Below are 46573 nucleotides of genomic sequence, written 5' to 3'. Positions count from 1 at the left end.
GCGCAGGCTCCAGGAGATGGTGCCCGACTGCCGGCGCGACACCTGTGTCTGCGTCAGTCCCAGCACCCCTGCGACCGACCGCTGCGATTCACCCCGTTACCTGCATCAACGCGGCCACCGCCAGCCGCAGCGACTCCTCCAAGCGCAATCCCATACCACCATCTTACCTGAATCCATGCAACTTACGCATCTTCATCAGCTTTTCACTATCATCAATGCAGAAAAGCTTTCAGCGTTCTGAGGGAGCTGAAGGTTCTCGGGCATCCGGTGTGTCAGCGATCCATGCCGCCGGGATCACGCGGAAGCCGTCGGGCCGCGCGCCGGGCTTCCCGATTCGCCTGGCGCGCCTGTTCCACCGCACGATCGGACAGGCACCGCGGGCACACGAGGTCCACGACACGGCGGTGCAGGGCCCGGCGCAGCCGGAGCCCGGGCGGTGGCGGCCACCCACGGCAGTGGCGGCGCACCGTACGCCCTCCAGTGCCCAAGAGCGCGGCGACCAGGGAGACGTTGCCGGCGTAGCTGGCCAGGAGGAACGCCATCTGCGCCTGGTGGCCGGCCGGGAACCGGGCCGCGAACTCGCTGAGCTCCTCGGCCTGGAGGAGGGTGTCGTGGCGTTCGCAGCGCGGCGTCTTCTTGTTGTTCCGGGCGATGCCCCGGCGAGCTGATGTCCATAGCTCAAGAAGCCTGCCGGGGGCTGTCTGTGGACAGCGGGCTGCCATTGAGGGCTTCTCGCCTGCGCCGTCACCGACAGAGGCAGCCGCCCGTCCCTTGCAATCCGTAACGCTGCTCCCCGTGCATCTTCCCGGCGGAGGCTCCAAAGGCCCGGAACCCGCCCTGGGCACCACCGCGGTGGCTGAGGATCGGCCGATGTTTCTTGCGGATGCTCGTTGATCCAGGACAGGCCGCCGATGTCGAGGCGGTGCCGGGTACGGGTGACGGCTACGTAGGCCAAGCAGGCCTCCTTGTCGTCGATCCGGCGGACGGTTCCCTGCCCCGTGTCGTGCGGCGGCCCGTCGGAGGGTGGGGTGAAGTCGTCGGCGATCTTCACCTGCGCCCATTCCCGGCCTTTGGCCTTGTGCGCGGTGGAGACGGTCACCTCGGCCTGGTCTTCGGGGCGCGAGATGGGCCACGGCGGCCAGGATGGCGTCCGCGCCGTGGGTGTCGACCAGGTCGACCAGGGGTTGCAGATCGCGGCCGGCGGGGTCGTAGGCGGCGTAGTCCTGCAGATCGCCCCAGGTGGTGAACAGAACCAGTTCGGGGTGGGTGGTGCGGCGTCCTTCTTTGAGGTCGCGGGCTGCCAGGGCCAGAGCACGCAGGCTGTCTCCTCCCCCGGCCAGCGCGACCCGGTGTCCGTCGGACAGCAGCTCCATGACCTGGGCCATGGCGCCGACGTTGGTACGGCACAGGACCGCGTCAGGCCGGGTGACGGGGCCGAGTTCGGTGGGCACGGTGTCGGCGCCGGTGAGACGGATGGGGGCGTCGGCCAGGTACAGCCAGCGGTTGGCTTCCTCGGCGAGGCGGGGGCCGAAGCGCAAGGACCGGGAAGGGGCAAGCTGGGTGCCGTCGAAGCCGGCCATGACGTCTTTGGCGCCGCGCCAGTGGTAGATGGCCTCAGCGGAGTCGCCGACCATGACCAGCTGGGCGTGGTCGCGTTGGGCAAGGAAGATCTTCTCGACGACGGGGTTGGTGTCCTGGGCCTCGTCGAGGAGCAGGAAGTCGGCGTCGATCTTCGGCTGGGTGAGGGCCCAGATCTTGAGGTAGTGGTCATGGTCGAAGCGGACGGCGCCGTCGTCGGGGTGTTGCAGGTCCAGCCATGCCTTGCGGGCGAACGGGACAAGGTGCGCGGCGAGTTGCGCGTGCAGGCCGGGCTCTTCCAGGCCGCGCAGCTGGGGGATGTGGTGGCGGGTGATCGTCGCGTCGGCGGTGTGGCAGAAGCGGGCCACGGTGCGCAGGGTGACATAGGAGAGGGTCTTTTGGGACAGGTCGCGTTCTCCGGCGCGGATGGCTTTGGTGATGCCGAGCGCTTGGCCGGTCTGCCAGGCGGGGCGGCGGGGGGCGCCCAGGCGGCTGGCGCAGCGGTGACCGACGGCGGCGTAGGCCAGGGCGTGGGCGGTCTTGCACAGGACGCTTTTGGGGAAGCGCCTGGTGGCGTCCTGGGCGATGGCCCGGTTGTAGGCGAGGTAGCGGCCGCGGCGCTGGGTGGCGTGGGCGAGCTGGGTCAGGGTGGTGGTCTTGCCGGTGCCCGCGCCGGCTTGCAGGGCCAGGTGTTCGCCGGCGTGGAAGGCGTCGGCCGCGGCAGCCTGTTCGTCGGTCGGGTTCAGCATGGCGCGGCTCCGGAGGTGCGGGTCAGGCAGTGCCCGACGGCCGCGAGGAGATGGGCTGGGGTGGTGTGGGCGAGCAGGTGCTGCAGGGCTCGTTCGAGGCGGTCGGCCTCGGCGTCGGCGTGCTGGGCCAGTGCCCGGTGAATGGCCAGCTCCAGGAAGCGCTGAGGTGTTTGTGCTGCTTGGTCGGCCGCTGCCCTGAGGGCGGTGTGTGCGGCGGGCGCGAAGGCGACGTTGAGGAGGACCTTGCCGCTTCGGTCGGGGTAGTGCGTGGGCAGCCAGATGGATCTTTGTCGTCAGTCCGCCGCGAGACCGGCCGATGGCGTGGTTGTCCGGTTCGCTGATCGGTGCCCCTTTTTGCGGGCTCGCCCCCCGGCCGCCTCCGGCTGCGTGCTGGTGTGCGCGGACGATGGTGGAGTCCACCGAGACGGCCCAGTTGAGGTCGCCGTCGGCGTCGGCCTGGGCAATCAGCGCGGTGAACACCCGCTGCCAGGTACCGTCGATGGCCCACATCCGCAGTCGGTTGTAGACGCCTCGCCAGTTGCCGTACTTCTCCGGCAAGTGAACCCACTGCGTTCCGGTCTGGAACTTGAAGGCAATCGCGTCGATCACCTGCCGGTGATCCCGCCAGCGGCCACCCCGCTTCGGTGTCCGGTCCGGGAGCAAAGGCAATCGCGTCGATCACCTGCCGGTGATCCCGCCAGCGGCCACCCCGCTTCGGTGTCCGGTCCGGGAGCAACGGCTCGATCCTCGCCCACTGCGCGTCAGTCAACGGCATGCCCGACCAACGATCAGATGATCGGAGAGTGGCGGACTAATCCCCCGAGAAGGCAATGCGGAGTTCTTTGTCAGAGCGACAACGCAGGCCCCAGGCCAGTAGAGTCGAGACGGCCTGGCTCTCAGCGCCTCGCAGCCGAGCAAGATCTGAACCTTCAAGTTCCCGCACCATCTGGTCCACTGCCTCACCCCGCAGCAGGGTCTCCCCGTACGGATCGACGTCAGCCAGGGTGGGCAGCCGGTGTCGGCCCAACGTTTCCAGGGCCGCCCAGAGCTCACCATCGACGACTATCCGCTCAAGTGCCCCTGCTGCGGGACGCGGTCCTGCCTTCCGTCCGGTCCGAGCGGTTGAGACCCCGCGCCGCAGCTCGATGACGAGCGTCATCGCACCCCCTCGTTCTCCCTCGGACATCAATCTTACCGAGCAACAGCTCACCTTCATGATCCAAACGAGACTGCCTAGGCCCGCCAGAAGATCACTTCAGCGACTTGAGAAACGGGCACTGATTCCTTACGCCAGTGTGCGGGAACGGGCTCCTGTGCGGGTCCTGGCCTGTGCCACTGCTGCCGGCGGACTGAGGTCGGCTGGCGGGGGAACGGGGATCCCGATGTCCTGCACGATTTTCATCATCTGTGGTGAGGGAAACACCCCGAGTTCCCGCTGCAGGAACGCCTGGTATTCCTGGTATGTCTTCACGGCGCAGGCGTGGTTGCCCTCAGCGATGTGCACCTCGATGAGGATCCGGTGAGCAGTCTCGCGAACGGGGTCGATGGCGACGGCGACAAGAGCGGCTTCGAGCGCTGCGAGGTACTGCTGTTCGTCGTGCATTCGCTGCGCCAGGCTTTCCAGGGCGTGCACGCGCATCTGGTCCCACCGTTCGCGTTCCAGGGTCAGCCAATCGTCTGTCCAGCACGGCAAGAGCTCACGGCCTAGTGCGCCGACAATGACGTCGGGTGCTGCGGGCAGCGGCGAGGCACGCTCAGCGAGGGTGCGGGCCTGAGCCCATGTCTCGTGCAGGTCCACCCTCACGGTGTGGGCCAGATGCAGGCGCGGCCCTGCTATCTCGATCACCGCTGCTGTACGTGCTCGTCTGGCCTGGCACAGAGCCGAGCGGAGATTCGCGCCGGCTCTGGAGGGGTCGCAGTCCGGCCACAGTTGCTCGGAGGCAACGGTTCGGTGCATCCCATCACTTTGCAGGGCCAGGAACGCCAACAGTCGCTGCGCGGCCAGCGGCAAGGTGACCCGACCACCGTCATAGATGAAGTCGAAACCACTCAGCAGCTTGAGAACGGCTTTCGCAGACACAACCCCCACTGTGCAACTACCAAGTGCATATCGCATGCGCATGTGAATCGAGCACGGGGTCAGACACTGCGGCGGGTAGCCGCTGGCCTAAGCAGGCGAAGGGCTGTCCAGCGGCAGGAACGCTTGGGGGGCATCTCAGCAACGCTTCCGCAACGCATTCGAGCGGTCGGGCAACGTTGGGCCAACGCGCTTGCCCGAGTGTCAGACGTGTGAGTTTCCGGCAGGAAACCACCGGCCAGGTGATCTGAAAGAAGGCGCCATGGAGATCCGCTCGGTACTCAGGGACGTGGCAGTCCCCCAGGAGGATCTTTTCGGAACCTCCGAGGTGTGCGTCGCCGTGCTCGACGGGCCGGTCGACCTCACGCACCCGTGTTTCCAGGGCGCCGACGTCACGCAGATCGACACGCTCGTGCGCGAGCCCGCCGGGCAGGGGCCCATGTCGGTGCATGGCACGCATGTGGCCAGCCTGCTCTTCGGCCAGGGGACCAGTCCGATCACAGGCATGCTTCCACGGTGCCGCGGGCTGATCCTTCCCGTGTTCCGTGACCTGAGCCCGGATCGCGTTCCGCAAGTGGATCTTGCACGGGCCATAGAGCGCGCCGTGCAGGAGGGAGCGCACGTCATCAACATCAGCGGCGGTGAGCGCACGGCCGATGGGCAGGCGGATCATCTGCTGGCCCACACCTTGCAGCGCTGCGAGGAACTCGGTGTCCTCGTCGTCTCGGCGGTGGGCAACGACGGATGTGACTGCCTGCAAGTACCCGCTGCTGTGCCGAGCGTGTTGTCCGTAGGTGCGACATCCGCCGTGGGGGCACCTCTTGAATTCAACAACTGGGGCGCGGTCTACCAGCGCAACGGCGTCCTGGCGCCCGGGGAGGACATCGACGGCGCCGTCCCCGGCGGTGGCCACCGCCTGTTGACGGGAAGCAGTTTCGCCACACCGGCAGTCGCGGGCGTAGCCGGCCTGCTGGTGTCGGCACAGGTCCGATCGGGTCGCGAGGCGAATCCGAAGGCCGTGGGGCGGCTGATCTTGCAGACGGCCACTCCCCCGGCGTGTCTGCCTGACGAGAACGCTGAGTGCCGCCGCCATCTGGGCGGGCACCTCAACGCAGCCCTTGCCTATCAGTCGATCGTCGCTCACCACACGCCGGTGGCACGCGAAGAAGCGGCTCAGAGAGACCAAACCCGCATAGGCGCACCACAGCAGCTGCCTCAGCTCGCTACCGCGGGCGTCCAGCCCTCACAGAGGGCTACCCACACCACCACGAGCCAGAAAGCCACCTCCATGGAAACCACAGGCCCTCCCGCCGCGCCGTCACAGGAACTCGGCGCTCCTGCGGAGATCGCAAGCCCGTCGCCGCAACAGGGGTCCGTACCGTCAGACGGCCTGCGCCCGTCCTGTACTTGCAACGGTTGCGCAGGCGACACCACACCACACGGGGCCGCAGCGCCGGCGAACAACGAGCAACCTCTGCTTGAGCAGCACGACGATGCGGCCATCGTCGACGAAGTCCGTCAGGCTTCGCTCCACGCCGCCGCCACGCCTCCCGGCCCCGGCACGACGTCAGGGGCGGTTCCCGCTGCTCCCACCATGGCGGCCGGACCACCGTTGCCGGCCGGAGGCGTGCGCCCCGCGTGCTCAGCGACCCAGTACGGCCCACGCCCCTTGGTGTATGTCATCGGCACCATCAACTACGACTTCGGAACCGAGGCACGTCGTGACTCCTTCCGCCAGGAGATGCCGGACGTCGAAGTGCCCGGTCCTGACGGCCCGGTCGTCTACCCGGCCAACGTGTATGACCCGGGGCAGATGCGCGACTACTTGTCCGCGGCTCCCTGGGAGTGCGGCAAGCTGCACTTCACTCTCGAGATCGACAAGATGCCGGCCTACGTCCTCGAAGCCGAGCCCGCGGTGGGCATGGAATGGGGAGGGCCCGTGCCCCCCGCGCCGGACGAGTCGGATGCCACGTACAGGCAGCCGCGCATGCCCGGAGCGTCTCCAGAGCCGCCCACTTCGCTGTCCGAGCATTGGTACCCTCCGGTCTCGCACGTCTACAAGGTGCTGCGCGACGCAGTCTGGGGACAGTCCCGGCCTCGGCAGGAGATCAACGAGTACGTCTCACGGGTCTCCATCCCAGGGGTGCTGACCGACCGCACCGCACGGCTGTTCAACGGGATGACACTGCCCGTTCTGGAAGTACAGAGCCGTGGCATCGCAACCTGGAATGAAGCCAAGCTGGTGCACTCGGTGACTGACAGCGTCCTCGATGACGCCAAGGAGCGGGACGTCAGGATCGACAAGGCCAACCTCGAGAAGACCATCCGCGCGCTTTTCGACAAGCTGTACAACCAGTTCCGCAACCTCGGGCAGAGCTCTGCGGACAGGGCACTGAACTATGCCGGCACCAACGCCTACCAGTTCGGCAGCGACATCATGCAGGGGCTGCTGTCAGCCAAGCACGTTCCTGGGCCGGAAGACCGCCTGTACACGCTGGATCGCATCACCGTCTCCAAGAGCCCGTTCAGCCGTCCCAATTCGGACTGCCAAGACGTCTACATCAGCTTCATAGACCCGGAGAACGACCAAAGAGCCAGGGTTACCTACGTCTACACCATCGATGTCAGCGACCTCCCGGGTGTGAGCCTGGTGCCGACCCGGACGTTCCTCGGTGACATGTAACACCGCTCGCCTCCTCACGCGAAAGCGAAAGAAGCTCGTGATGAACGGCAAAGACAAGCACTCCAGCATGGCGTTGCCACTGCAGGCACGCCCGGTGAATCGAGAGTCCACCCCTGGGGTGGCGGCAGGCGCGCAGGCGGGCCCGGGCGTAGAAGCAGCAGCTCGCTGTAGCCAGATGAAGGGACTGGCCCGGCAGATGTGCTACGCGTCCAAAGGCGCCTACGTGTGAGTCGGTCATGGAATCCGCACCGATGCCACATGCAAGAGGGCCGCCGCTGCCTCGTACGCACTCGGATGAACCAGGGGAAGGCTCCAGCCTTCCGCAGTATCGGACGAAGGGAACGACCATGCGCAAGCAGACCGAACGGGTGACGGACAGGCGGCAGAAGCCTTCCGGCCTGGCGATGCCCCGACAGGCACCGCCCATCGACCGCACCGGCGCCACCACAGCCCACTCCCCCGGCACCAGCCCCGGCGTCGAGCCGAGCGGCTTCCTCACCTCGATGCTCTCGAAGCTGCTGCCCATCTGAGGCGACACGAGACAGCCGGCGGCGGTGCCGTCGCCCCTCGCAACGGACCGCCGCTGACTGCCCACAAAGCCCTAATCCCCCAAGGGAACGACCATGCGCAAGCAGACCGAACGGGTGACGGACAGGCGGCAGAAGCCTTCCGGCCTGGCGATGCCCCGACAGGCACCGCCCATCGACCGCACCGGCGCCACCACAGCCCACTCCCCCGGCACCAGCCCCGGCGTCGAGCCGAGCAACTTCTTCAAGACGCTGACCCGGATCCTCGATATCTGACCTGAAGGTCCCGCGTAGGCGCGAGGCAGTGCGCCTCGACCGCCCGCGCGGGACCGCCGTCCGAGCGACCAACCATGGGCACCTCGGCCTCAGTGACCAGGCCCCCGGGGTGCGCCTGTGCTGGAGACACCCATGAGACTCAAACTGCCCCTCCAGGGCTCGATCGACCGAGCCGTCCCCTACAGGCCCTTCTTCATCAAGTCCCCCTACAAAGAGGACGGCGTCATCAAATGGCGGCAGCACGAGATCGGAGGTCAAAACAGACACGACCCGGGTGACCCGGGGCCCTGCGTGGATCCGGAGCAGTGCGACGACTCCGTCGCTGGCGTGTCAGAAGGCGAGGCGCTGTGACCCGTTTCTCGACGGATCAGCTGGCTGTCACCCCAAATGCACCGGCCGCGGGCGTAGGAGCCAGCGATATCAGGCCGCGGCCAAGCACAAGCTGGGAGGAACTGTGTCCGCGCTCAAGTCCGCCATTGCCTGGCCCAACGACAAGGTCTACCTCTTCTTCGACGACAACCACTACGACAGGTACGACGGGATCACAGGCAACCTCGAAGCCAGCGGCAGGCCCATCGCTGCGTGGGACGGGCTGGCCACATCACCTGACGCCTTCGTCTGGTGGGGAGCCGGCAAGGCCTACGCCTTCCTCGGTTCGACGTACGTCCGATACGACGAGTCCAAGGATCGCGTCGACCCCGCGTACAGGCCGCCGGACGGCCACCCCCTCCCCCTGGCACCCAGTTGGCCGGGCCTCCCCGATGGGTCACGCGGCGGCATGAATTGGCAGGCCGGCATCGACGCCGCCATGAACTGGGGAACGGGCAAGCTCTACCTCTTCAAAGGTGATTCCTACCTCCGCTACGACATCACTGCCGACCGGGTCGACCCTGCGTACCCACGGAAGATCGCCTCAGCCTGGCCCGGGGTCTTCACGGCCGGCTTGGACGCTGCCCTCTACCCAGGGGGGCGCTTCGCCTACTTCTTCCACAACCACACCTACCAGCGCTTCGATGTGGACGAGGATCGCGTAACCGAGAGCGGCGCCCTCTCGACGTTCCACCCCACCACACCCGCAGGAGCGCTCCAGCCCGCGAGGCTTCTCACGGCCCCCCAAGCCAACGGGTTGCTGGCGGACCTGATCCGGCGCGGCAAGCTCACCCTCAAAAGCCCGCCCTTCGTGGACGGCCCCGCAGGTGTCGTCTCCCCGAAACCAGACCAGCGCGTCGCTGTGAAGCCCCCACGGATCGATGGCATCCGCTACACCAACGAGATCGCTCCCAGCGCCGACGTCATGGACAACATCGACCAGCGGATGCTCATGGCGCTCTACCGGCTCACCAGGTGGCTCAACTCCTCCGCACCGGACGTCGCGGAGGTTCTTCACCTCGGGATCGGCCACGGTTCCGGACCGCCCAATGACTGCCACAACCAGGGGCGCGCCCTCGACTTCTCCGGCCTGGTCGGCAAGGTAGCCGGCACCTCGTTCCACAGGTCCGTACAGACACACTGGGGCTCCCTGCCCAACGGGCCCAGCGTGCGGATATCGCCTTCCGTCGACCCTTTGGCCTTCTCCCTCTTCTCCACCGCCTTCCGGTACGCGACGTTCGAATGTGAGGCCAACGGCATCGGCGTCGGAAACAAGTGGCCCGTGCCGGACCTTGGGGGCTCGGGATTCGTCATCTACCCCGACTACGGGGGAGACCCCCACCTGCGCGCAGCTCACCAGAACCACATCCACATGCAGGTAGGACGTACACGGGCATGACCTGGCCACGAGAGACGGGCTCATCGCTGTGGCAGGCAAAGGCCTTGGTGCTGCTGGGCGGAAACGACGACGGGGACCGGCCGGCCACCTCCAGGGAGTGACTGTGCCCTCAGACACGGCCTTCGAAGCTCCTGGGGAAAGCACCCGCCGCGATCGTCATGCGGCTATCTCCATACCGGCCCTGTCAGACCGGAGAGGGGCTGCGCAACAGTCCTTCGCCTGGCAGGCTGTGAACGGTCCGATCTCACCGCGGCTTCCTCCGGGGGGCGCCCGGGCCGGTGAGTCCTGCAGGCTCCAAGATCGTGCGGCTTCCCAGGCCCAGCGCCCCCACCCCTACTAGGGTGTGTTTCGAAAGTAGCGTCGTCCGCCCGGAGGGCGGGGCCGGGGGCGTCTGGGGCGTGCGATCGCAAGGCGGAGGTCGGAGAGCGCAGCGGGCTGCGCCGACGGCCGACAACGCCGCGAGCGTGCGTGCCGGGCGTTCCCGGCCAGACGGGACTTTCGAAACACGCCCTAGGCAGCCAGGAGACCCGCCACCCGGCCCAGGATCGCTGACACAGCGGCCTTTGCCACCAGGCTCGTCGCATGAGGCGCGGCACGAGTCACAGTTCCCTGGCTGGGTGAGAATCCAGGTCCGAGGAGTCGAACGAGGCTCGGCCGTACATGGCTCGCTTGAGCATATTCACCCGGTGAATGTGTCCTTCGACGGCGCCGGAACACCAGGGCATGGTGAGGCCGGCGGTGACGGCGTCGAGGTGGACTGAACCCGTGCCCTGCTCGAGGGCGATCCACCGGGCTGATGCTTCCGCTGGGTAGGCACCCGGCTGTGATGCGGATCCCGGGCTGCAGCGCCGGGTCTGAAAGCAACTCGCCTCCGACCCACGTGGTTGAGCCGGGACGGACACGGAAGATCCACCTGTGGTCGTACCGGAGGGAGACCAGCGGCCGATGACGGCCGGCCCGCGCGCTTCTACCGTCACTTCCATGAAGACGTCACGCACACTGCGCCCGGCGACCGCCGCGGTCGTCGCCCTCCTCACCCTGGCCACAGCCGCTCCGGCGGCGTTCGCACAAGCTCCGGCCGTCCCGGCATCCGCCGCCGCCGCCACGACCGCTCCCGCCTCCGGCCCCGCCCGCCCCGCGGCCACCGGTGTGCTGCTGCCCGAGCCCACGGGCCGGGCGGAGGTGGGCCGTTCGGCTCTCCACCTCGTGGACCCCTCGCGGCCAGACCTCTGGATGCCCGAGCGCCGGCGCGAGCTGATGGTGGACCTGTACTACCCCGCGCGCTCCACGGCGGCCGCACCCTCCCGGTACGCGGACCGGCGCGAGGCGCAGCTGCTCCTCGCGGAGGTGGGGGTGCGCGAGGAGGCGGTCGTGGAGACGCTGAGCGCCACGCGTTCCCACAGCTCCCTCCACGCCCGCCCGCAGCCCGGGAAGCATCCGCTGGTGCTCCTCTCCCCCGGCTTCGGGGCGCCCCGGTTCACCCTGACCACGCTCGCCGAGGACCTGGCGAGCCGCGGTTACGTGGTCGCCGCGGTGGACCACGCCTACGAGTCGTCGGGGACGGTGTTCCCCGGCGGGCGCGTACTGACCTGTGTGGCGTGCCGGAAGGCCGAGACAGCAGAGGACATGCGCAAGGCGACCGTCAACCGCGGACGGGACCTGTCGTTCGTTCTCGACCGGCTGACCGGCCCGCGCCCGGCGTGGCGATACGCCGGCCTCATCGACCGGCAGCGTATCGGGGCCGCCGGCCACTCGCTGGGCGGTGCCGCGGCGGCCTCCGTCATGGCGAACGATCACCGCGTCCGGGCGGGCGTCAACATGGACGGCGCCTTCGGGGACCCCGTACCGGAGCAGGGGCTCGGTGGACGGCCGTTCCTGATGTTCGGCACGGACGACGCCGCCCACCAGCCGGGAGGCGAGGACGCGACCTGGGACGCCGCGTGGCGGAACCTGGACGGGTGGAAGCGGTGGCTCGCGGTGACGGGAGCACACCACTTCACCTTCTCGGACGTGCCCGTCCTCTTCGACCAGCTGCGCGTGCCGTACCCGGACGCGCAGCCGACGATCCCGGCCGCACGCGCGATCGGCGTGGTGCGCACCTACACGGGTGCCTTCTTCGACCTGCACCTGCGGGGCCGGCCCCAGCCGCTCCTCGACGGCCCCGCGGCGGACAACCCGGAGGTACGGTTCAACCACCCCGGGCGGTAAGGCCGCACGCTGCGCCGGCGGCCCTTCACAACGGACAGCCCTCGATCAAGGCGGTGACCGGGAGCTGCGGCGGACAGGACCTTGGGCTGATGCAGGACGGCCACCGCCCCTTTCGATGCGGCCGAGGCCGATGACGTAACGCCCAAGGTCCTGTCCGTTTCCGGGGAAGCAGGTGTGCAAGAGGGCGGCCATCGTGTCCACCCCGGGCACGGTGGATCGCTCCGGCGTTGGTTGCAGCCGGAGAATCCAGCTCAGCGGCGCCCGGTGGATTTTCTCTGCAGGGCCCAGACGTAGTACCAGGGATTGTGGGTGGGCCTGCGGCTGCCCTTCTCCGCGACCAGGGCGCCCAGGACACCCAGGACGCCGCCGCCTCCGCCGAGGACCGTGAGTGCTGATTCCAGAGCAGGTCCATACACCGCGACAAGGACCGCTCCGGTCGTTCCCACCACCGCGCCCGTGGTGGCGAGGGCCCGCGTGCGCCGGGCCTGCGTCATCTGTGCCCGCAGGCCGTGTACGTGCTCGCTGATCTCCTGCGACAGTACGTAGAGGGCACGTTCGGACTGCACGCAGTCCATGGCGTCGTCCATGCGCAGCAACGCCAGGCGCAGGAAGGCGCGGAACGCTGTGTAGGAATCGAACTCCTCAACGGTGATCTGAGCGAAGTCCCGCAGCCCGACCCCGGCCAGGAACGGCAGATCGATCTCCAGGACCGGGCGCACCAGGGGGCCCGTCAGGGGCCGCGCCGTGGCTGTCTCCACAGCACGGCCGTTGCGCACCAGGAAATCGACCGCGGATGGTCCCGTGTACGGGCCGCGTGTTCGCCGGTGTCCCCGGCGGTCGTTCCCGGGGCGGCCGTACGTCGGCAGATACCACACCAGCCCTGCCCGCAACAGCGGCTCCGCCTCCAGCACCCAGCGTCCCAGCTTGCCGGGATCCGGGCAGAACATGCCGTACGGCTCCGCAGCCGGCGGCCGGGACTGGGCCGCACCGAGCGGCACCGCGTCCACCGGGTCGAACGGCTGACTGTCACCCCCTCCCACGGCGCCGAGCCGGATGAAGTTGCCGTTACCGCTGTGCGACAGCAGCAACGTGTCCGAGACAAGGGGTACCCGTTGCGTCAGCCGGGTGAAGTCCCGCTGCCGGGCGGCCAGCCCGACGCAGAAGGGAACACCCTCCAACCTGCGCCGGTCCCGCAGCGTCACCTCATCACGCACCCACGACGCACGCAGCACATAGCGGCCATACGCCTGTGCCACGGCTTCCGGATCACCACGCTTGCTGCGATCAAGCTGCTGGAAAAAGGCTGTCATCTGACGACCGACCGCTTCGTTCTGCACGGCACTTCCGCGAGAGAACACCCTGCGAGGATCCTCCAGGCGCCGGTAGGAAGTCCAGAGGCTGACGGCTCCAGCGAAGCGTGGCCGTGGTCCGTGGTCCGTGGTCCGCCGCAAGCTGCGGGCGCCGCTCGGCTGCTCCCCGGGTAACACCGACATCGACGCTGGACACTCACGCTTTCGGACGTTCTCCCGGGTCCGGCCGAGCAATGGGCATCATGGGCGCAGGGGCAGCACCACCAGATCCTCCCGGTGGGAAGCCGTGCGCTCGGGGATGACGCGTTCCCCCGACACAAGGGGCGTCGCAGCCCGTCCAGACCCGCCAGCGAAGTGGCTGCGACCATTGCGCATACGGCCGGGGGCATGCTCAAGGCACCGGCCCTGGCCACCCGAAACCGCCCCCGCCCGATCAGCGAGGCACTGGCGTGGCACAGCAGGACCGAACCCGCGCACGACAACCGGTGGCGTCCCCAAACCGGCTGACTGTGCGCAACACGGGGCAGCCCGGGGGCTGCCCCGCCACCAAGCGGCGGAGCCGGACACGGGCCACCTGCCGGCCACGACAGCCCCTAAACCGGCGTCAGAACTGCCGGACCAGCATCCATATGACGAAGGCTACGACCAGCACCCCGATCGCCCGGTCCATGGTGTACCCCTTGCGGGTGGGCTCGGTGGCGTCCGGGTTCTTCACCCAGCCCCGCTGCAGGGATCTGTTCATCTTCCACAGCAGTTGCGGACGTATGACCTGGACCAGGCCCATGACCAGAAAGAGGCCCAGGAACGGAATGAGGAGGAAATTGCCGCCGTCGCCGCCCGCAGCGACCCGCACCACCGCGTAGTAATCCATGAATCCTCTGATGCCCGAACTCCCCCACCGATAACGGAGGATGTCGTCCGGTGGATGGTTGAGTACACCGTCCAGCCGCCACTCGGCCGGGTCGGTCGTCAAGGACGCCCGGGTTGGGGATCCGGCAGGGGTCGGTTCCACGACGGCGCCCCTGCGGGCCAGTCCGCCGGGAGGGGGGACAGTGCGCAGGAATGCCGAGCGGCCAGACGCTCACCACCGCGTCTTAAGCGTGCGTACCGTCCGCCGCTCCCCGGCACGGCTCTCCGGCCGTCGTGGTGTGGTCCGCATCGCCGTACCGGCAGACGGCCGGCAGCGTACCGGCAGACGGCCGGCAGCCGGCCCGGGCGCCGCGCCCGCTCGCCTGCCGATCGGCGGCGCCCAGCGGCAGCCCGGTTTCACTGTGCGCGCCCTGCGGGAAGGGCGGCCGTCTGTCAGGCGTTGGTGTACTGCGCGGCGTACTGCCTGCTGGGCGGGACGACGGTGATGACGTCGACCAGTACACCGTCCGGGGCGGCGATGATGAAATGGCGCTGGCCGAACTCCTCCGTACGCAGTGACAGAACTTCGGGCAGGCCCGCCCCCGTCACGAGTCGCCGGTACTCGGAGTCGACGTCGTCCACCTCGAAGTTCAGCAGCAATCCGCCCTGCAGCGCGGCCCGGTGGCCTTCGGGGACGGTCGGATGGGCGTGGCCGAGGAGGGCCAGTTCGTAGTGCGGGGCGTCGGAGCGGCGCAGGCTGACGTACCAGTCGGCCTCGAAGGTCACTCCGAAGCCGAGGTGGCGGGTGTAGAAGTCGCGGGAAGCCGCCACGTCGCGGCTGGCGAGCACCGGGTAGAAGCCGCTGAGCCTGTTGGGCACGGTCGTGGGTTCGCTGGTCATGACAGTGGTTCTCCAGTCCCTTTTCACATACCCCGGGTATGTGAGTCGTGGCGCTAGCATACCCCCGGTACGCGAAAGGGAAAGGGCGGTGCGGACGATGACGGTCAGCCGGGCGGAGCAGCGGGCGGCCACGCGGCGGGCGCTGCTGGACGAAGGACGGCGACGGTTCGCCGCCGAGGGGTACCACCATGTGGTGCTGGCCGAGGTCGCGCGGGCCGCGGGGGTGACCAAGGGGGCCGCGTACCACCACTTCGACAGCAAAGCCGGGCTCTTCCGGGCCGTCGTCCGCGAAGTGCAGCAGGAACTGGGCGAGCGGGTCGCGACCGAAGCCGAACGGCACGAAGACCTCTGGGAGCAGCTGCGGGCGGGCTGCCGGGCCTTCCTCCAAGCGGGCACCGACCCGGCCGTGCGGCAGATCCTGCTGACCGACGCACCGACCGTCCTGGGCTGGGACGAATGGCGCGCCCAGGACGAGGAAGCCTCCGCCCGCCACCTCGCCGAGGCCCTGACCGCGCTCACCGAGGCCGGCATCATCACCGGCCAGCCGGCGCAGCCCCTGACCCGGCTGCTCTCGGGGGCGATGAACGAGGCCGCGCTCTGGATCGCACGAGGTGGGGACACCCAGGCCGCGGAAGTGGCACTCGACCGGCTCCTGGCGGGACTGCGCACCCCGGCCTGACCCCCCACGCGCCCACACCATGCGCGCGGGTCGGTGCGGCGAAGGCTCACCGCGTCAACGCCGCGCCCCGGTCAGCTCTGAGGAGACCGGCGTCGCCCGTCAGCAAGGCGGTGGCCGGCACCGTCGCCGGGCACAAGCCGACTCGCCGCCACGGGAGGAACCACGCGGGCTTACGTCACATCAGGGCCCCTTCCTGGCCTCGGTGAACAGGAGCCCTAACCACCTCCAGCGCCCGGCGGACAACATCCCCAGAAGCGGCGAGCAGCGGCAGACGGACGGCCGGGGCAGGGATGCGGCCCCGGGCATACAGCACCGCCTTGATCACAGCCGGGTTCGGCTCAGCGAAGAGCACGGCCGACAGGCGGGCCAATACGGCCCCCAGACGGCGGGCCGGACCAGCGGCCCCGCCATGCCACAAAGCGATCAACTCGGCATAATCGGCGGTACAGATATTCGCCTCTCCTCGGGGCCGCGCACCTGCTGTTCGCCGACCGGACAAGCGCCCCGCCGCAGATCGCCACTGTCCGCAAGACGGTGACCACCATCATCGCCGGTACCTGCAGCCACCTCAGTCGTAGGGGGCCGCCGGTCAGGTGACACAGGATTGTGCTGCGCGTCCAACAGGCTGAGCAGGTGCCTTGCTTCGTGGATGAGAGCGGTACCCACGGGAGTGGCTGCGAGGGGGCTGGTCCGTTCGATTCTCTGAACGCCTGCAGCCTCTCCAGGGCATGCAGCATCCGTGTCCGGGTGCACTCGCTTCGATGTGCCACGGAGGGACGACGTCCCGCCCACTCCGGGACAGCTTGCACCGCCACTTCCCCTACGTTTCGCCATGGCAATCCCTTCCTTCGCAGGGGGGCGAAGGATGCGGCGGGATGGTGGCGCGGTGTTCAGCGCGCGTCGACGGCACGGGGAGTGTGCCTCGTTCCGGGCGTGGCGGCGGCCGGGGCCGTTGCGGCGGCTTCCGCGGGCCTGCGGATGCCGACCGCGCTCAGCACCCCGTTGATCACGAGTGCGACCACGGCCCAGACCAGAGCGGCCCGCAGTCCGGGCAGGAAGTGACCGGACGACGCCTGGCCGACGAGCAGACCCATCACCGCGACGCCGATGAGCCCGCCCAACTGCCGCGACGCGTTCAGGACACCGGAGGCGATTCCGGCGTTGGCCGGGTCCACCGACCCGAGCATGGCGTTCGTCATGGAGGGGACGACCAGGCCGATGCCGAAGCCGGCGACGATGAACTGCACGACCATGTTCGCGTACGCACCGGAGTCGGGAGCCGGCACCGTGGCGAGGAAACCGACTGCGGCGAGGGTGTTGCCAGCAGTCAGAACGGCTCGGGCACCGTAGTGCTTGACCAGCGCCCCGCACGCCAGGTTCGCGACCATGATGGCGGCGGTCATCGGCAGGAACGCAAGTCCGGCTCCGACGGGCGAGTACGCCCAGACCTGCTGGAAGAAGAGGCTGAAGACGAAGATCAGGCCGTAGAAGGAGAAATTCAGCAGCACACCGATGAGGGAGGTGGAGCTGAACGCCTTCCGGCTGAAGAGGTGGAGCGGCAGCATCGGATCGCTGCTGCGGCGTTCCACCGCGATGAAGCCGGCCAGGGAGACCAGGAAGACGCTCACGCAGGTCAGGACGAGCGTGGAGGTCCAGCCTTGCGCGTTCGCCTCCACGATCGCTCCGGTGAGGGCGCCCAGCCCGATGACGGCGAGGAGTTGGCCCGGCAGGTCGAGCGAGCGGCGGACCGAGGCGTCGCGGGCGGGGGCGGGCAGCGCGTACGCCCGGACGAGCAGGATTCCTACGGCCGCGATGGGGACGTTGACGTAGAAGATGGAACGCCAGCCGAGGGAGTCCACCAGGACACCGCCCACGACCGGGCCGAGCGCGAGTGCGACTCCGCCGGCCGCGGCCCAGAGGCTGACGGCACGCGTGCGCCCGGCCGAGTCGGGGAAGTTGGTGTTCACGATCGACAGGGACGAGGGCACGATCATCGCGGCGCCGATGCCCTGGAGGACGCGAGCGACGATGAGGGTGACCAGCGAGGGGGCCGCGCCGCAGGCCAGGGACGTCACGGCGAAGAGGCCGAAGCCCCACATGAAGATCTGCCTGGGGTCGTACCGGTCGTCCATGGCGCCGGCGGTGAGGAGGAAAGCCGCGAAGGTGAGGGTGTAGCCGTTGATCACCCACTCCAGACCGGACAGGCTGCCTCCGAAGTCCGCGGCGAGTGCCTTGGTGGCGACGTTCACGACACTGACGTCCAGGATGACGACCACGAAGCCGAGGCACGAGGCGAGGAGCGTCAGCCACGGCCGGGACGCAGGGTGTTGGGTGTGTGACACAAGTTTCCTTCTTTGCGCGCCTGCGGGCGGGCGATGAGGACAGATGAGGGGGCGGGAGTCGGGCGGCGCGCCACTAACCCGGATAGACTGTTCGCCTGCAAGCGAACATCTGGAGTGTACGCAGATCATCGAACACTCTGCAATCCGTGTACGTCACACGTCACGGACCAAGCGAGTCGGGACGGAGCAGCCCCGCCATGACGGCACACAGACAACGGGCAGCGGCAACCACCAGCCATCGCACGCCCCCGGTCCACACCGACCCCGGTGACGTGCCGCTGGAAACGGCGCTGCTCGCACTCGCCGACCCGGTGCGGCAGTCGCTGGTGCGCGAGTTGGCCGGGGCCGGCGACTGGGAGCGGTCGTGCGGGAGCTTCGACGTACCGGTCACCAAGGCAACCCTGAGCCGCCACTTCGCCGTACTGCGTGAGGCCGGGCTCCTGGAGCAGCGCGACGCCGGGTCCAAACGGCTCAACCGCCTGCGGCGCGCCGAATTCGACGAGCACTTCCCCGGGTTGCTCGACCTGGTCCTGCGCCACCACGCCGAGGGACTGGGCGCGGGCTAGACCGCAAGCAACGCACGGACCACCCCTAGGGGCCGTCTTGTCGATCATGTGTTGAACCGGATGAGGGTGCTGGCGAGGGTGGCGGCGGTGAGGTAGCGGCCGGGACGCTCGTCGTAGCGGGTGGCGACGCCCCACCACTGCTTGAGGCGGTGGAAGCAGCGCTCGACGACGTTGCGACGCCGCTGGAGGGACTTGCCGAAGGTGCAGGGCCGTTCCCGCCGCCGTTTCCGGCCGGCGAGCTGCTCGACCCGTGCGCCGTCGACGGATCGTCCATTTCCGAGCGAAGCGCTTACGGGCTCCCCCGCTTGCGGTCGATGGACACAGCCGCTTCAGCGGCCCGCGCAGCTCGCCGTACGGGACGTGCAACACCTCGTTGCCGCCGATAGGGAGGAGGTGAAGGCGAAGAAGTACGGCGGCATGTCATGGACGAGGCAAACGGCGGTCCGGCCGCCGGGGCCAACTCGCCGCGGGGGCGCCCCGAACGACATCTGCGGGCCGTCACACGCAGCTCGCCGCTGACGAGTCGGCCGTCGGGCAGGTTTCAGGGCCACGTCCGCGAGCTCTGAGAAGCTGTTCTGCTTATGGCTACTCCGTCGGCTCACACCGACGCCAGGTCGGGCTTCGGCCACGCGGTGAAGGCGACAGCTCGTGAGAGGGGTGAGGGCCCAGGCCCCCGCCGACGTGGTGGCCGGGGCCTGGGAGTGGTTCAGTCGTCCTGCCTGTTCGCGTGCTTGGGCAGGCTGAACATCAGCGCCCACATCAGGGCCAGGAGGGCGCCGACCCACCACAGCACGTTGACGAACGCGTCGCGGTTGACCGCACCGTCGGGAGAGCCGCCGGTCTTGGCGAAGAACACCACGGCGGTCAGCGCCGTGCCCAGCGCGATGCCCAGGTGAATGGCGGTGTTGAACAAGCCCGAGGCCGAGCCCGCGTCATCGTGCGGGACTCTGGCCAACGACAAGTCGGTGAGCGGGCCGGAGACCATGCCCAGACCGAAGCCGATCAGGACCACCGGAGCAGTCATCGTCAGAAGGGTCAGGTCGGCCTGGTGGCTGCCGATCTGGAGCCCGTAGGCAGCCATCGCAACGGTCGTGATGAGGACTCCGGTCTGCGGCAGACGGCGGGCGAAACGCCCTGCGGTCTTCGCCGCGACCGTCGCGCCGCCCAGTTCTCCCACGGAAAGCAGCACGAAGGCCAGGGCCGCGTAGATCGGGCTCAGACCCAGTCCGCGCTGCAGGTACAGCGTCCAGGTCATGAAGAACAGGCCACACAGCAGGCCGTGCAACAGGTCCGCGGCCATGCCTCCGGAGAACTGCCTGACCCGGAAGAGGGGCAGGGTTACCAGCGGGGCGTTGCCCTGCATGTGCCACTGTTGGCGCAGGAACACGCCGACGACAAGGGTGCCGGCGGCGAGCATGACGAAGCACCACAGCGGCCACCCGCGGGCGTGGCCCTCGGTGAGCGGGAAGAGGACCAGGACGATGGCCAGGCCGGACAGCAGCATGCCGACCACGTCAAGCCGGTCGGCCTTGCGGACCGTCGATTCGGGAATAAACGTGCGTCCGAGGAGGAGGACGGCCAGCCCGACGGGCACATTGACCAGAAAGATCGGCCGCCAGGACAGCCCGAACAGATCGGCCTGGGTGAGCACGCCTCCCAGGACCGGGCCCAGGACGTTGGCGATGGCCAGGACCGCCCCGTACAGACCGAACGCCTTGCTGCGGTTCTGTCCCTCGAAGGTGACGTGCATGGTCGCCAGGACCTGCGGAATCATCACGGCCACGCCGACGCCCTGGAGCAGGCGGGCGCCGATCAGCATGCCTGGGCCGGTGGCCAGACCGCACAGCAACGAGGCGACGGTGAACACGGCGGTGCCGATGAGCAGGATCCTGCGCCGGCCGTAGATGTCACCGAGCCGTCCGCCGGTGATCAGCCCGACGGCGACGGGCAGGGAATAGGCGGTGCTCAGCCACTGCACCGCTACCGGTCCGGAGCCGGTCGACTCCTGGATCGCGGGCAGGGCGGTCAGAACCACCGACTGGTCGAGCATGTTCATCAGCTCGGCCGTGAGGAGTACCAAGAGGGTGATCCAGGCCGCAAGGGCCATTTTCCTCGGGCGGTGAGGTGCTGGGGAGGTCGGGGGCTGGGTGGTGTGCTGCGGCTCGTTGCCGAGCGCGGAAGGAGACATGACGGGAATACTCCTGATCCAAAGGAATCGGGGAGCCCTGCCGACAGCCGCACCGAGGCCGGAAAACACCGAAGCCCGGGGCAGACGGCAGAGCTGCACCCGGGAAAGAAGACTGGGGGTGGGTGACGCAACTCAGACCAGCGCGACGTCCGCCCCCGGACACGTGCGACAACACAGCACGTGGGGAACACGGACGACTACATGGCCTGGTTAATAGGACGTCACCCCAAGATCGACACAGAAGGAACAGGAAGTCCGATCACTGACACCGACACGTCGGCACAGGAACCGAATTATCGTACGGCACCCCGGACGCCGCCGCACACCAGCTAGCGCGGCACGCCCCTCCGGATGACCGACGCACGTACAACCGACCGGCCCCAGTGTCAGAGACGGCGCCCTCACCCCGAGGGCGACGCCGCGCCCCTCTGGCTGAGTCGGGAAACGGCTACCCGATCCAGCTCTGCATACGACCCGGACGTACCCCCCGGAACCGTCCGGTGTTCGGGGCACCACCGCCTTAAGACGGGTCGCGTCCGCGCTCGGAGCGGGGCGCACGTATCCCCAGACGGTCGGTTCAGCGGATGCGGGGGACGGTGACCACCGTGTCTGAGCGATACCGGTGGCCAGCATTTCTGGTTCCAGCTCCGCGGCGGTGGAGTTGTAGCCGTGGCCGACGCTGCGCTCGTGCAACTGCGTCGCGGCCCGGGTCCTACGGCGATGAGCGGAAGCGCGGCGGCGAGCGACGGGGGCGCGGTCAGCCGTGGGCAAGCGCTCCGGCCGTCCGGCACGTCAGGGGTCGCGAACGCCGGCCCACCGCCGTGCAGAAGGCGGAGAAGTTGCCGGCAACGGTCCGCGTCCAGCGGCTGGGCTTGGGCAGTGCCCGCAAGAAGCCTGACAGCCTCGCTGTCGGCAAGACGAATAGAACGGCCCCCGCCCTGAGTACCTGCGCGCGAAGACGTCTTCCTCGTTTCCGTAGCTGCCGCTCTCCTGGGCCTCTGGCTCCCTGTGTGAGAGCCCAACAGTTCTAGAAATCCATTGCCATCACCACGTACAGGCACGCAATGAATGCGACGACACAGGTGACAGCCATGGCGATCAGTAGGCAGCCGAGCACACCTGCCGCGCCAGCAATCGCTGCCCAGCCGAACCGTGTGGCTCGTTCGGCCACCTGGACGGCGTCGCGGAATTCACCGTCGTCGTCCCATCTGTGGTCAGTCACACGATCACCCCCGGTTGGACCTTACAGCCCCGCTGTTCCGCGTTCATGGCGGTCCAGGCCTGCACTGAGCCGGCCTCGTGGAGCGGGCGGTCCGGGGAGGACCCCGTCGGGTCAGGGACCGTAGCGGGCTCGCATGTCAGGCGATCAGGACGCCCGGGTTGAGGATGCCGTGCGGATCGAGGGCGGTTTTGGCGGCGTGCAGGGCCAGGGTGAAGGGGTGGGGGCGCTGGAGGTCGTAGGTGGGGCGGTGGTCGCGGCCGGTGGCGTGGTGGTGGGTGATGGTCGCGCGGTGGCGGTGCAGTACGTCGCTCGCGGCGGCCTTGATGTCGTCCCAGACGGCCACTTCGTCTCCGGGCCGGCCGGCGGCCAGCACCGTGAAGTAGGGGGCGGCGCCGTCCGGGTAGACGTGCGTCAGGCGGCAGTTGACGGTGGCCGGGTGTCCAGTGGCCTTGAGGGCGGCAGCTGCGACCTCGGTGCGGACGGCGTCGATCAGGGTGGGCACCCTGTCCCAGGTGGCGGCGGTCTCGAAGGTCTCGACGACGGCGCCCATGCGGGCCAGGCCGTCCCGAAGGTAAGGCATGCGCAGGAAGGCCGAGCGCCAGGCGCTGACGGCCGCGTCGACCGGGGCGTCGGGGTCCGTCTTCCTCGGTCGGCCCTTGCCACCGTGAGCGCGCGCCAGTTCCAGGGCAGTGGTGAGGCGGTCGTCGACGGGGGCGGTGGCCGATTCGAAGCCCAGGACCAGAACCGCCGATCCGTCGTGGGAGGCGCCGGACATCCGGGCCTCGCCGGCATCGAGGAGGCGGCAGTTGGCCGGGGTGAGATCGGACTGGGCGATGGTGCGCACCGCGTCCAGTGCCTGGCCGAAGTCCGCGAAGGTGACGGAAGCCGACGCCTTGAACCTCGGGCGCTCCTGCAGGCGCATCCAGGCCTCGGTGATGACGCCCAGCGCCCCTTCGGAGCCGAGGAACAAGCGGTCCGGTGACGGCCCGGCACCGGATGCCGGCAGACGCCAGGACTCGCCGGCCCCGGCGGGGGTGACCACGCGCAGCGACTGCACGAAGTCGTCGATGTGCGTACGGCCGGTGGCGTAGTGGCCCCCGGCCCGGGTGGCCAGCCAGCCGCCAAGTGTGGAGAACTCGAAGCTCTGCGGGAAATGGCGCAACGTCAGGCCGTGCGGTCGCAACTGCGCTTCCAGTACGGGCCCGAGAGCACCGGCCTGGATGCGGGCCGACCGGCCGACCGTGTCGATCTCCAGAACCCGGTCCATCGAGGTCAGGTCGAGTGACAGCACCGCCCGGTGGTCGTCCCCGCGGTACTCGACGCCACCGACGACCGAGGACCCGCCCCCGAAGGGGATGACGGCCACGTTCTGCTCGCCGGCCCAGTGCAGCACATCGGCCACGTCCCGCTCGTCGGCCGGCCGCGCCACCAGGTCGGGGATCCGGCCGGGCCGACCGCGCAACGCCCGGATCACGTCCCGGTAGGCCTTGCCCATGGCGTGGGCCGCCCGCACCCCGGGGTCGTCGGTGATGCGGTCCGCCAGCGCCGGCGGGGCCGTTGCGCGGGGGCGGCCGATCCGCAGGTCGGCAACCCGGGGTACGGGGAGCGGGCGGGGCAGGGTGCCCGGTACCAGGGCGCCCATGGCGGCGCACTCGGTGTCGTCGGGATGGGCGTCGGTGTAGCCCCAGCCCCACCAGGAGCGGGCGCGGGTGGTGCCGGGACCGGACGGGGTGGCGCGCATAGGGGTGCTCCCAGCAGGGTCAAGTGAATGTACCCAACGGTAATTTACCTTAGGGTAATATCGCGCTCATGACAACACTCCCGTCCAGGGCCGGCACCAAAGGCGTCCCCCGAGCCGCACGCGAACAGCAGGTGCTGGCCGCAGCCACCGAGGAGTTCGGCCGGCACGGTTTCGAGGCCACCACCATGACCGTCGTCGCCGCCCGAGTCGGCGTCACCAAGCCCCTGTTGCACCAGTACTTCGGCAGCAAGCAGGACCTCTACCTCGCCTGCCTCACCCCCATCGGCGACCGGCTGCTGGACGCCCTACGTGCCGCGATGGCCGAGCACGGCACCGGCTCGCCACCCACCGCCCTGCGCGTCCTGCACGCCCTGTTCACCGCCCTGGACGCGCAGCGCACGGCGTGGTTCGTCCTGTACGACGCCACACTGCCGCCCGGCAGCGAGGCGGCACAACGCGCGGCCCACTACCGCAGCGCCATCGACGACCTCGCGGCCCTTGGCACCGCCGGCCTCCTACAGACCGCGGGAACCGAGGAACCGCTCGGCGCCGACGCCCTCCAGGCGGCGGGAACCCGCGACCCGCTCGACGCCGACGCCCTGAAGTACGCCTGGCGCGGCCTGTGCAGCGCCCTCGTCCGCTGGTGGGTCAACCATCCCGAAGAGTCCCCGGAAGCCATGACCCAACGCTGCGCACGCCTCTTCGCAGCCGGCCGCACCCTCCTGGCCACCTCCGACGTCGACACCTGAGCCGGATGTACGCCTTGCTGAGCGTCGAGCGGTGCCGTCCGGCACGGTCAGGACTGTGCGGCGAGTTCCTCGGCCATCCGCTGGAACTGTCCCAGGTCGTAGTTGGCCACCGTCCTGTCCAGGTTGGTCAGGGCCGCGAGGTGCTCGACGAAGCCCTCGGGCTCGTACTCGAGCTGGATGGTGACACGGCTGGTGGTGTCACTCAGCCGGTGGAAGGTCACGACACCGGCGTGCTGGGTACCGGCCGTCGCCTTCCAGGCGATGCGCTCCTCCGGGACGACCTCGGTCAGCTCGGCGGTGAAGTACTTGTCGGCCCCGGGCAGGGCCAGCCACCACGTGAACCGGCGCTCGTCGATCCGGTCGACCCGCTGGACGTGGGTGAGGAACCGCGGCCACTTCGTGACGTCGCTCCACAGCTGCCAGATCAGGGAGACGGGCGCCTGCGTGTCCACTGTTTCGACCAGCGAGGATGACATGGGAGTGACTTCCCTTCTGAGATGACTCGGATGCCCTGCGGCTCCGACCGGCGACAGTGCCGCCCTTCTACCCGCACGTCCCCGGCTGATGCGGGACAGCGCGGCGTACGCGACAGGTGCCTCCATCCGGGCGACGCGAGGCTCATCCGGCGTGCTGAGCCCCAGTTTCCGCGAACCGCGTCCGACGTGCCCGGCTGCTCCTAGACTGGTGGTCCGGTCGGCAGGGTGGAGGGCCGGAGACGGCGCGGCTCCTGGCGGGCGGGGCTCAAGGGCACCGTGCGCGGGGGCGTGAGCGAGGGAGCCGTTATGGCATCGGAGAATTCCTCCGCCGGCAAGACCTGGGCGACCACGATGATGGTGCTCGGCGTACTGGGCCTGGTGGTGGCGGTGTTCGGCCTGGTCCCGCCGTACTGGAGCACCTTCTTCAACACGCCGAGCCGAGCGGACGTCCCTGGCGCCCAGCAGGACGCGGCACCGCCCGTGCCGTCGGACACGGCTCCCCGTCCGGACGCCCCGGCCGCGACGTACCCACCGCCCGGGGACCGCGCGCCCGCCAACGACGAGCCCGCACAGGCGACTTCGCAGCCCGATCCGCCGGCCGCTGACGACCCGGGGGGCCGTGGGGCCCCGGCGGACGACGGGGCCCGGGAGGAGCCCGACCTCCCGGAGGAACCCGAGGCCCTCGACACCGGGCACTCCGGCCCGCTGAACGTGTCGATCGACATGGGCACCCGCGGCAAGGTCGGCCCCGCCACCTACCGGCGCGGCGCCACTCCGGGGGCCAACACCAAGGTGTACGACCGTGCCGGCCGCATTGACACCGGTTGCTACGTCCAGTGGATCCTCAGCCGGGGTGACACCGTCGTACAGACCGAGACCAGCGATCGCTGCCGGCCTCCGGGCGTCACCTTGTTCAACTTCGGTGACAGCCTGGACGAAGTCGGCGGTTACCGCCTGACGGCCGACGTCACCACCGACTGGGGCGAGAAGGGCAGCGCCACCGCGACCTTCACCGTGGTGGCGGGCGACTGACGAGGCTCCTGCTCCCCCGAACCTCGGAGGCTCGCGGCGGCCGCGGGGCGCGGGGGGCTTCAGTCGATGCAGAACTCGTTGCCCTCGATGTCCAGCATCGGGATGCACGCGTCATTGCCGTCGTACAGGGTCCGCACATGGACGGCGCCGAGCGGGACCAGCCGCGCGCGTTCGGCCTCAAGGGCAGCCAGGCGCTCCTCCCCCACGAGGCCGGTCCCGACCCGCACGTCGAGATGCAGCCGGTTCTTGGCGGCCTTCCCTTCGGGGACGCGCTGGAAGTACAGTCGCGGGCCCACTCCTGAGGGATCCGTGCAAGCGAACCACGCATCCCGCTCCTCGGGCGGAAGCGAGCGCTGATAGTCGTCCCACGTGTCGAACCCCGCCGGTGGTGGCGGTACGACGTATCCCAACACCTCGCACCAGAAACGAGCGAGGCGCTCCGGTTCCGCGCAGTCGAAGGTGACCTGAAACTTCCTGATCGCCGGCACCGGCGCACCCTAGCAGGGGGCTGCCGGTCCGTTCCTCCGGGTTTTCCCTCGCCCGCAGCTCGGCGCCCTCCGGGAGTCGGCAGCGGCGGCGACGGCAGCCGTCACCGGGTCAGGGTCAGGACGACCGACAGCACCGTGGTGGCGGTGAACCAGGCGATCATGACCATGCGCACGGCGGGTGCGCGTTCCCCGGTGATGGGGGCGGCCACCCGGTGGGACCGCGCGGTGGGCGGCTTCTCGTTCGCCTTCCCGCCCGGTTCACCGGAGGGCAGGAGGGCAGCGCAGTGCGGGCAGGGGTCGTCGGCCTCGCGCCACGAGACGGCGTCCAGGACCGCGAAGTGAAAGGGCTGCATGCCCAGGTTCAACGGAAGGACCCGGCGCCGGGCAATGCGAGCGCGGCACGCTGACACCCAATCGCTACCTTGCCTCATGCCAAAGGCATGACCGCGAGCGCCGGCAGAGCGCCGGCAGGCGGAGGTCGGACACCCGTTTTGGTACCGGTCGAGATGAGGCGCCGGTACGCGGGTGACGTGAAAGGCGGGTGGGGCGGGAGAGGGACGTTTCGCACAGGTGCGAGGTGGCAGCGGCGCGGTGAGGACCGCCGCGTACGGCTGATTCCTTGCCCGACCAGAACCGGACACCAGTGGTGGCGGGCCGCGGGAGCCGCGGCCGGCCAGCCGATGCTACTGACCAGTACCGTCCTGTTTTCCGCACCTGCCGCACGTGGTGGCGCTCGCCTGGTTCACGCCATTCATCACCCTCTTCATCGCGCCATTCCGACACCGGTCAGGCCCTATTCGAGGCGTCATTCAAGGCGGCATTCAGGACGTCGTTCGGGACGTCGTTCGTGCGCCATTCATGCGTCATTCGTCCACCGGCGGCACCTCGCGGAACTGCGGGTTCAGCCACCGCCTTTCGGACGGGACAGCCACCCGGCACCGCGAGCGTGGCCGCGGTCGCCGCCCTCGGATCAGGGACGCAGCGTTGACCCTTCAGTAACTTGGCGCTACTTTCGCTACGTTCACCGAAAGGCCCGAACTGTCGTTCGGGTTTGCGCGACCTTGTGCTTCCCGCGGCCTTTGTCATGGCCGGAATCCCCCTCCGGGCAACGCCATCGCACATTCGGAGAATTATGACGTCGGCAGCGCACGTCCTGAATCCGGTCATCGGACTGACCCCCTTCGGCGATCCGGACGCCCGTCTCGCGGCCGCCATCACCCGTGGCGGCGGACTCGGCGTCCTGGACCTCGGAAACGGGGACCGGGCCGCCCGAGCCGCGCTCGGCGATCTGCGGGGGTGGCTCCCCGGTCGGTACGGAGTGCGGATCGGGCCACACTGCCGGTTACGCCCCGAGGACACGGCCGGTCTGCTCGGCGGCCGCGGCGGCCCCCGTACCGTGCTCCTGGGCGCCGGGGCCGCTGTGCGAACCGGTGACCTGCCGCCAGGTGTCCGCGTGCTGGCCGAGGTCACCGGACTGGCGGAGGCCCGGGCCGCCCTGGCCGACGGCGCGCACGGCCTGATCGCCCGGGGCAGCGAGTGCGGCGGCCGGATCGGCGAACTGAGCACCTTCGTACTGCTGCAGCAGCTCCTCGACGTGCTCGGCCCGTTCCCCGACGGGCCGCCGGTGTGGGCCTGCGGGGGCATGGCGCCGGGCACGGCCGCCGCCGCGGTCGTCGGCGGAGCCGCCGGGGTGGTGCTCGACACCCAGCTGGCCCTCCTCGCGGAGTCGGCGCTCCCCGCATCCGTCCGGGCGGTCCTGCGTTCCCTGGACGGCTCGGAGACCACGGTAATGGGCGGCCACCGCTTCCTGCACCGCCCCGGGCCGGGCGGCCCGCCGGTCGCCGAACTGCCTGAGGGCGAGATCGCGGCCCTGCTCGGCGGGCGGGACCCGGACAGCCGGCTGCTGCCCGTCGGGCAGGACGCCTTCCTCGCCGCCGACTTCGCCGACCGGTACGGGGACGCGGCCGGTGCCGTCCGCGCCGTCACCGAAGCCGTCGTGGCCGCGACCGGGGACGGCACCGCCGCCCGCGGCCTGGGTACCGGATCGCCCATGAGCCGGGCGCTCGGCACACCCCTGCCCGTCGCACAGGGCCCGATGACCCGGGTGAGCGACGGGGCCGGCTTCGCCCGCGCGGTCTCCGACGCCGGCGCCCTGCCCTTCCTCGCCCTGGCCCTCGCCGGCCGGGAACAGGCCGACGCCCTGCTCGCCGAGGCGGCGACCGCGCTCGACGGCCGCCCCTGGGGCGTGGGGATCCTCGGCTTCGCGCCGGAGGACACCCGTACGGCACAACTCGACGCGGTACGCGCGCACCGGCCCACGCACGCCGTCATCGCCGGGGGCCGGCCCTCGCAGGCACGGGCGCTCGAGGCGGACGGCATACGGACCTTCCTGCACGTGCCCTCCCCCGGGCTGCTGCGCCAGTACCTCGGGCAGGGCGCGCGCCGGTTCGTGTTCGAAGGTGCCGAATGCGGGGGCCACGTCGGACCCCGCAACAGCTTCCCGCTCTGGGAGGCGCAGACCGGAGTCCTGCTCGACCACCTGAGGGACGATCCCGACGCCGCGCCCCACATCGAGGTGTTCTTCGCGGGCGGCGTGCACGACGCCCGTTCGGCGGCGATGGTCGCCGCCCTGGCCACACCTCTCACCGCCCGCGGGTGCGCGGTCGGCGTGCTGATGGGCACCGCGTATCTGTTCACCCGGGAGGCCGTCGACCACGGCGCGGTACGGCCGCTGTTCCAGCGGCAGGTGCTGGCCGCCGAAGCCACCACACTGCTGCACACCGCTCCCGGGCACGCCACACGATGCGTACCGAGCCCGTTCAGCGACGGTTTCCACGACCTGGCGGCCAACCTGCGGGCGCAGGGCCTCGGCGACCGCGAGGTCTGGGAGCGGCTCGAGCGCCTGAACGTCGGCCGGCTGCGGCTGGCGAGCAAGGGCGTCGAGCGTACGGGACCCGGCGCGCCCGTCCCGGTGGACGAGGAACGGCAGTACGCCGAGGGGATGTTCATGGCCGGGGAGGTGGCGGTGCTGCGCGATGCCACCACCACCGTCGCCGCCCTCCACACGGCCGTCACCGACGAGGCCGCCGCCTTCCTCGACCGGAGGCGCGCCGCCCTGCGCGCCCGGGACGCGTCGCGGGGCGCTGGCGGGGCCGCGGTTCAGGGCGCCGTGGAGGCGGTGTCACACGCCCCCGCGAGGTCGGTGCGGGGCACCGAGCGGGCCGAGGGCGGCGTCCCGGTGGCCGCTCCGCTCGACGTGGCCGTCGTCGGCATGGCCTGCATGTTTCCCCAGGCGCCCGACCTGGCCGCCTACTGGGCGCAGGTGCTGGACGGCCGTGACGCCGTGACCGAAGTGCCCCGGGAGCGGTGGGATCCCGCCGTGCACTGCGCCGCCGGTCCGGACGGCGCCGCTGCGGCCAGCTCGTCCCGGTGGGGCGGGTTCCTGCCACGCATCCCGTTCGACCCGCTGCGCTACGGCATTCCACCGGCGTCTCTGGGCAGCATCGAGCCCGTCCAGCTGCTCGCGCTCGAAGCGTCCCGGCGCGCCCTGGAGGACGCCGGATACGGCGAGTACGGCCGCGCCTTCGACCGTACGCGGACCGGTGTGGTGTTCGGCGCCGAGGCCGGAAGCGACCTGTCCAACGCCTCCACCCTGCGCGCCGTCCTGCCCTCCTACTACGGGCACGTGCCCGCCGGTCTGGACGAGCAACTGCCCCGGCTCACCGAGGACACCTTCCCCGGGCTGCTCGCCAACGTCGTCGCCGGCCGGGTGGCCAACCGTCTCGACCTGCGCGGCCCCAACTACACCGTGGACGCCGCCTGCGCCTCCTCGCTGGCGGCCGTGGACGTGGCCTGCAAGGAACTCGTCCTGGGCACCAGCGACGTCATGCTGTGCGGTGGCGCCGACCTGCACAACGGCATCAATGACTACGCCCTCTTCACCTCCGTGCACGCCCTGTCCCCGACCGGCCGCTCCCGCGCCTTCGACCGGTCCGCCGATGGGATCGCCCTCGGGGAGGGCGTCGCCTGCGTCGTCCTCAAGCGTCTCGCGGACGCCGAGCGGGACGGGGACCGGGTGTACGCGGTCATCAAGGGCGTCGGCGCGTCCAGCGACGGCCGCTCCCTCGGCCTGACCGCGCCACGGCCGGAGGGCCAGCGGGCCGCCCTGGACCGTGCCTACCGGAGCGCCGGCGTCTCCCCCGCCGAGGTCGGTCTGGTGGAGGCGCACGGCACCGGCACCGTGGTCGGCGACCGCACCGAACTGGCGGTCCTCACGGACCTCTTCACCGAGGCGGGTGCCCGCCGCGGGAGCTGTGTGCTCGGATCGGTGAAGTCCCAGATCGGGCACACGAAGTGCGCGGCGGGACTGGCCGGGCTCATCAAGACCGCACTCGCCCTGTACACCGGAGTGCGTCCGCCCACCCTGCACCTCGAGCGGCCGAACTCCGCCTGGCGAAACGGTGACAGCCCCTTCGTCTTCCACCGGGAGGCCCTGCCCTGGACGGCCGCCCCCGAGCGGAGGTACGCGGGGGTCAGCGCCTTCGGCTTCGGCGGCACCAACTTCCACGCCGTGCTGGCCGCCCACGCGGGGGACGGTCCGCCGCCCGCGCACTCCCGGGACGCGTGGCCCGCCGAGCTGTTCCTGTTCCGGGGCGCCGACCCGGCGTCCGCCCGCCGCGCCGCCGCCGGTCTGCTGGACCTGGCCACGGCGGCCGTCGGCGGTGACGCCCCGTGGCGGCTGCGCGACCTGGCCGCGACCGCGTCCCACCGCGCCGCGCGGGCACGCGGGCCCGTCCGGATCGCCTTCGTGGCCACCGACACGGAGGACCTGTGCCGGCGGCTGCGCGCGGCCGTGGAACCGACCGTCGAAGCGGAGGCAGACGGAGGGCCGGGCGCGGGGACGTCCGCGGGGGCGGGCGCGGACAGAGGTACTGGTACGGGTTCGGGTGCGGGGGCCGGCGTGTACCTGGCGGCCGAGGGAGGGGCGGAGCCGGACGGGCGTACCGCGTTCCTCTTCCCCGGTCAGGGCAGCCAGCGGCCCGGGATGTCGGCCCACCTCTTCACCACCTTCCCCGACCTCGGCCGGCTGCTCGCCACCGACGCGGACGACGCGCGGGCCGCCCGGGCCGTCCGGGCGCTGTACCCGCCCGCCGCCTTCGACGACGCCGGCCGCGAGGAGGCGCGGCGGGCCCTCACCGACACACGGGCCGCGCAGCCGGCCCTCGGCATGGTGGAGCTGGCGGCGTACGACGTGCTCACCCGCTGCGGGATACGACCCGACATGGCCGCCGGCCACAGCTACGGCGAGCTGGTCGCCCTGTGCGCCGCGGGTGTCATCGACCCCGGGGACCTGCCGCGGCTGAGTGCCGCCCGCGCCACGGCCATTCTGGACGCCGCCGGTGACGACCCCGGCGCCATGGCGGCGGTGGCCGCCGCGCCGGAGGACGTCGAGCGGGTGCTGGGCGGCCCGCCGCTGCCGGACGGGCTGGTGGTCGCCAATCACAACGCCCCGCGGCAGAGCGTCCTGTCGGGACCGACGCAGGGGGTGGAGACCGCGGTACGCCGGTTGCGGGACGCCGGTCTCGGTGTGAAGCGGCTGCCGGTGGCGTGCGCCTTCCACAGCCCGGTCGTGGCCGCGGCGGGTCCCGACTTCGGCCGGGTCCTGGAGGAACAGCCGCTGTACGAAGCGGAGTTCCCGGTGTGGGCCAACCGTACCGCCCGCCCCTACGCGGCCGGCCCGCAGGAGGTGCGGGAGGAACTCGCCGCGCAGATCGGGGCGCCGGTGCGGTTCGCGGCGCAGATCGAGGCGATGTACGACGCCGGGGCCAGGACCTTCGTCGAGGTCGGGCCCGGAAGGGTGCTGACGCGGCTCGTCGCGGACGTCCTGGGTGAGAGGCCGCACCAGGTCGCCGCGTGCGAACCGCGCGTCGGCAGCGGTCTGGCCGGCCTTCTCGACGCTCTCGCCCGGCTGGCGGTCGCCGGGCTGCCGGTGGTGAACGACTGGATGTTCCGCGGGCGGGACGCCGTCGACATCGACCGCGCCGCCACCCCGCGCACCCGCACGCCCGGCTGGACCGTGGACGGACACCTCGTCCGTACCGCCTCCGGCGAACCGCTGGCCGGCGCCCTCGCGCCCGCCCGACGAGTGGAGGCCCCCGTGACGACACCCCCCGGTGAGGCGCCGTACGGTGCAGCGGCATCCGGTGACGCGTCATCCGGCGCGCCGGACGCGCTGATCGCCGAATTCCTGCGCAGCAGCCGCGAGATGATCGCCGCGCAGCGCGACGTCCTGCTGGCCTACTTCGGCGGCGTGCCGGGCGGGACGGCGTCGTCGCCGGCACCAGCGCCGGCGCAGGCGCAGATGCGGACGCAGGCGCAGATGCGGACTCAGATGCCTGCACAGGTGCCGGCACCTGTCCCGGTGCAGCCATCGATGCCCGTGCCGGAACCGGAGCCGGAACCGGCCGCCGCACACGTTGCCGAGCCCGGGTCCGAGTCGGTGGGCCTCACCGAGGAATCGGTGCTGTCGGCCGTACTTGAGCTGATCAGCGAACGCACCGGCTATCCCCTGGACATGGTCGAGCCGGGGCTCGACCTGGAGGCCGACCTGAGCGTCGACTCGATCAAGCGGGCCGAGATCGCGGGCGAACTGGCGCGCCGGCTCGGCGGTTCGGGCGGCTCCCTGCCGGCGGCGCTGGACGACGCCGAGCTGGAGGAACTGACACGGGCGCGGACGGCGTCGGAGATCGCCCGGTGGCTGGTGACCCGCGCGACGGCCTACGCCCCGCTCGCAGGACCGCCCGAGGAACGGCCCGCCCCATTCGCGGCCCCGGTCCGTACAAGTCCTGCGAGGAACCACGTACCCAGCGGCGCGAGACCCACCGTCGCACCGGACTCGGGAACCGCGTCGCCGGGAGCCGGAACGGAGGCCGACGAGCTGGTTGTGACCGCCCCGAGGCGGTACCGGGTGGTGCGCACCGCGGCGGCGAGCACCGCCGGTGCGGGGGCGGACCTCACCGGCACCCGGTGGGTACTGCTCGGCGACGGTGCCGGGGACCGGCGCGGGACCGCCGCGGAGCTGCGGGCGCTGCTCGCCGTGCGGGGCGCGCAGGTGGTGACGGCCGACGAGGACCTGGCGGGCGTGGCGGAGGGGCGTACGGACGGCGTCGTCGTGCTGGGCGCACTCGGCGAGGACGACGGGCCGCCGTTCCTGCCGGCCGGGTTCCGCGTCGTACGGGATGCCCTGCGGGGTGCCCCGGGTCGTCTGCTGGTCGTCCGGGAGGCGGGGCACGGCGCCAGGGCGGCCGGGACGGACGGGCTGATACGGACCGCCGCCCGCGAGTACCCCGGCGTCGTGGTGCGCTGCGTCGCGCTCGATCCCGGTGGAGCGGACGGGCCGGCCGGAGCGGCGGCCGCGCTGCTGGAGGAACTGCCCACGGACGGCTCCGAGCCCGAGCCCGTCGTGGTGCGCGCGCCCGGCGGACGCTTCGTGCCGCGGCTCGTCGAGGCACCGCTCGGCCCGCTCGCGGGTACCGGCGCGGGCCCGGCCGGCGAGGGCGCCGCGGAGGCGCTGGCCCTGGGGCTGGACCGCGACAGCGTCGTGGTCGTCGCCGGCGGGGCCCGTGGGATCACCGCGCGGTGCGTGACCGTGCTGGCGGCCGCCGCGCGGTGCCGGATCGAGCTCCTCGGCCGTACGCCGCTGCCCACCGGGCCGGAGGACCCGGTGACCGCCGCCGCACGCGACCGCGCCGCACTGCGCCGGGTGCTCGCCGAGACCGGGCGCCACGACTCGCCGGCCGCGGTGGACCGTGCCGCCGACCTGGTACTGGCCCAGCGGGAGGTGAGCGCGACGCTGGAAGCCGTACGGGCGTCCGGCGGCCGGGCCGGGTACCGCGGTACCGACTGCCGCGACGCGGCGGCCGTGCTCCAGGCCGTCAAGGAGATCCACGCCGAGCACGGCCGCGTCGACGGGGTGATCCACGCCGCCGGGGTGATCGAGGACCGGCTGATCGAGGACAAGTCGGAGGCGTCCTTCCGTAGCGTCCACGGCACCAAGACGGAGAGCGCGGCCGCGCTGCTCACGGCGGTGGAGCAGTTGCCGGCGGCCGAACTCCCCTCCTTCGTCGTCCTGTTCGGCAGTGTGGCGGCCGTCCTCGGCAGCCGGGGCCAGGCCGACTACGCGGCGGCCAACGACGCGCTGGAGGCGTACGGCGCCGCCTGGGCGGCCCGCACCGGGCGGCGGGCGCTGACCGTGCACTGGGGGCCGTGGGCGCCCTCGGAGGACCACGGCGGCATGGTCGGCCCGGAGCTGGCCCGCCACTACGCCCGGCGCGGAGTCCGCCTGATCGATCCGGAGGAGGGCGCCCTGGCCCTGTTGCGGGAGCTGGCCTGGGGCGACCCGGCGGAACGTGCCGTCGTCCTGACCGCCTCGGAGTGGTGAGGTGAGCCGTCCCGCGTCGTCACACGGAGGCGGCACCCCCGCCATCCCGTACGGGCCCGGCGCCACCGCCCCCGCGTACGGAGGCGGCACCTCCGCCGGCACGCGCCAGGGCCGCACCGCCGCCGTCCCGGTGGCCATCACCGGCATGGCCGTGCTGCTGCCGGGCGCTCCCGACCTGGCCGCCTACTGGCGCAACCTGTGCGCGGGCGTCGACGTCATCGGTGAGGTCCCGCCCGGACGCTGGGACGCCGCCTACTACCGGCCGGGGAGCGCGGCGGAGCCGGCGGCGGCCGACCGGGTCTACTGCCGGCGGGGCGCGTTCGTCGACGCGGTCGCCGAGGTGGACGTCACCCGCCTGGGCGTGATGCCGCACTCCGTACCCGGTACCGAGCCGGACCAGCTGATCGCGCTCCACGTGGCCGCGAACGCGCTGGCCGACGCGGGGGGCACCGACCGGCTGCCGGACCGCGACCGTACCGGCATCGTGCTCGGGCGGGGCGGGTACCTCACGCCCGGTCTGGCCCGCCTGGACCAACGGGTGCGCACCGCCCGCCAGTTGGTGCACACCCTCGGCGAACTGGTTCCCGGCCTGGATCCGGACCAGCTGGAACGGGTGCGGGCGGCGTTCACCGAACGCCTCGGTCCCGACCGGCCGGAGGACGCCATCGGCCTGGTGCCCAACCTCGTCGCGTCCCGGGTCGCCAACCGTCTCGACCTGCGGGGGCCCGCGTACACGGTGGACGCCGCGTGCGCGTCGTCGCTGCTGGCCGTGGACCAGGCGGTCGCCGAGCTGACCGCCGGCCGGTGTGACCTGATGCTGGCCGGGGGCGTGCACCACTGCCACGACATCACCCTGTGGAGTGTGTTCTCGCAGTTGCGCGCCCTGTCCCCCAGCGAGCGGATCCGTCCCTTCCACCGCGGGGCCGACGGGCTCCTCATCGGTGAGGGCACGGGTGTGGTGGTGCTCAAGCGCCTGGCCGACGCGCAGCGCGACGGCGACCGGGTGTACGCGGTGATCCGCGGCACCGGGATCAGCAGCGACGGCCGTACCTCCAGCCTGGTGAACCCCGACCCGGCCGGGCAGGCACGAGCGGTGCGGGCGGCCTGGCGGGCCGCCGGGCTGGATCCCGCGGCGCCCGGCTCCCTGGGGCTGCTGGAGGCGCACGGTACGGCCACCCCGGCGGGCGACTCCGCCGAACTGGCCACCATACGCGCGGTGTTCGGACCGGCGACGGGTGACGGCGACGCCGGGCGGCCGGAGCACCGGCCCGTGATCGGTTCGGTGAAGTCCATGATCGGGCACGCCATGCCCGCCGCCGGGGTCGCCGGTCTCGTCAAGGCTGCGCTCGCCGTCCACCACGGCGTACTGCTGCCGACGCTGCACTGCGAGGACCCGCATCCGGCGCTGGCCGAGACCCGTTTCCGGCCGCTGGCACGGGCGGCCCCCTGGGAGGCGGCCGGGGCGAACGGGGCGGACGGCGCGCCGCGCCGGGCGGCGGTCAACGCGTTCGGTTTCGGCGGGATCAACGCGCACGTCGTCCTCGAACAGGCCCCGGAACAGGCTCGGGGGCGGGCCGCGCATCGGGCAGTCGTTCAGGAGCCCGAGCGGGTGCTGCTCCTGGCCGCGGCGACGCCCGACGCCCTCGCCGGCCTTCTGGACGCGCATGCGGCGTCAGGAGGAGTGGACGAGCGTCCGGCCGACGCGGACGCCGGGCCGGTACGGCTGGGCGTCGTCGGCCCCACCCCCAAGCGGCTCGCCCTCGCCCGGCGGGCCCTGGCCCAGGGCGAACCCTGGCACGGGCGCGGCGACGTCTGGTTCCGGCCGCGGCCGCTGCTCGGTGCCGGCGCGGCCGAGACCGGCAGGACGGCCTTCCTGTTCCCTGGTCTGGAGGCCGGGTTCGCTCCGCGGGTCGACGACGTCGCCGCCCGGTTCGGCCTGTCGCGCCCGCCTGCCGGACCCGAGACCCACCGCGACCAGGGTCCTGAGGGCCAGGCCGGACCGGGCGGGTTGGCCGGGCCGGGCGGGTTGGGCCGGCACGGGCTCGGTGTCGTCGCCGTCGGCCGACTGATGGACACGGCGCTGCGCCGCATCGGCGTCGTCCCGGACGCGGTCGCCGGACACAGCGTCGGGGAGTGGACGGCGATGGCCGCGGGCGGGCTGTACGAGGAGGAGGCGGTGGACGCGTTCATGGCCGCCCTCGACCCGGAGACCGTCCGGGCGGCCGACCTGGCGTACGCGGCCGTCGGCGCGCCCGCCGGACGGGTGGCCGGGCTGCTGGCCGCGGGGAACCACCCGGATGTGGTCGTCTCGCACGACAACGCGCCCAACCAGTCCATGGTCTGCGGACCGCCCACGGCGGTGGAGCGGTTCGCTGCCGGTTTGCGCGCCGAGGGGATACTGGTACGCACGCTGCCGTTCCGCTCCGGCTTCCACACGCCGATGCTCGCGCCGTGCCTCGGGCCGTTCCGGCAGGCCGCCGAACGGCTGCCGCTGCGCACCCCGCACACCCCCGTCTGGTCCGCCACGACGGGGGCGCCGTATCCGGACGACGAGGCGGGCGTCCGGGAGCTGTTCGTACGCCACCTGCTCGAACCGGTCCGCTTCCGCGGGCTGACCGAGGCGTTGTACGAGGCGGGGTTCCGCGTCTTCGTCCAGGCGGGCCCCGGGCAGCTCGGTTCCCTCGTGGGGGACACGCTGGCCGGGCGGGACCACCTGGTGGTGGCCGCCAACTCCGCGCAGCGCGAGGGACTGGCCCAGCTACGGCGTGCGGCCACCGCCCTGTGGACGGCCGGCGCCCCGACCAGCCCGCGGGCCGTCGAGGCTCCGGACGCGTACGGCGTCGCGACGGCCGACGCGCCCGGCGTGCGGGCAGCCGACACGTCGGGTATCGCGTCCGGCGTCCCAGGGCCCCACACGCCGGGGGCCCCGTTCGCCGACGCGTCCGGGCGTGCCCGGCCTCACGGCACGCGGCCCGGGGCGCGGGCGGGGCGTCCCGTCCGGCTCGACCTGGACGGCGCACTGGTGACCCTGCCGCCGTCGGCCCGTCCGCCCCTGACACCGGTCCCCTCCCCCGCCGCGGTGTCCACCGGGCCGGACGCCATCCGCCTGGCTGCCGACGTCCCTGCGGCCGGTCCGGGTGACTCGCCTCAACCTGCGGGTCCTGGGGGGACGCCCGGCACCGTCCACCGGACCGCTCACGTGTCCGTCGGCACACCTCCGGCCGGCCCCGCGCACCCGGCAGCGGCCACCGGTCCCGTCGCGGCGGAGTTGGCGGCACTGCTGGAGGAGACCGCGCAGGCCGCCGCCACGCTGCTCGCCGCCGCGCGGTCGAGCGTGCCCGTACACCAACCGACAGGAACACCTACGCCGCTCGCCCACGGGCACGACCGGCGCGACGGGCCGGGCCGGATGGCGCTGGTGCCGCCGGGGCCCGAGCCTGCCGCGCCCGCCGCGCGTCCCGGGAACGGGGCGGCGGCGGTCCGGCCGGACGGAGGCCCCACGCGGCACGAGACGGTGCGCGTCGCGGTGGAGGACATGCCGTATCTGCTGGACCACTGCTTCTTTCCGCAGCGGGCGAACTGGCCGGACGTCACGGACCGTTGGCCGGTGGTGCCGGCGACGACGATCGTGGCGCACCTGATGGCGGCGGCGGAACGGGCCGTACCCGGGCAGGTGGCCGTGGCGGTGCACGACGCGTGCTTCGACCGGTGGCTGACCGCGGCCGAGCCGGTGGCCGTCCCGGTCGCCGTCACCCGGTGCGCGCCGGACCGGGTGGCGGTGTCGTTCGGTCCGCACGCGCGCGCGGTGGTGGAGCTGGCCGCCCGCCACCCCGGGGCGCCGCTGCCGCCGGCGCCGCCGGACCCCTCGTCGGAGCGGGTGCCCGACCACACGGCCGAACAGGTCTACCGCGAACGCTGGATGTTCCACGGCCCGGCCTTCCAGGGCATGACCAGCCTCTCCGCGATCGGCGACCGGCACGTGCGCGCGACCCTCACCACTCCGCCCGCTCCCGGCGCGCTGCTGGACAACGTCGGCCAAGTCCTCGGTTACTGGATCATGGCGACCCGCGCCGACAGGACCGTTGTGTTTCCGGTGCGGATGCGGCGGATGCGCTTCTTCGGCCCGCACCCGCGGCCCGGCACGCCGGTGGAGTGCCTGGTGCGGATCGTGTCCCTGACGGACACGGTCCTGGAGGCCGATGCGGTCCTCACCGTGGCCGGCCGGGTGTGGGCGGAACTGTCCGGCTGGCAGGACCGGCGCTTCGACAACGATCCGCACACCCGGCCCGTGGAACGCTTCCCCGAGCGCAACACCCTGTCGGTGACCGGGCCGGGTGGCTGGTCCCTGGTGTTCGAACGCTGGCCCGACCTGGCCTCGCGGGAGCTGATCATGCGCAACGCGCTGGGCGGACCGGAGCGTGCCGCGTACGCCGCCAGGCCGCCGCGCGGCCGCCGGCAGTGGCTGCTGGGCCGGATCGCCGCGAAGGACGCCGTGCGCCGCCTGCTGTGGGACGCCGGGGAGGGGCCGGTCTTCCCGGCCGAACTCATGGTCGTCAACGAGCCGTCGGGACGGCCCGGGGTCACCGGCAGGCACGGCCGTACGCTGCCTCCGCTGGAGGTGTCGCTGGCGCACCGCGCCGAGGCCGGTGTCGCCCTGGTCCGTCCGGCGCGACCGCCGGAGGGGACGGGTGGGGGCGACGCTCGGGCGTACCGGACGGGGCCGGGGATCGACATCGAGGAGATCACCGTGCCGGACGAGGCCACCGTCGCCACCGCGCTCGGCGAGGACGAGCGCTCGCTCCTGGCAGTGTGTCAGGCCGACTCGGGCGAGCCGCCCGAGCTGTGGTTCACCCGTTTCTGGGCGGCCAAGGAGGCCGTCGCCAAGGCGGAGGGCACCGGCTTCGCGGGCCGGCCCAGGGACTTCGCGGTGACGGCGGCGGAGCCGGACCGGCTGACGGTCCGCGTCCAGCGGCCGCGCACACCGGACGTGCCGGACGTACATGACGTTCCGGACGCGGCGCACGCGGCATACGCAGCGCACGCGACGGACGCACCGGCTCGGGTGTACCAGGTCCGTTGCGCAGAGGTCGCCAATCCGCCGGGACTGCCACCGCGCGCGTACGTGGTGGCGTGGACGACCGGCCCGGATCCGGAACCGCCGGGCCCGGGCACCGACCATGACGAGGGGGACGAGTCGTGACGACCAGCCGGCCCGGCGTGTCCGAGGGCGCCGACGAGGCGGAGGTGCTCGCGGAACTCACCGACATGATCCAGCAGGTGCTGGGGGGATACGCGTTGCAGGAGGGCGAGGTCACGATGAGGACCCGCTTCGGCAGGGACCTCGAACTGGAGAGCATCGACCTGGTCACGCTCGCCGGGCTGCTGGAGGAGCGCTACGGCCGGGCGGTCAACTTCGCCGAGTTCGTGGCGGACATGGAGCTGGAGGAGATCATCGAGCTGGACGTGGGCCGGCTGGTCGAGCACATCTGCCTCTGCCTCAAGGCCCCGGACGCGGCGCGGCCCCGATGACCGTCGTGGACACCGGCCGCGTCCGGCTGCACGTGCAGCGCCTCTCGCCCGCGGACGGCGGTCCGGCACGGGCCACCGTGGTGCTGGTCCACGGCCTGCTCACCGACAGCCTGGCGAGCTACTACTTCACCGTTGCCCCGGCCTTCGCGGCCGCCGGGCTGGACGTGGTCATGTACGACCACCGGGGACACGGCCGCAGCGCACGTCCCGCGTCCGGATACGGGCTCGACGCCTTCACCGACGACCTGGACGCCCTGCTCACCGCGCTCGACGTCCCCGGGCCGGTCCATCTGGTGGGCAACTCCTACGGCGGGACGGTCGCCTTCGCGTACGCCCTGCGGCGCCCGGACGCGGTGGCGAGCCTGGTGGTCGTCGAGTCGGAGCCCGCCACGGCCGCGTGGGCGGCCAAACTGGCCCGGCTGCTGGAGCGGGTCCACCATGAGATGAGCCGCGACGAGAGCGCCGCGCTGGACTGGATCGCCGCTCACCAGGGTGACCACACCGCCCGCCTGGCCAAGTCCGCCGGGCGGCTGGTCAGGGACACCACCATCGCCCGGGACATCCCGGCCAGTCCGGTGCTCGACGACGCGCAGATCCGCGCCATCCGCTGTCCCGTCCTCGCGCTGTACGGGGCCGAGTCGGACCTCGCCGAACAGGCGCCCCGGCTGCGCGCGCTGCTGCCGCGCTGCACCACCGAGGTGGTGCCGGGCCTGCGGCACTCGGTGCTGGTGGAGGCGCCCGGACGCGTACGGGACGCGGTGCTCGACTGGGTCGGCCGGCACGTCCCGCCGGGAACGCGGCGCGCGGAGCAGCCGGCACCGACCGTGTCCGGCTGCCTGACCGGGCCGGAGGTGGGCTCGCGGTGAGTTCCTTCCTGTTCGTGGTGCCGCCACTGGTCGGGCACATCAACCCGCTCGTCGGGGTGGCGTCCGCGCTCACCTCCCGTGGCCACCGGGTGGCCTGGGCGGGTGAACCCGCGCTCGTCCGCCGTCTGGCCGGGCCGGACGCGACGGTCCATCCGTGCGGGTCGGGAGGACCGGGAGGACCCGAAGACTCGGGTCAGCCGGTCGGCCCGGAGTCGGCGCCGGCGCCGGAGGCCGTGCGGTCGCCGGACCTGCGCGGTCCAGAGGCGCTGCGCTTCCTGTGGGAGCGTTTCCTGGTCCCGCTCGCCGAGGCGATGGCGCCCGGGGTGCGGCGGGCGGTCGACGCCCTGCGGCCGGACGTGGTCGTCGCCGACCAGCAGGCCCTCGCCGGAGCGCTGGTGGCCGAGGCTTCGGGCCTGCCGTGGGCCACGTCGGCGACGACCTCGGCGGAGTTCGCGGACGCGCTCGCCTCGATGCCACGGGTCGCAGCCTGGAACGACAGGCTGCTGCGCGACCTCCGCGACCGCATCGGGCGCCCGGGCGGCACCGGCGACCCCCGGTTCTCCCCGCACCTCGTGCTCGCGTTCACCACGCCCGAACTGGCCGGGCCTGCCGCACGCGGGGGCGACCGGATCCGCTGGGTCGGCCCTTCGCTGGCCGCCCGGCCGCGCCTCGCCGCGTTCCCCTGGCACCGGCTGGACCCGGGCCGGTCCCTGGTGCTGGTGACGCTCGGGACCGCGAACGCCGACGCGGGGAGGCGGTTCCTCGTGGAGGCGGCGCACGCCGTACGGGCCCGGGCCGGGCGGGTACAGGCCGTGGTGGCCGACCCGGAGGGCGCGCTCGGCGGCGGGCGTACGGACGATTCGGACGACGTCATCGCGGTGCCCCTCCTCCCGCAGCTCGACCTGCTGGAGCGCGCCGCTGCGGTGGTGTGCCACGCGGGTCACAACACGGTGTGCGAGGCGCTGTGGCACGGCGTACCCCTGGTCGTGGCGCCGATCCGGGACGATCAGCCGGTGATAGCCGCACAAGTGGCGGACGCCGGGGCGGGGGTGCGGATCCGCTTCGGGCGGGCCACCGCCCCCGTCATCGGCAAGGCGCTGGACACCGTACTGGACGAGCCGTACGTCCGGGCGGCCGCCGCGAAGGTCTCCGCGGCCTTCCGTGCGGCGGGGGGCGCGAGCGCCGCGGCGGACCATCTCGAACGGCTGGCACGGCAGGAGGACCAGGTATGAGCACCGCACCGCGCGCAAACCTCGGCGGATCCGGTGACCCGGCGGAGTCTCCCGCCACGGGGCGACCGGAGCCGGCGGGGCGGACGGGGCGGGCGAGACGCCGGGAGCGTGCCGCGCGGATGGCCGTGCTGCGCGCGGCGTACCAGCGGGAACTCGCGGACGGCACCGGTGTCTTCTTCGAGGCCCGGCAGCACCGGTGTCCCTGGTGCGGCTCGGCGCGGCTCGGCGGCTGGCTGCGCACCACCGACCTCCTGCAGCACAAGCCGGGTGAGTTCGCGCTGGACCGCTGCCACGACTGCGGACACGTCTTCCAGAACCCCCGGCTCAGCGAGCGCGGACTCGCCTTCTACTACCGGGACTTCTACGACGGTCTGGGCGAGGAGCGCCTGGGCGGGGTGTTCGCCGGTCGTACCGCGTCCTACCGGCGCCGGGCGGAGTCGGTACGCCCCCACCTGGCCGGCCCGACCGGGCCGGCGGAGTGGCTCGACGTGGGCACGGGGCACGGGCACTTCTGCGCGAGCGCCGGCAGGACACTGCCCGGCGTGGTCTTCGACGGCCTCGACCGCTCCGACGGCGCCCAACTCGCCCAGCGGGCGGGGCGGGTGCGTCATGGGCACCGCGGGACGTTCACGGACCTGGCGGTGCGCCGGCCCGGGTCGTACGACGTGGTGAGCATGTTCCACTACCTGGAGCACGCGACCGACCCGCAGGAGGAGCTGGACGCGGCGTACGCGGTGCTGCGGCCAGGAGGTCTGCTGGTGATCGACGTGCCGGACCCGGAGAGCCGCTACGCCCGGATGCTGGGCCGCTGGTGGCTCCCCTGGCTCCAGCCGCAGCACCTGCACATGGCCCCGGTGGCCAACATGAGCCGCCGGCTGGCCGAGAAGGGTTTCACGGTCCTGGCGGAGGAGCACGCCGAGGCGCACGACGCGGTGGACCTGGTCGCGGCGGCCTGGCTCGCCCTGGACGCCCTGGCACCCCGCGAGGACCTGCCCTGGCTCCCGGAACCGCCCGGAGCGGCGCACCGCGCGATGCGCAGCGCCACTCTGCTGGCCGGAGTTCCTCTGCTGCTGGCCGCCACCCTCCTGGACCGGGTGGTGGCCGGACCACTCACCGGCCGGCTGGGGCTGGCCAACGCCTACCGTCTGATCGCACGCCGGGAGGCGCCCGGAGCGGACCGGCCGTCGTACACCGTGCCAGGGTACGGGTGACGAACGTACGGGCTCCCTGACGGGTTGTCAGGAGGCTCACGCGCTCCGCCGGACGACGGTCACCTGCTCCCGGACCAGGCCGCCTGGCTCGCGGTCTGACAACCGGGGACCCGGGCGCCGGCGCGTGTCGCCCCGGCGCCTGTTGCCGAACCGGCAACAGGAGTGGTGCTCCGGGACGTGCTGGGCGACGGTGGGCGCATGAGCGACGACATCTTCGCGGAAGCGCCCGCGTCAGACGCCCCCTCCGCCCCAACAGCCTCCTCCACCCCCTCAACCCCTTCCGCACCCTCCACAGTCGACGGATACGCCGGTGATCCGGCGGTGCGGGAGGAGTGGGACAAGCGCTACGCCGACCGGCAGCAGTTGTGGAGCGGCCAACCCAACGGGGCACTCGTGGCCGAGGTCGCGGGGCTGGCCCCTGGGCGCGCCCTCGACGTCGGGTGCGGTGAGGGCGCGGACGCCGTCTGGCTCGCGCGCGAAGGCTGGGACGTCACCGCGCTCGAGGTGTCGGGCGTGGCGCTGGAGCGGGCGGCGGGGCATGCGCGGGACGCCGGTGTCGCCGTGCGCTGGGTGCACGCCGCGCTGACGGACGCGGCGCTCACGCCGGCCTCCTTCGACCTGGTTTCCGCGCAGTACCCCGCTTTGCTGCGCACCTCCGACGCCGTGGCCGAGCGAGCGCTGCTCGCGGCCGTCGCGCCCGGCGGAGTACTGCTGGTGGTGCATCACGCGGACGTGGACGCCGAACAGGCCCGGGAGAGCGGCTTCGACCCGGCCGACTACGTGTGGCCCTCGACGGTCGTCGCCCTGCTCGACGACGCGTGGGTGGTGGAGGTGGACGAGCAACGGCCACGTCCGGCACCCGACGGCGGCGCCGGTGCCCACCACACCGACGACGTGGTGCTGCGCGCGCGCCGGGTGCGCTGAGACCCGCGCCCAGGACGTCACGGCCGGGTCGGTGGGGTGCGCCGGGTGAGGGGGCGGGGGCGTGGCACGGCGCGCAGGAGGGTGTGGAGCAGGGCGTCGACGGTGTCGCGGGGCGGCTCGTCGGCCACATGGGTGAGGAGGCGGGCGAGGGTCCGCAGCAGGGGCGGTGACGCCATCACCCGGGGGTGGAGGATCGGGCGGTAGCCGTACCGGCCCAGGATGAGGTCGCCGGCGAGGTTGCCCAGGCGGTAGTAGCGCCCCCAGCGCCGGTTGATCTCGGCCGGGTACTGCCGCAGGGCGTGTTCCCGTCCGGTACCGGAGGGCCGTGCGAGTGCCAGGGCGATGGTTTCGGCGGCGGCTTCGGCGGCTTCCAGGGCCTGGCCGATCCCCTCGCCGCTCCAGGGGCTGACCATGCCGGCGCTGTCCCCGACGAGGAGCAGGCCGCGGTGGTACTGCGGGTGCCGGTTGAACCCCATCGGCAGGGCGGCGCTGCGCAGGGGACAGGTCGCGGTCTCCTCCCCCACGCCCCAGTCCTGCGGGAGGCGGGTCAGCCACTGGTCCATGGTCGCCCGCAGGTCCACCGCGCCACGGCTGCGGTGCGGCATGGCGCCGAGCCCGACATTGATCCGGCCGTCGCCGAGCGGGAAGACCCACCCGTAGCCGGGCAGGTCGCGGCCGGTCCTGCTGCACAGGAGGTCGGCCCACAGCTCGAGGTACGGGTCCTGGGAGCGGGCCTCGCTCCGGTAGTAGCGCCGGGCGGCGGTGGCGACGGTGCGGGTGGGGTCCCGTTCCAGTCCCATCAGGACGGCGGTACGGGCGGAGGCGCCGTCCGCGGCGACCACCAGGGGCGCCCGGTACCGGACGGGCCGCTTCTCGGGTCCTGCCACACCCGTCACACCGGTGATCCGGCCGGCCCGGTCGGTCAGCGGAGCCGTCACCCTCACCCCGGTGTGCAGCCGCGCCCCGGCGCCGACGGCGTGAGCGGCGAGGAGGTCGTCGAAGTCGTGGCGGCTGCGGGTGAGCCCGAAGTCGGGGTGGCTGCCCAGGCGGGGCCAGTCGATCTCGACCTGCCGGCCCGAGCACACCCAGCGCATCCCCCGATTGCGCGTCCACCCGGGGGCGTTGACGTCGATACCCATACGGATCAGCTGGTGCACGCCGCGCGGTGTCAGCCCGTCCCCGCACACCTTGTCCCGGGGGAAGCCGCTCTTCTCCAGCAGCACGACCTCCACGCCCGCCCGGGCCAGGTGCAGCGCGGCGGCGGACCCGGCGGGACCGGCGCCGACCACCAGGACCTGCGCCTCCCCTCCGTCCTGGTGGGTGTCCCCGGGGCTGCTCGGGCCGTCGGCCGCGCCCATGCCTTCATCGTCGCTCTGTGTGCTCACCCGACCACTATGCCCGTGCGGCCGGGCCGGGTACTCGCCGACGCAGCGGTCGGGTGAGGTGTCCGCCCCTGAGCGGATCCAAGATCGATTGTCAGTGGTGGGTGAGAGGCTGGAAGCATCCAATCGGAAAGAGGGGGAAATCCGTCATGTCCGCTGTCCAGAATTACATCAACCACGTTGCCCTGGTGCTGGATGCCAGCTCGTCCATGTCGCACCTGAGCCGCAAGGTGGTCGAGGTCGCCGACCAGCAGATCGCCTATCTGGCCCGCCGGTCGAGGGAGCTGGACCAGGAGACCCGCGTGACGGTGTACGTCTTCGCGGACACGGTGGAGTGCGTCATCTACGACAAGGACGTGCTGCGGATGCCGTCCCTGAAGCAGTTGTACCGGGCCGGCGGGATGACGGCCCTGCTGGCGGCCGCGCTGAAGTCGCAGCGGGAGCTGGCGCAGACGGCGCAACTGTACGGTGACCACAGCTTCCTGACGTTCATACTCACGGACGGTCAGGAGAACGCGAGTCACCGCTGCCCCGACGCCTCCCGCCGCAGCCCGCGTGAACTGGTCGCGGCCGTGGCCGAG

The 46573-nt window shown here is 71.8% G+C and carries 31 protein-coding genes and 5 pseudogenes (1 of these 36 cut by a window edge); 19 read left to right on the top strand and 17 right to left on the bottom strand.

Annotated features, from left to right (window positions below):
* The 5 genes and pseudogenes from EIZ62_RS32665 to EIZ62_RS31780 all read right to left on the bottom strand — a co-directional run.
* Positions 1–154, bottom strand: a pseudogene (locus EIZ62_RS32665) (XRE family transcriptional regulator); the annotation flags it as partial.
* A 714-nt stretch (positions 155–868) separates the two neighbouring features.
* Positions 869–2324 (bottom strand): annotated as a pseudogene (locus EIZ62_RS31795) (UvrD-helicase domain-containing protein); the annotation flags it as partial.
* Positions 2325–2639: 315 nt separating this feature from the next.
* Positions 2640–2990: pseudogene (locus EIZ62_RS33005) on the bottom strand (transposase); the annotation flags it as partial.
* 10 nt (positions 2991–3000) lie between these two features.
* A pseudogene (locus tag EIZ62_RS31785) lies at positions 3001–3102 on the bottom strand (transposase); the annotation flags it as partial.
* Between the two features lie 510 nt (positions 3103–3612).
* A complete protein-coding gene (locus tag EIZ62_RS31780) occupies positions 3613–4407 on the bottom strand; it encodes an AfsR/SARP family transcriptional regulator (protein WP_167536291.1) in 795 nt (264 codons plus the stop codon).
* Between the two features lie 259 nt (positions 4408–4666).
* Here EIZ62_RS31780 and EIZ62_RS31775 point away from each other — a divergent pair, with 259 nt between their 5' ends.
* From EIZ62_RS31775 to EIZ62_RS31755, 6 genes are all read left to right on the top strand, one after another.
* Positions 4667–7087, top strand: coding sequence for a S8 family serine peptidase (locus EIZ62_RS31775; protein ID WP_156690668.1), 2421 nt, complete (start codon positions 4667–4669; stop codon positions 7085–7087).
* Positions 7088–7434: 347 nt separating this feature from the next.
* Positions 7435–7617 carry a hypothetical protein gene (locus EIZ62_RS31770; RefSeq protein ID WP_156690669.1) on the top strand — a complete coding sequence of 61 codons (183 nt, stop codon included), beginning with the start codon at positions 7435–7437 and terminating at the stop codon, positions 7615–7617.
* Positions 7618–7710: 93 nt separating this feature from the next.
* Positions 7711–7890, top strand: a complete 180-nt coding sequence (locus EIZ62_RS31765; protein ID WP_156690670.1) for a hypothetical protein — start codon at positions 7711–7713, stop codon at positions 7888–7890.
* A gap of 132 nt (positions 7891–8022) precedes the next feature.
* Entirely contained in the window at positions 8023–8241 is a 219-nt protein-coding gene (locus EIZ62_RS32080) for a hypothetical protein (RefSeq protein WP_167536292.1), read from the top strand.
* Between the two features lie 103 nt (positions 8242–8344).
* A complete protein-coding gene (locus EIZ62_RS31760; RefSeq protein ID WP_167536454.1) occupies positions 8345–9658 on the top strand; it encodes a hemopexin repeat-containing protein in 1314 nt (437 codons plus the stop codon).
* Between the two features lie 981 nt (positions 9659–10639).
* A complete protein-coding gene (locus EIZ62_RS31755) occupies positions 10640–11866 on the top strand; it encodes an alpha/beta hydrolase family protein (RefSeq protein ID WP_156690673.1) in 1227 nt (408 codons plus the stop codon).
* Between the two features lie 251 nt (positions 11867–12117).
* On the opposite strand, the gene EIZ62_RS31750 is transcribed toward EIZ62_RS31755, so the two are convergent.
* From EIZ62_RS31750 to EIZ62_RS31740, 3 genes are all read right to left on the bottom strand, one after another.
* On the bottom strand, positions 12118–13203 hold the full coding sequence (locus EIZ62_RS31750) for a hypothetical protein (protein WP_156690674.1): 1086 nt from the start codon (positions 13201–13203) through the stop codon (positions 12118–12120).
* A 577-nt stretch (positions 13204–13780) separates the two neighbouring features.
* Complete coding sequence (locus EIZ62_RS31745) at positions 13781–14047, bottom strand: DUF6199 family natural product biosynthesis protein (protein ID WP_167536294.1); 267 nt, start codon at positions 14045–14047, stop codon at positions 13781–13783.
* A 431-nt stretch (positions 14048–14478) separates the two neighbouring features.
* Positions 14479–14925: a VOC family protein gene (locus EIZ62_RS31740; protein WP_208827715.1), complete on the bottom strand. Its 447-nt coding sequence runs from the start codon at positions 14923–14925 to the stop codon at positions 14479–14481.
* Positions 14926–15022: 97 nt separating this feature from the next.
* Here EIZ62_RS31740 and EIZ62_RS31735 point away from each other — a divergent pair, with 97 nt between their 5' ends.
* Entirely contained in the window at positions 15023–15604 is a 582-nt protein-coding gene (locus EIZ62_RS31735) for a TetR/AcrR family transcriptional regulator (protein ID WP_156696102.1), read from the top strand.
* A gap of 175 nt (positions 15605–15779) precedes the next feature.
* Here the strand turns inward: EIZ62_RS31735 and EIZ62_RS31730 are convergent, their stop codons facing one another.
* Positions 15780–16103, bottom strand: a complete 324-nt coding sequence (locus EIZ62_RS31730) for a dihydrodipicolinate synthase family protein (protein ID WP_156696098.1) — start codon at positions 16101–16103, stop codon at positions 15780–15782.
* Between EIZ62_RS31730 and EIZ62_RS32660 the strand changes: the two are divergent.
* Positions 16064–16182, top strand: a pseudogene (locus EIZ62_RS32660) (TetR/AcrR family transcriptional regulator); the annotation flags it as partial. The gene EIZ62_RS31730 and the pseudogene EIZ62_RS32660 overlap by 40 nt on opposite strands.
* Positions 16183–16494: 312 nt before the next feature.
* On the opposite strand, the gene EIZ62_RS31725 reads toward EIZ62_RS32660, so the two are convergent.
* Positions 16495–17946, bottom strand: coding sequence for an MFS transporter (locus EIZ62_RS31725; RefSeq protein WP_244376074.1), 1452 nt, complete (start codon positions 17944–17946; stop codon positions 16495–16497).
* A 197-nt stretch (positions 17947–18143) separates the two neighbouring features.
* Here EIZ62_RS31725 and EIZ62_RS31720 point away from each other — a divergent pair, with 197 nt between their 5' ends.
* A complete protein-coding gene (locus tag EIZ62_RS31720) occupies positions 18144–18512 on the top strand; it encodes an ArsR/SmtB family transcription factor (RefSeq protein ID WP_156696096.1) in 369 nt (122 codons plus the stop codon).
* A 706-nt stretch (positions 18513–19218) separates the two neighbouring features.
* On the opposite strand, the gene EIZ62_RS31710 is transcribed toward EIZ62_RS31720, so the two are convergent.
* The 3 genes from EIZ62_RS31710 to EIZ62_RS31700 form a co-directional block, all read right to left on the bottom strand.
* Positions 19219–20619 (bottom strand): MFS transporter, encoded by a 1401-nt coding sequence (locus tag EIZ62_RS31710; RefSeq protein ID WP_244376072.1) that lies wholly within the window; start codon positions 20617–20619, stop codon positions 19219–19221.
* Positions 20620–21727: 1108 nt separating this feature from the next.
* Positions 21728–21922, bottom strand: a complete 195-nt coding sequence (locus EIZ62_RS31705; protein ID WP_156696095.1) for a hypothetical protein — start codon at positions 21920–21922, stop codon at positions 21728–21730.
* Positions 21923–22058: 136 nt separating this feature from the next.
* A complete protein-coding gene (locus EIZ62_RS31700) occupies positions 22059–23663 on the bottom strand; it encodes an FAD-binding oxidoreductase (RefSeq protein ID WP_156696094.1) in 1605 nt (534 codons plus the stop codon).
* Positions 23664–23731: 68 nt separating this feature from the next.
* Here EIZ62_RS31700 and EIZ62_RS31695 point away from each other — a divergent pair, with 68 nt between their 5' ends.
* Complete coding sequence (locus EIZ62_RS31695) at positions 23732–24412, top strand: TetR/AcrR family transcriptional regulator (protein ID WP_156696093.1); 681 nt, start codon at positions 23732–23734, stop codon at positions 24410–24412.
* A 47-nt stretch (positions 24413–24459) separates the two neighbouring features.
* Here the strand turns inward: EIZ62_RS31695 and EIZ62_RS31690 are convergent, their stop codons facing one another.
* Entirely contained in the window at positions 24460–24888 is a 429-nt protein-coding gene (locus EIZ62_RS31690) for an SRPBCC family protein (protein ID WP_156696092.1), read from the bottom strand.
* Between the two features lie 306 nt (positions 24889–25194).
* On the opposite strand from EIZ62_RS31690, the gene EIZ62_RS31685 reads away from it, so the two are divergent.
* A complete protein-coding gene (locus EIZ62_RS31685) occupies positions 25195–25920 on the top strand; it encodes a hypothetical protein (RefSeq protein ID WP_156696091.1) in 726 nt (241 codons plus the stop codon).
* Between the two features lie 59 nt (positions 25921–25979).
* Here EIZ62_RS31685 and EIZ62_RS31680 read toward each other — a convergent pair whose 3' ends face one another.
* Complete coding sequence (locus EIZ62_RS31680) at positions 25980–26408, bottom strand: VOC family protein (protein WP_156696090.1); 429 nt, start codon at positions 26406–26408, stop codon at positions 25980–25982.
* 101 nt (positions 26409–26509) lie between these two features.
* Positions 26510–26761, bottom strand: coding sequence for a hypothetical protein (locus EIZ62_RS31675; RefSeq protein WP_156696089.1), 252 nt, complete (start codon positions 26759–26761; stop codon positions 26510–26512).
* Positions 26762–27540: 779 nt separating this feature from the next.
* Here EIZ62_RS31675 and EIZ62_RS31670 point away from each other — a divergent pair.
* The 7 genes from EIZ62_RS31670 (at position 27541) to EIZ62_RS31640 (ending at position 44610) form a co-directional block, all read left to right on the top strand.
* Positions 27541–34848, top strand: coding sequence for a type I polyketide synthase (locus EIZ62_RS31670; RefSeq protein WP_156696088.1), 7308 nt, complete (start codon positions 27541–27543; stop codon positions 34846–34848).
* Positions 34849–34993: 145 nt separating this feature from the next.
* Positions 34994–40048 carry a type I polyketide synthase gene (locus tag EIZ62_RS31665; protein ID WP_156696709.1) on the top strand — a complete coding sequence of 1685 codons (5055 nt, stop codon included), beginning with the start codon at positions 34994–34996 and terminating at the stop codon, positions 40046–40048.
* Positions 40045–40377 (top strand): acyl carrier protein, encoded by a 333-nt coding sequence (locus tag EIZ62_RS31660; RefSeq protein ID WP_156696087.1) that lies wholly within the window; start codon positions 40045–40047, stop codon positions 40375–40377. The genes EIZ62_RS31665 and EIZ62_RS31660 overlap by 4 nt, the downstream gene beginning before the upstream one ends.
* Entirely contained in the window at positions 40374–41243 is an 870-nt protein-coding gene (locus tag EIZ62_RS31655; protein ID WP_156696086.1) for an alpha/beta fold hydrolase, read from the top strand. The genes EIZ62_RS31660 and EIZ62_RS31655 overlap by 4 nt, the downstream gene beginning before the upstream one ends.
* Positions 41240–42475 (top strand): glycosyltransferase, encoded by a 1236-nt coding sequence (locus EIZ62_RS31650; RefSeq protein WP_156696085.1) that lies wholly within the window; start codon positions 41240–41242, stop codon positions 42473–42475. The genes EIZ62_RS31655 and EIZ62_RS31650 overlap by 4 nt, the downstream gene beginning before the upstream one ends.
* Positions 42476–42594: 119 nt before the next feature.
* Positions 42595–43686, top strand: coding sequence for a class I SAM-dependent methyltransferase (locus EIZ62_RS31645; RefSeq protein WP_156696708.1), 1092 nt, complete (start codon positions 42595–42597; stop codon positions 43684–43686).
* 198 nt (positions 43687–43884) lie between these two features.
* Entirely contained in the window at positions 43885–44610 is a 726-nt protein-coding gene (locus EIZ62_RS31640) for a class I SAM-dependent methyltransferase (protein WP_156696084.1), read from the top strand.
* A gap of 17 nt (positions 44611–44627) precedes the next feature.
* Here the strand turns inward: EIZ62_RS31640 and EIZ62_RS31635 are convergent, their stop codons facing one another.
* Positions 44628–45968: a geranylgeranyl reductase family protein gene (locus tag EIZ62_RS31635; RefSeq protein ID WP_156696707.1), complete on the bottom strand. Its 1341-nt coding sequence runs from the start codon at positions 45966–45968 to the stop codon at positions 44628–44630.
* Between the two features lie 173 nt (positions 45969–46141).
* On the opposite strand from EIZ62_RS31635, the gene EIZ62_RS31630 reads away from it, so the two are divergent.
* Positions 46142–46573, top strand: partial view of a vWA domain-containing protein gene (locus EIZ62_RS31630; RefSeq protein ID WP_156696083.1) — the beginning only. The gene runs 609 nt beyond the window's last position; 432 of the gene's 1041 nt are visible here — the first part of the coding sequence; it begins with the start codon at positions 46142–46144; its stop codon lies off the right edge, out of view.

Origin of the sequence: Streptomyces ficellus (assembly GCF_009739905.1) — a bacterium.
Lineage (GTDB): Bacteria > Actinomycetota > Actinomycetes > Streptomycetales > Streptomycetaceae > Streptomyces > Streptomyces ficellus_A.
The sequence above is the reverse complement of the archived record's forward strand: the minus strand, read 5'-3'. Positions and strand labels throughout refer to the sequence as shown.

What these genes read in the sequence shown, in the direction of transcription:
- EIZ62_RS31775 (WP_156690668.1), top strand. Translation starts at nt 4,667, where the DNA reads ATGGAGATCCGCTCGGTACTCAGGGACGTGGCAGTCCCCCAGGAGGAT.
- EIZ62_RS31770 (WP_156690669.1), top strand. Translation starts at nt 7,435, where the DNA reads ATGCGCAAGCAGACCGAACGGGTGACGGACAGGCGGCAGAAGCCTTCC.
- EIZ62_RS31765 (WP_156690670.1), top strand. Translation starts at nt 7,711, where the DNA reads ATGCGCAAGCAGACCGAACGGGTGACGGACAGGCGGCAGAAGCCTTCC.
- EIZ62_RS32080 (WP_167536292.1), top strand. Translation starts at nt 8,023, where the DNA reads ATGAGACTCAAACTGCCCCTCCAGGGCTCGATCGACCGAGCCGTCCCC.
- EIZ62_RS31755 (WP_156690673.1), top strand. Translation starts at nt 10,640, where the DNA reads ATGAAGACGTCACGCACACTGCGCCCGGCGACCGCCGCGGTCGTCGCC.
- EIZ62_RS31745 (WP_167536294.1), bottom strand. Translation starts at nt 14,047, where the DNA reads ATGGATTACTACGCGGTGGTGCGGGTCGCTGCGGGCGGCGACGGCGGC.
- EIZ62_RS31740 (WP_208827715.1), bottom strand. Translation starts at nt 14,925, where the DNA reads ATGACCAGCGAACCCACGACCGTGCCCAACAGGCTCAGCGGCTTCTAC.
- EIZ62_RS31735 (WP_156696102.1), top strand. Translation starts at nt 15,023, where the DNA reads ATGACGGTCAGCCGGGCGGAGCAGCGGGCGGCCACGCGGCGGGCGCTG.
- EIZ62_RS31720 (WP_156696096.1), top strand. Translation starts at nt 18,144, where the DNA reads ATGACGGCACACAGACAACGGGCAGCGGCAACCACCAGCCATCGCACG.
- EIZ62_RS31710 (WP_244376072.1), bottom strand. Translation starts at nt 20,619, where the DNA reads ATGGCCCTTGCGGCCTGGATCACCCTCTTGGTACTCCTCACGGCCGAG.
- EIZ62_RS31700 (WP_156696094.1), bottom strand. Translation starts at nt 23,663, where the DNA reads ATGCGCGCCACCCCGTCCGGTCCCGGCACCACCCGCGCCCGCTCCTGG.
- EIZ62_RS31695 (WP_156696093.1), top strand. Translation starts at nt 23,732, where the DNA reads ATGACAACACTCCCGTCCAGGGCCGGCACCAAAGGCGTCCCCCGAGCC.
- EIZ62_RS31690 (WP_156696092.1), bottom strand. Translation starts at nt 24,888, where the DNA reads ATGTCATCCTCGCTGGTCGAAACAGTGGACACGCAGGCGCCCGTCTCC.
- EIZ62_RS31685 (WP_156696091.1), top strand. Translation starts at nt 25,195, where the DNA reads ATGGCATCGGAGAATTCCTCCGCCGGCAAGACCTGGGCGACCACGATG.
- EIZ62_RS31675 (WP_156696089.1), bottom strand. Translation starts at nt 26,761, where the DNA reads ATGCAGCCCTTTCACTTCGCGGTCCTGGACGCCGTCTCGTGGCGCGAG.
- EIZ62_RS31670 (WP_156696088.1), top strand. Translation starts at nt 27,541, where the DNA reads ATGACGTCGGCAGCGCACGTCCTGAATCCGGTCATCGGACTGACCCCC.
- EIZ62_RS31665 (WP_156696709.1), top strand. Translation starts at nt 34,994, where the DNA reads ATGGCCGTGCTGCTGCCGGGCGCTCCCGACCTGGCCGCCTACTGGCGC.
- EIZ62_RS31655 (WP_156696086.1), top strand. Translation starts at nt 40,374, where the DNA reads ATGACCGTCGTGGACACCGGCCGCGTCCGGCTGCACGTGCAGCGCCTC.
- EIZ62_RS31645 (WP_156696708.1), top strand. Translation starts at nt 42,595, where the DNA reads ATGGCCGTGCTGCGCGCGGCGTACCAGCGGGAACTCGCGGACGGCACC.
- EIZ62_RS31640 (WP_156696084.1), top strand. Translation starts at nt 43,885, where the DNA reads ATGAGCGACGACATCTTCGCGGAAGCGCCCGCGTCAGACGCCCCCTCC.
- EIZ62_RS31635 (WP_156696707.1), bottom strand. Translation starts at nt 45,968, where the DNA reads ATGGGCGCGGCCGACGGCCCGAGCAGCCCCGGGGACACCCACCAGGAC.